Origin of the sequence: Paenibacillus puldeungensis (genome assembly GCF_042678945.1) — a bacterium.
GTDB classification, from domain to species: domain Bacteria; phylum Bacillota; class Bacilli; order Paenibacillales; family Paenibacillaceae; genus Fontibacillus; species Fontibacillus puldeungensis.
This window is the reverse complement of sequence record NZ_JBHTLM010000019.1, coordinates 1-57,671: the sequence shown is the minus strand read 5'-3', so window position 1 is coordinate 57,671 and position 57,671 is coordinate 1. Positions and strand designations below refer to the sequence as shown.

Annotated in this window: 50 protein-coding genes, 1 tRNA gene, 1 rRNA gene and 2 other annotated features (1 of these 54 running past the window's edge); of the genes, 50 read left to right on the top strand and 2 right to left on the bottom strand. The window is 48.7% G+C overall.

Features of this window, described 5'->3' with window-relative positions:
- On the top strand, positions 1 to 938 hold the 3' portion of the coding sequence (locus ACFQ3W_RS20710; RefSeq protein WP_379321140.1) for an ABC transporter permease. It extends 67 nt beyond the left edge of the window; only the last 938 of its 1,005 coding nucleotides appear in the window; the start codon falls outside the window, past its left edge; the stop codon is at positions 936 to 938.
- An 11-nt stretch (positions 939 to 949) separates the two neighbouring features.
- On the top strand, positions 950 to 1,849 hold the full coding sequence (gene nikC / locus ACFQ3W_RS20705) for a nickel transporter permease (protein WP_379321139.1): 900 nt from the start codon (positions 950 to 952) through the stop codon (positions 1,847 to 1,849).
- Positions 1,850 to 1,969: 120 nt separating this feature from the next.
- Here the strand turns inward: nikC and ACFQ3W_RS20700 are convergent, their stop codons facing one another.
- Positions 1,970 to 2,653 carry an O-methyltransferase gene (locus ACFQ3W_RS20700; RefSeq protein WP_379321138.1) on the bottom strand — a complete coding sequence of 228 codons (684 nt, stop codon included), beginning with the start codon at positions 2,651 to 2,653 and terminating at the stop codon, positions 1,970 to 1,972.
- A gap of 130 nt (positions 2,654 to 2,783) precedes the next feature.
- Between ACFQ3W_RS20700 and ACFQ3W_RS20695 the strand changes: the two genes are divergently transcribed.
- Both ACFQ3W_RS20695 and ACFQ3W_RS20690 read left to right on the top strand, forming a co-directional pair.
- Positions 2,784 to 3,680, top strand: a complete 897-nt coding sequence (locus ACFQ3W_RS20695; RefSeq protein ID WP_379321137.1) for a LysR family transcriptional regulator — start codon at positions 2,784 to 2,786, stop codon at positions 3,678 to 3,680.
- Positions 3,681 to 3,914: 234 nt separating this feature from the next.
- A complete protein-coding gene (locus tag ACFQ3W_RS20690) occupies positions 3,915 to 4,871 on the top strand; it encodes an L-lactate dehydrogenase (RefSeq protein ID WP_379321136.1) in 957 nt (318 codons plus the stop codon).
- A gap of 590 nt (positions 4,872 to 5,461) precedes the next feature.
- Here ACFQ3W_RS20690 and ACFQ3W_RS20685 read toward each other — a convergent pair.
- A tRNA-Arg gene (locus ACFQ3W_RS20685) sits at positions 5,462 to 5,535 on the bottom strand.
- 286 nt (positions 5,536 to 5,821) lie between these two features.
- Between ACFQ3W_RS20685 and ACFQ3W_RS20680 the strand changes: the two genes are divergently transcribed.
- The 46 genes from ACFQ3W_RS20680 to ACFQ3W_RS20450 form a co-directional block, all read left to right on the top strand.
- Positions 5,822 to 6,658, top strand: a complete 837-nt coding sequence (locus tag ACFQ3W_RS20680; protein WP_379321135.1) for a hypothetical protein — start codon at positions 5,822 to 5,824, stop codon at positions 6,656 to 6,658.
- 239 nt (positions 6,659 to 6,897) lie between these two features.
- Positions 6,898 to 8,325, top strand: a complete 1,428-nt coding sequence (tig, locus tag ACFQ3W_RS20675; protein ID WP_379321134.1) for a trigger factor — start codon at positions 6,898 to 6,900, stop codon at positions 8,323 to 8,325.
- A 268-nt stretch (positions 8,326 to 8,593) separates the two neighbouring features.
- Positions 8,594 to 9,184, top strand: a complete 591-nt coding sequence (gene clpP, locus ACFQ3W_RS20670; protein WP_379321133.1) for an ATP-dependent Clp endopeptidase proteolytic subunit ClpP — start codon at positions 8,594 to 8,596, stop codon at positions 9,182 to 9,184.
- A 12-nt stretch (positions 9,185 to 9,196) separates the two neighbouring features.
- The gene (clpX, locus tag ACFQ3W_RS20665) at positions 9,197 to 10,453 is read left to right on the top strand and encodes an ATP-dependent protease ATP-binding subunit ClpX (protein WP_379321132.1); all 1,257 of its coding nucleotides are present in this window, start codon (positions 9,197 to 9,199) and stop codon (positions 10,451 to 10,453) included.
- Between the two features lie 119 nt (positions 10,454 to 10,572).
- The gene (ispG, locus tag ACFQ3W_RS20660; protein WP_379321131.1) at positions 10,573 to 11,694 is read left to right on the top strand and encodes a flavodoxin-dependent (E)-4-hydroxy-3-methylbut-2-enyl-diphosphate synthase; all 1,122 of its coding nucleotides are present in this window, start codon (positions 10,573 to 10,575) and stop codon (positions 11,692 to 11,694) included.
- A gap of 200 nt (positions 11,695 to 11,894) precedes the next feature.
- Positions 11,895 to 13,613, top strand: coding sequence for an ATP-dependent protease LonB (gene lonB / locus ACFQ3W_RS20655; protein ID WP_379321130.1), 1,719 nt, complete (start codon positions 11,895 to 11,897; stop codon positions 13,611 to 13,613).
- A 132-nt stretch (positions 13,614 to 13,745) separates the two neighbouring features.
- Positions 13,746 to 16,082 (top strand): endopeptidase La, encoded by a 2,337-nt coding sequence (gene lon / locus ACFQ3W_RS20650; protein WP_379321129.1) that lies wholly within the window; start codon positions 13,746 to 13,748, stop codon positions 16,080 to 16,082.
- A gap of 14 nt (positions 16,083 to 16,096) precedes the next feature.
- Positions 16,097 to 16,726: a ribosome biogenesis GTP-binding protein YihA/YsxC gene (gene yihA, locus ACFQ3W_RS20645; protein WP_379321128.1), complete on the top strand. Its 630-nt coding sequence runs from the start codon at positions 16,097 to 16,099 to the stop codon at positions 16,724 to 16,726.
- Positions 16,727 to 16,923: 197 nt separating this feature from the next.
- Positions 16,924 to 17,511, top strand: coding sequence for a non-ribosomal peptide synthetase module (locus ACFQ3W_RS20640; RefSeq protein ID WP_379321127.1), 588 nt, complete (start codon positions 16,924 to 16,926; stop codon positions 17,509 to 17,511).
- A 321-nt stretch (positions 17,512 to 17,832) separates the two neighbouring features.
- Complete coding sequence (gene speD / locus ACFQ3W_RS20635; protein ID WP_379321126.1) at positions 17,833 to 18,231, top strand: adenosylmethionine decarboxylase; 399 nt, start codon at positions 17,833 to 17,835, stop codon at positions 18,229 to 18,231.
- 212 nt (positions 18,232 to 18,443) lie between these two features.
- Positions 18,444 to 19,841, top strand: a complete 1,398-nt coding sequence (gene hemA, locus ACFQ3W_RS20630) for a glutamyl-tRNA reductase (protein ID WP_379321125.1) — start codon at positions 18,444 to 18,446, stop codon at positions 19,839 to 19,841.
- Positions 19,842 to 20,061: 220 nt separating this feature from the next.
- The gene (locus ACFQ3W_RS20625) at positions 20,062 to 20,715 is read left to right on the top strand and encodes a precorrin-2 dehydrogenase/sirohydrochlorin ferrochelatase family protein (RefSeq protein ID WP_379321124.1); all 654 of its coding nucleotides are present in this window, start codon (positions 20,062 to 20,064) and stop codon (positions 20,713 to 20,715) included.
- Positions 20,712 to 21,734 carry a hydroxymethylbilane synthase gene (hemC, locus tag ACFQ3W_RS20620; RefSeq protein ID WP_379321123.1) on the top strand — a complete coding sequence of 341 codons (1,023 nt, stop codon included), beginning with the start codon at positions 20,712 to 20,714 and terminating at the stop codon, positions 21,732 to 21,734. The genes ACFQ3W_RS20625 and hemC overlap by 4 nt, the downstream gene beginning before the upstream one ends.
- Positions 21,715 to 23,265: a uroporphyrinogen-III C-methyltransferase gene (cobA, locus tag ACFQ3W_RS20615; RefSeq protein WP_379321122.1), complete on the top strand. Its 1,551-nt coding sequence runs from the start codon at positions 21,715 to 21,717 to the stop codon at positions 23,263 to 23,265. The genes hemC and cobA overlap by 20 nt, the downstream gene beginning before the upstream one ends.
- Before the next feature lie 86 nt (positions 23,266 to 23,351).
- Positions 23,352 to 24,356, top strand: a complete 1,005-nt coding sequence (hemB, locus tag ACFQ3W_RS20610; RefSeq protein ID WP_379321121.1) for a porphobilinogen synthase — start codon at positions 23,352 to 23,354, stop codon at positions 24,354 to 24,356.
- A gap of 90 nt (positions 24,357 to 24,446) precedes the next feature.
- A complete protein-coding gene (gene hemL / locus ACFQ3W_RS20605; protein WP_379321120.1) occupies positions 24,447 to 25,748 on the top strand; it encodes a glutamate-1-semialdehyde 2,1-aminomutase in 1,302 nt (433 codons plus the stop codon).
- Complete coding sequence (locus ACFQ3W_RS20600) at positions 25,745 to 26,653, top strand: RluA family pseudouridine synthase (protein ID WP_379321119.1); 909 nt, start codon at positions 25,745 to 25,747, stop codon at positions 26,651 to 26,653. Before hemL ends, ACFQ3W_RS20600 begins: the two co-directional genes overlap by 4 nt.
- A gap of 147 nt (positions 26,654 to 26,800) precedes the next feature.
- Entirely contained in the window at positions 26,801 to 28,171 is a 1,371-nt protein-coding gene (locus tag ACFQ3W_RS20595) for a LysM peptidoglycan-binding domain-containing protein (RefSeq protein ID WP_379321118.1), read from the top strand.
- A gap of 89 nt (positions 28,172 to 28,260) precedes the next feature.
- Positions 28,261 to 28,530: a binding site (T-box leader), on the top strand.
- A 72-nt stretch (positions 28,531 to 28,602) separates the two neighbouring features.
- Positions 28,603 to 31,275: a valine--tRNA ligase gene (locus ACFQ3W_RS20590; protein WP_379321117.1), complete on the top strand. Its 2,673-nt coding sequence runs from the start codon at positions 28,603 to 28,605 to the stop codon at positions 31,273 to 31,275.
- 29 nt (positions 31,276 to 31,304) lie between these two features.
- Complete coding sequence (locus ACFQ3W_RS20585) at positions 31,305 to 32,687, top strand: bifunctional folylpolyglutamate synthase/dihydrofolate synthase (RefSeq protein WP_379321116.1); 1,383 nt, start codon at positions 31,305 to 31,307, stop codon at positions 32,685 to 32,687.
- Positions 32,688 to 32,746: 59 nt separating this feature from the next.
- Positions 32,747 to 34,069 carry a UDP-N-acetylmuramate--L-alanine ligase gene (gene murC, locus ACFQ3W_RS20580; RefSeq protein ID WP_379321169.1) on the top strand — a complete coding sequence of 441 codons (1,323 nt, stop codon included), beginning with the start codon at positions 32,747 to 32,749 and terminating at the stop codon, positions 34,067 to 34,069.
- Positions 34,070 to 34,477: 408 nt separating this feature from the next.
- Positions 34,478 to 35,794, top strand: a complete 1,317-nt coding sequence (locus tag ACFQ3W_RS20575) for an SPOR domain-containing protein (RefSeq protein ID WP_379321115.1) — start codon at positions 34,478 to 34,480, stop codon at positions 35,792 to 35,794.
- Positions 35,795 to 36,044: 250 nt separating this feature from the next.
- On the top strand, positions 36,045 to 36,647 hold the full coding sequence (locus ACFQ3W_RS20570; RefSeq protein ID WP_379321114.1) for a Maf family protein: 603 nt from the start codon (positions 36,045 to 36,047) through the stop codon (positions 36,645 to 36,647).
- A gap of 125 nt (positions 36,648 to 36,772) precedes the next feature.
- Positions 36,773 to 37,462, top strand: a complete 690-nt coding sequence (radC, locus tag ACFQ3W_RS20565) for a RadC family protein (RefSeq protein ID WP_379321113.1) — start codon at positions 36,773 to 36,775, stop codon at positions 37,460 to 37,462.
- 39 nt (positions 37,463 to 37,501) lie between these two features.
- On the top strand, positions 37,502 to 38,536 hold the full coding sequence (locus tag ACFQ3W_RS20560) for a rod shape-determining protein (RefSeq protein WP_379321112.1): 1,035 nt from the start codon (positions 37,502 to 37,504) through the stop codon (positions 38,534 to 38,536).
- A 97-nt stretch (positions 38,537 to 38,633) separates the two neighbouring features.
- Positions 38,634 to 39,512, top strand: coding sequence for a rod shape-determining protein MreC (gene mreC / locus ACFQ3W_RS20555; RefSeq protein ID WP_379321111.1), 879 nt, complete (start codon positions 38,634 to 38,636; stop codon positions 39,510 to 39,512).
- Positions 39,509 to 40,039: a rod shape-determining protein MreD gene (mreD, locus tag ACFQ3W_RS20550; protein ID WP_379321110.1), complete on the top strand. Its 531-nt coding sequence runs from the start codon at positions 39,509 to 39,511 to the stop codon at positions 40,037 to 40,039. Before mreC ends, mreD begins: the two co-directional genes overlap by 4 nt.
- Before the next feature lie 77 nt (positions 40,040 to 40,116).
- Complete coding sequence (gene minC / locus ACFQ3W_RS20545; protein ID WP_379321109.1) at positions 40,117 to 40,776, top strand: septum site-determining protein MinC; 660 nt, start codon at positions 40,117 to 40,119, stop codon at positions 40,774 to 40,776.
- A gap of 3 nt (positions 40,777 to 40,779) precedes the next feature.
- Positions 40,780 to 41,574 (top strand): septum site-determining protein MinD, encoded by a 795-nt coding sequence (minD, locus tag ACFQ3W_RS20540; RefSeq protein ID WP_379321108.1) that lies wholly within the window; start codon positions 40,780 to 40,782, stop codon positions 41,572 to 41,574.
- Between the two features lie 6 nt (positions 41,575 to 41,580).
- Entirely contained in the window at positions 41,581 to 42,726 is a 1,146-nt protein-coding gene (locus tag ACFQ3W_RS20535) for an FtsW/RodA/SpoVE family cell cycle protein (protein ID WP_379321107.1), read from the top strand.
- 121 nt (positions 42,727 to 42,847) lie between these two features.
- Positions 42,848 to 43,744 carry a peptidoglycan DD-metalloendopeptidase family protein gene (locus tag ACFQ3W_RS20530; protein ID WP_379321106.1) on the top strand — a complete coding sequence of 299 codons (897 nt, stop codon included), beginning with the start codon at positions 42,848 to 42,850 and terminating at the stop codon, positions 43,742 to 43,744.
- Complete coding sequence (locus ACFQ3W_RS20525; protein ID WP_379321105.1) at positions 43,737 to 44,594, top strand: M50 family metallopeptidase; 858 nt, start codon at positions 43,737 to 43,739, stop codon at positions 44,592 to 44,594. Before ACFQ3W_RS20530 ends, ACFQ3W_RS20525 begins: the two co-directional genes overlap by 8 nt.
- Before the next feature lie 65 nt (positions 44,595 to 44,659).
- On the top strand, positions 44,660 to 45,847 hold the full coding sequence (locus ACFQ3W_RS20520) for an Rne/Rng family ribonuclease (RefSeq protein ID WP_379321104.1): 1,188 nt from the start codon (positions 44,660 to 44,662) through the stop codon (positions 45,845 to 45,847).
- A 56-nt stretch (positions 45,848 to 45,903) separates the two neighbouring features.
- Positions 45,904 to 45,988: a sequence feature (ribosomal protein L21 leader region), on the top strand.
- A 13-nt stretch (positions 45,989 to 46,001) separates the two neighbouring features.
- Entirely contained in the window at positions 46,002 to 46,313 is a 312-nt protein-coding gene (rplU, locus tag ACFQ3W_RS20515) for a 50S ribosomal protein L21 (protein ID WP_059040908.1), read from the top strand.
- 13 nt (positions 46,314 to 46,326) lie between these two features.
- Entirely contained in the window at positions 46,327 to 46,659 is a 333-nt protein-coding gene (locus ACFQ3W_RS20510) for a ribosomal-processing cysteine protease Prp (RefSeq protein ID WP_379321103.1), read from the top strand.
- An 18-nt stretch (positions 46,660 to 46,677) separates the two neighbouring features.
- The gene (gene rpmA, locus ACFQ3W_RS20505) at positions 46,678 to 46,989 is read left to right on the top strand and encodes a 50S ribosomal protein L27 (RefSeq protein ID WP_379321102.1); all 312 of its coding nucleotides are present in this window, start codon (positions 46,678 to 46,680) and stop codon (positions 46,987 to 46,989) included.
- A gap of 179 nt (positions 46,990 to 47,168) precedes the next feature.
- Complete coding sequence (locus ACFQ3W_RS20500; protein ID WP_379321101.1) at positions 47,169 to 47,933, top strand: Spo0B domain-containing protein; 765 nt, start codon at positions 47,169 to 47,171, stop codon at positions 47,931 to 47,933.
- The gene (gene obgE / locus ACFQ3W_RS20495; protein WP_379321100.1) at positions 47,924 to 49,237 is read left to right on the top strand and encodes a GTPase ObgE; all 1,314 of its coding nucleotides are present in this window, start codon (positions 47,924 to 47,926) and stop codon (positions 49,235 to 49,237) included. Before ACFQ3W_RS20500 ends, obgE begins: the two co-directional genes overlap by 10 nt.
- Before the next feature lie 155 nt (positions 49,238 to 49,392).
- Positions 49,393 to 49,830, top strand: coding sequence for an ACT domain-containing protein (locus tag ACFQ3W_RS20490; RefSeq protein ID WP_379321099.1), 438 nt, complete (start codon positions 49,393 to 49,395; stop codon positions 49,828 to 49,830).
- 50 nt (positions 49,831 to 49,880) lie between these two features.
- Positions 49,881 to 51,167 carry a homoserine dehydrogenase gene (locus ACFQ3W_RS20485; RefSeq protein WP_379321098.1) on the top strand — a complete coding sequence of 429 codons (1,287 nt, stop codon included), beginning with the start codon at positions 49,881 to 49,883 and terminating at the stop codon, positions 51,165 to 51,167.
- A gap of 70 nt (positions 51,168 to 51,237) precedes the next feature.
- On the top strand, positions 51,238 to 52,308 hold the full coding sequence (thrC, locus tag ACFQ3W_RS20480; RefSeq protein ID WP_379321097.1) for a threonine synthase: 1,071 nt from the start codon (positions 51,238 to 51,240) through the stop codon (positions 52,306 to 52,308).
- On the top strand, positions 52,305 to 53,267 hold the full coding sequence (gene thrB / locus ACFQ3W_RS20475; RefSeq protein WP_379321096.1) for a homoserine kinase: 963 nt from the start codon (positions 52,305 to 52,307) through the stop codon (positions 53,265 to 53,267). The genes thrC and thrB overlap by 4 nt, the downstream gene beginning before the upstream one ends.
- A gap of 3 nt (positions 53,268 to 53,270) precedes the next feature.
- Entirely contained in the window at positions 53,271 to 54,164 is an 894-nt protein-coding gene (pheA, locus tag ACFQ3W_RS20470) for a prephenate dehydratase (protein ID WP_379321095.1), read from the top strand.
- 9 nt (positions 54,165 to 54,173) lie between these two features.
- Positions 54,174 to 55,052 (top strand): branched-chain-amino-acid transaminase, encoded by an 879-nt coding sequence (ilvE, locus tag ACFQ3W_RS20465; RefSeq protein WP_379321094.1) that lies wholly within the window; start codon positions 54,174 to 54,176, stop codon positions 55,050 to 55,052.
- Positions 55,053 to 55,213: 161 nt separating this feature from the next.
- On the top strand, positions 55,214 to 57,178 hold the full coding sequence (locus ACFQ3W_RS26075; RefSeq protein WP_449290211.1) for a LysM peptidoglycan-binding domain-containing protein: 1,965 nt from the start codon (positions 55,214 to 55,216) through the stop codon (positions 57,176 to 57,178).
- A 368-nt stretch (positions 57,179 to 57,546) separates the two neighbouring features.
- A 16S ribosomal RNA gene (locus ACFQ3W_RS20450) occupies positions 57,547 to 57,671 on the top strand; the annotation flags it as partial.

Here is a 57,671-nt window from a genome sequence, read left to right as displayed (position 1 = left end):
TGTTCTCCATTATCCACGCGATCCCCGGTGATCCGGCAGAGACCATATTGGGGCAAAAAGCAACGGAGCAATCCAAGGAGGCGCTTAGAGAGCAGCTCGGTTTGAATAATCCTTGGTATCAGCAATATTTCACGTATGTGGGGGATTTGCTAAAAGGCGATCTGGGGCAGTCGATTCGTACAAAGTTGCCCATTGTCCAAGAGATAACCCCTTATTTAGCGGCTACTGCCGAACTGACCTTTGCAGCTATGCTGTTTGCAGTGTTTTTTGGAGTCAATGCCGGCATTATCAGTGCCTGGAAGCAAAATTCCTGGTTCGATTACGTTTGCATGCTGGTGGCGCTCATTGGGGTGTCCATGCCGATTTTTTGGCTGGGCTTAATGGAACAATTGATTTTCTCGTTGAAGCTGCACTTACTGCCTTCGATTGGTCGAATGAATCAGCGTGATCCGGTGGAAGCTGTTACGAACCTTTATTTGCTGGACAGCATGCTCGCCGGACGCTGGGACCAACTTTGGACCGTCTGCAAACATTTGATTCTCCCCAGCATTGCGCTTGGTACGATTCCAATGGCGGTTATTGCCCGAATGACAAGGTCGAGCATGCTGGAGGTTATGGGTTCGGATTTTGTCCGTACAGCTAAGGCCAAAGGCTTATCACAATTTTTTGTCGTGTATAAACACGCGCTCAAAAATGCGTTCATTCCCGTGCTTACGGTCATCGGCCTTCAAACGGGAGCATTGCTCGGAGGGGCGGTTCTGACGGAAACGATTTTTGCCTGGCCGGGTGTGGGGCGATACATTTATGAAGCAATTAGTTCACGAGATTACCCTGTCATTCAGTCGGGTATTCTCATTATTGCCTTTATTTTTGTCACGATAAATCTGATTGTGGATTTGCTGTACGCGGCGATTGATCCACGCATTCGCTATCGGTAAGGAGGGAAGCCATGGTTCAAATCACAGCAAATATGAATGAAACACCTGTCGCAATTACAGAGAAGGTTTCCGGACCTTGGCGAGATGCGTGGAGAGCCTTTCGTAAAAATAAAATCGCCATGGCCGGGCTGATCATGATCTTGTTTTTCATCCTGATCGCTTTACTGGCACCTGTTCTGGCGCCCTATGATTATAAAGATCAACAATTGGCCGACCGGTTAAAGCCTCCATCCTCGGAGCATTGGTTTGGAACGGACGATTTAGGACGCGATCTGTTCTCCCGGGTGCTGTACGGGGCCCGGATCTCACTTTGGGTCGGAACGTTTTCGGTGCTTGGTTCCATTGTTTTGGGTACGGCTCTGGGGATCTTGGCCGGCTTCTACGGCAAATGGATCGATATGCTGATCTCACGGCTGTTCGACATATTGCTGGCATTTCCCAGCATCCTGCTGGCGATTGCGATAGTTGCCATTCTCGGCCCATCGCTGCAAAACGCGCTATATGCGATAGCAATTGTGAACATTCCAACCTATGGCCGTCTGGTACGAGCGAAAGTGCTAAGTCTTAAAAATGAGGAGTACATCACGGCCGCAAGGGCGATTGGCATGAAAAATAGCGGGATTTTACTGCGGCATATTTTGCCGAACAGCTTAACGCCGATCATTGTGCAGGGGACATTGGGCATTGCGACCGCTATTATTGAAGCGGCTTCTCTCGGTTTTCTAGGGCTTGGTGCTCAACCTCCGGCACCGGAGTGGGGGAAAATGTTGTCCGATTCACGCCAATTCATCGCTACGGCGCCATGGACGGTGCTGTTTCCTGGCTTGTGCATCCTGCTCACCTCGCTCGGCTTCAATCTGATGGGCGATGGCCTGCGCGATGCGTTCGATCCCAAGATGAAAAATCGCTAAGAGCGAACTAGGTGCGGTCATTCTACCGGCCTCCGGCTTAAAACGAGGAAGCAGCAAGGTTATAAGCAAGCAGTACCGAGTGGATCGGTGCTGCTTTTTTGCGCTTTACGGAGCGCCAGCTCATCCGTTAACGATTCCGATCATGAACCCGTCATAGCCCTTGCTTCCTACCGTCTGGAGGGCCGTGGCACTTACACGCGGCTCGTTCCGCAGCTGATCATAAAATGAACGCACGCCCTGGATTCGGGGATCACTGCTAAGATGATCGATAATCTCGCCCTCCCGCACGACATTGTCACCGACGATCACAGTACCCGGACGGGAGAAGTGCAGCGCCCAATTTAGATAATGAGGATTGTTCGGTTTGTCGGCATCGATGAAAATGAGATCAAAGGGAGCGTACAGCTCTTGATTCATGTGTGCAAGCTGCTCCAGCGCATCGCCTGTACGGATGGTGATCCGCTCCTCTAAGCCAGCCAGTTTGAAATTGCGAGCGGCTGTTTCGGCATGATGAGGACTTACTTCCAGTGTGACAATATGCCCATCCTCAGGCAGAGCTCGCGCCATCCAGATCGTGCTGTATCCGCCTAATGTTCCGATCTCCAGCACATGCTTTGCTCCGCATAGCTGCACGAGGAGATGGAGGAATTTTCCTTGTGTTGGCGTGACATCGAACGGCGGCAGACCGGCAGCGTGATTGTTCTTTAAGACATTCTCCATGAGCGAGTCCGGGCCGATGAGCTGCTGTTCCAGGTAGCGATCGACTTCATTCCATCTGAGTTGAACCGGGTTTGTTTCGTTCATTGCTCTTCACTCCTTCTGAATGTTTGTTCACAATCAGCATAACTTTATTTTTTTAATAAATATAATATATTGTTTTATAGTATCCATAATTTTAGTATATGAGTCGATGAATGCGAGGGAGGAATATAGGATGAATCTACACGCGCTTCGTCTGTTCTACACGATTGCCCGGACGCGCAGTGTCACTCAGGCGTCGGAGCAGCTTCGCATCAGTCAGCCGGCGATCACGGTGCAGGTGAAGAAGCTTGAGAAGGAATTGGGTATTCGCTTGCTGCGGCCGCTTGGCCGGGGAATTACGCTAACCGATGCGGGAGAGGAGATCGCCAGAATGGCCCATCGTTTGTTTGGGCTTGAGCAGCAGATTGAGCGGTTTTGCGGGCGGGTTCAGGAAGGTGAGATTGGACAGATTTCGCTGGCAGCGACTTATTTGCCTGCACATATTTTGCTGCCGAACTGGCTGTCCCGCTTCAAGAAACAGTATGAGGAAGTAGAACTTGTGATTCACACGACTAATTCGAAGGAAGCGCTGCGTTTGCTGACCGAGATGGAGGTGGATGCAGCTATTTATGGAGGCGTTCCGGAGCGTATGCCGGAAGGCGTGCAGATGGAGGAGCTTTTTCGGGATGAGTTGTGGTTTGTGGTTGCGCCTGGGCATCCTTATGCCAATCAGCATATCTCACTGGTAACCATGATGCAGGAGCCCTTTGTGATGCGTGAGGTCGGCAGTTCGACGCGTGAACGGTTGCTGTCGCTATGCCGTACCCACAATCTCCCGGCTCCGCGTATCGCGCTGCAGTTTAACGGGCTGCATGAAGCGATTCAGGCGGTCATTGCCGGATATGGAGCCAACTTCGTATCATCGTTGATCGTGCGCGATGAGGTCCAGCGAGGGCGACTTTGTCGGGTATATGTGGATGAGGTTGAGCTGTTCAACACGATTGCTGTATGGACAAGAGCAGAAGATCCATTGCCGATGGGGGCCAGGAATTTTTTGGAGATGATTCGTTCGTTCAAGCCATATGGGTAAAATGATAGATTGGACTTTCGAGATGGTTTAGATTTCAGAATGATAATGGTCATCGATAAAGCTGTCGGGAGATTTTTGGCAGGTTTTTTAACATGAAAATGCATTTCAAAGGGCGGATGAGCTGTTGGACGTGAAAAAAAGATAATTAATGTTAACTATTGTCACATATGGGGCGTTTACAGTTATAATCTATAGTATAAGATATAAAAAGCGATGGGAACTGGAGGAGGAGACATGGCCAAAAAATCACGGAAGGTAACGATTGTCGGATCGGGTTTGGTAGGAGCGGCATGTGCTTATTCCATGATAAATCAGTCGATATGCGATGAAATTATGATGATTGACCGGACTTATGACCGTGCCGTAGCTCAGGCGCTTGATTTGTCGCACTGTATGGATTTTACCTCGACTCGTACGAAAGTGGTTGCTGGACGACTGGAAGACTGTCGTGATGTCGATGTCGTCGTGCTTACGGCGGGCGCTAACCCGAAGCCAGGGCAGTCGAGACTCGATGTCTTGGGAGAAGCTGAGAAAATCACAAGAGATCTTGTGGAACGAATAGTCGGCGGTGGATTTAACGGTGTCTTTGTCGTTGCCGCGAATCCGGTAGACATCGTTACCTACCTCGTGCACGAAATTTCTGGATTTCCGCGCAGCCGCGTGATCGGTACCGGAACCTCGATTGACTCCGCACGGCTGAAGACGCTTCTTTCCGATGTATTTTCCATAGATCCTCGCAGTGTGAACGGCTATGCACTTGGAGAACACGGAGATTCGCAGTTTGTGGCCTGGTCGCACGTAACAATCGGCGGAAAACCGCTGCTGCACATCTTGGATCAGCACAAGGAGCGCTTTAAGGATGTCAGCTTGGATGAGATCGAGCGGAAGACGAAAGACGCTGGATGGGAGATTTTCACACGTAAGGGCAACACGCAATTTGGGATTGGCAATGCGCTAGCGTATATTGTTCGCTCCATTCTAAATGATGAACATAAAATCACTGCCGTATCCGCTGTGTTGGACGGAGAATACGGGCAAACCGGAGTTTGCACCGGGGTGCCGGCGATTATCGGCGAGGGCGGTATTGAGGAGATTTTGGAGCTGAACTTGACGGACGAGGAGCAGCACAAATTTGACCACTCCTGTCAGATTCTAAAATCAGCTATGGATGGATTGCATATCGGGAAGTAATGTATAGAAATGAAGGACCTTCGCTTGCTAGTGAGAGCGGGGGTTTTGTGTTTTTTGGCTTTCCTCCCTGTTTGCCAGCAATGTAGTGGAGATAAAGAATAGCCCGATTTTTTCAGCGCTCGTTAGTTGGATAGCGGTTCAATGTAGCTGTGGAAAGTGATCGTGTTCTCGGGATATTCGGATACTCACGAGACAAAAATGGGCTTCAGTCATAAATTAGCGTGGACCTCTGGAAAATAGGGGTAAAAAATGGCCCTATTTAGGCTAATAGCGAGGACTTCGCCTAAATAGGGGAACTTTTTGGTCTTATTGTTGGCTGAGTGCTGGAAAATAGCGTATTTTCCAGGCTTCGGAGAAAAATAAGGTCTTTTTATTCCCCTATTTCTTGAATTTTAGCCTTTCTGACCTAAATAAGGCCATGATTTACCCTTATTTATGGAGAAGCTTAAGTTGAGTACTCTCGCAGCAGCTCGAGACTGCGCTAGCCTGCCGGAAACAACCGGCCCGGCTCGCTCCGACGAACCCCCATTTGGGGTTCTCACCCCCTGGAACGCACAAAAAAAGGCTCTCCCAAAGGAGGGCCTTAAGTACGTCCCAGGAGGGATTCGAACCCCCGACCGACGGCTTAGAAGGCCGTTGCTCTATCCAGCTGAGCTACTGGGACATATCAAAATATGAAAAACACAAGCAAAAAATATATTACCACATACATATCGAATAGGCAAGATTAATTTGAAAGTGAGATATAAAGGGGACGCTGTTAAGACTTTTTGAGGACAAGTGCTTTTTACCTAAGTTTTTGCCTTCGAGAAGGTCTATGCTATAATCTCAGTTGAATTGAAGTACGGAAGAGAGGAGGTGCCCTTATCAACCGCTTTCGACCTGATGATAAAGACAACATCGTACTTTTTCCAAAAACACTAGATTATTACCAAATAGAGCTTACTCGTATGCTTGAGACCGAAAGATATGCTGAAGCCGTGGAGCTATTGAAGTTTTTACTGCAGTGTCAGGGTGAGGATCCCCGTCACTACGAGGAGTGGCAGTCGCTGCTGGACTGGCTTACCGACTCTTTTCCCATGCTGCAGAACGAGTATGCCGGCGAAGGGGAAGATTTCGATCCCGAAACGGAAGAGAAAATGGCAAGACAGCATCTTGAAGCTAAGCTAGCTGAAGATCAGAATTACGCTGAGAAGCTGCTTAAGGCAGTCATGGAAAAGCCGCTGTCGGAGCAGACCTTACTTGCCTTGGATCAACTAGCCTACCTGGACCGGCCGGAGGTTGACGATGCTCTGATTGAGTGGATCCATAAGAAACTCCTTCATCCACTGCTGCAATATCGGGTGCTTCAAACGCTGCGGCGTCGCGGTTCATCGGGACTACTCTCCTTTATTCGCGGCGGGGAAAAAGTGGAGATCGAAATTGAAGCTGTCCCTTTAAAACCAGAGGACTTTCCTTATGCGGTACAAGCTGTTTTAGAGCGCGTGGGGAACCAGACGGAGATACACGACCCAACGCTATTTTACTTTGCTCAGGAGATGTGGTCGCAGTTCGTTATGGCTATTTATGGCACAATGGACTATCGCTCCATGCTAACTGATGATGATTCGGTTATCGATATTTGGGCTGCGTCTCTTCATCAAACCGTAGCCGAGAGCTTAACCGGAGGAGGAAAGCCTGAGGAGGAAATTCGTTTCATGTACGGCATTACCGATGACTTGCGGCTGCGCTATGAGCAGGCCTGTCGTTCTATGCGACAGTTTGTAACTGCCGGAATTCGCGGGTGAATTTGTTAAAGGTTGAATAGTGCTCAAGTGGTATTTTTTTGCGTGTTTGGATCAGTTTGTCTTTGTCATAAAATCACCATATGGATGGACTCTTGTAAAAAGATGTATTGTTGTTTATAATATAATGGTTATTCTGATCGTGTTTATAGAGACAGCTATACTGGAACCATGATAGCTGCTTTATCGCGATTCGGTTTCAGTATTTTAAGTATATGCGAATTTTGGAGGGGAAGGCATAAATGAAAGCAACTTGGGAAAAAATAGAGAAGAACCTCGGCGTTCTCGAGGTAGAAGTGGAAGCAGAACGTGTATCTGCTGCACTTGATAAAGCGTTTCAAAAAGTAGTAAAGAAAGCAAATGTACCTGGATTCCGTAAAGGTAAAGTGCCTCGGTCAATTTTCGAGGCTCGTTATGGCGTAGAAAGCCTGTATCAAGATGCCATCGATATTTTGCTGCCAGAGGTTTACGGTGAAGCCGTTGACGAAACGGACATTTTCCCGGTAGATCGTCCTGAAGTTGATATTGAACAATTTGGTAAAGGACAACCTTTCAAATTCAAAGCTAAAATTACGGTTAAACCTGAAGTTAAGCTTGGCGAGTACAAAGGCGTAGAAGTACCTGCTGTAAGCGTAGAAGTAACTGAAGAAGAAATGAATGCCGAATTGGAACGTCTGCAACAACGTCATGCTGAGCTTGTTGTCATCGACGACGAAGCAGCTAAGAACGGCGATACTGTAGTAATCGACTTTGACGGATCAGTTGACGGCGTACCGTTTGAAGGCGGCAAAGCTGAACGTTACTCTTTGGAACTTGGAAGCAACACCTTTATTCCTGGCTTCGAAGACCAAGTTGTGGGCTTGGCAACAGGTGACTTTAAAGACGTTACCGTAACCTTCCCAGAAACTTACCATGCTGAAGAATTGGCCGGTAAAGAAGCTGTCTTCAAAGTCAAAGTTCATGAAATCAAACGTAAAGAGCTTCCTGAGCTTGACGACGAGTTTGCTAAAGATGTTAGCGAATTCGATACGCTTGCTGAGTTCAAAGAAGATTTGAAGAAACAAATTGAAGCTCGCAAAGAACAAGAAGGCAAAGCAACTCGTGAATCAGCTCTTGTCGACAAAATCGGTGAAAATGCGGAAGTTGAAATTCCAGAGGCTATGATCCAAGGCGAAGTTCAAAACATGGTTCGCGATTTCGACAATCGCTTGCATGCACAAGGCATGAACCTTGATATGTTCCTTAATTTCTCCGGCCAAACGATTGATGACCTCAAAGCTCAAATGCAAGGGGACGCTGAGAAACGCGTTCGCAACAACCTTGTTCTTGAACAAATCGCTAAAGCAGAGAAAATTGAAGCTACCGAAGAAGAAGTTAATAAAGAACTGGCTGATATGGCTGAGGCATACAAACGTACGCCTGAGGATATCCGCAACATTCTTGCAGCAAACGGATCTTTGGGCAGCCTGAATGAGGAAATCCTTCTCCGTAAGACGATTGAATTCTTGCTGGAAAACAGTAAGGAAGTTCCTGCTGAACAATTGGAAGCAGCTAAGGCCAAAGAAGAAAGTAAACCAGCCGCAAAGAAAACGACGAAAAAGTCGACAAAGGCTGAGGCTAAAGCAGACGCAGATAAGACTGACGAAGAAGAATCGAAAGACGCGGAGTAATTTTTCGACTTCTGATTCACTAGAACCAGTCAAAGCATTTTGAAAAACATCATGAATTAACGTTAGGGCACGTATGTTGAATGCGTGCCTTAATTTTTCGCAAAACAAGTTACATTATTTTCCATTTTGCATCAGACTAGCTGACAGTTATATAATGTGAGAACGCGAACATTAACTGCATCGTGTGAAAAATGACATGAGCCATTGAACATGATAGAATGTTTCTGTAAGCGCAAGGAAATTGAAAAGGAAAAGAGGTTGGTCGGGCATGAGTCTGGTACCTATGGTCGTAGAACAAACGAATCGAGGAGAGCGGTCTTACGATATCTATTCGAGACTCCTGAAAGATCGCATTATTTTTCTTAGCAATGCCATCGATGATGAAGTTGCCAATCTCGTGATTGCCCAGCTTTTGTTTTTGGCGGCGGAAGATCCTGAGAAAGATATTCACCTGTACATCAATTCTCCGGGTGGTTCTGTCACCGCGGGGATGGGTATATATGATACGATGCAATTCATCAAACCCGATGTATCCACAATCTGTGTGGGAATGGCTGCAAGCATGGGCTCTCTTTTGCTTACGGCAGGAGCTCCTGGTAAACGATTTGCCCTCCCTAACAGCGAAGTGATGATTCATCAGCCGCTCGGAGGTGTTCGTGGTCAGGCAACGGATATTAAAATTCATGCCGACTGGATCATTAAGACGCGACAAAAACTGAACCAAATTTACGTGGATCGGACGGGTCAACCCCTTGAAAAGATCGAGCGCGATACGGACCGCGACTTCTTCATGAGCGCGGAAGAGGCTAAGGACTATGGGATCATCGACCAGGTTATCTCTAAGCCCATCAAATCATAAAGGGGTGTTTACATGTTTAAATTCAACGACGAAAAAGGACAATTGAAGTGTTCTTTCTGTGGCAAATCGCAAGAGCAAGTACGCAAGCTTGTGGCCGGACCAGGCGTTTATATATGTGACGAATGTATTGAACTGTGCACGGAAATCGTGGAGGAGGAGCTCGGACACGAGGAAGAGCTTGACCTGAAGGAAATTCCGAAACCGAAAGAAATCCGTGATATTCTGGATCAATATGTCATTGGCCAGGAGCAAGCGAAGAAATCGTTGTCGGTTGCTGTGTACAACCACTATAAACGGGTGAATACGCAGAGCAAGATCGAAGACGTGGAGCTTCAGAAGAGTAATATTTTGTTGCTCGGTCCAACAGGTTCCGGTAAAACATTACTTGCTCAAACGATGGCGAAAATTTTGAATGTACCGTTTGCAATTGCCGATGCCACCTCCCTGACGGAAGCAGGATATGTCGGTGAGGACGTTGAGAATATTTTGCTCAAGCTGATTCAAGCTGCAGATTATGATGTGGAAAAAGCGGAACGCGGCATTATTTACATCGACGAAATCGATAAAGTGGCGCGGAAATCGGAAAACCCATCCATTACTCGTGATGTATCCGGGGAAGGCGTGCAACAGGCGCTTTTGAAAATTTTGGAGGGTACGGTTGCCTCTGTCCCACCGCAAGGCGGGCGCAAGCATCCACATCAAGAGTTTATTCAAATCGATACGACGAACATCTTGTTCATTTGCGGCGGTGCGTTTGATGGCCTAGAGCAAATGATTAAACGCCGGATCGGCAAGAAGGTTATCGGCTTTAATGCGGCGAGCGAAGGTCAGAAAGAATTGAAGCCTGGCGAATACTTATCGATGGTACTGCCGGAGGATTTGTTGAAATTCGGCTTGATTCCAGAATTCGTCGGACGTCTGCCGATCATCTCCACTTTGGAGCCGCTCGACGAGAAGACGTTAGTACGTATCTTGGCTGAGCCGAAAAATGCCCTGGTGAAGCAATATCAAAAATTGCTCGAGCTGGATAACGTAAATCTTCAGTTCGAACCTAAGGCGTTGGAAGCTATTGCTCGCGAAGCCATTAAGCGCAATACCGGTGCGCGTGGACTTCGGGCTATTATTGAAGGCATTATGCTGGACGTAATGTACGAAGTTCCGTCTCGAGATGATATTACAGATTGCGTCATCACCGAGAAGGTCGTTCTTGAGAAGACCGGTCCGGAGCTAGCTACCAAAAACAACAAAAAGCAGGAAGAGAGCGCGTAAGGTTGTAGGTACAGCCGAATCGCGACAAAATAGAGGTCGAGTCTCCACCTTTGCGGATATGAGCGCCATCTTGGCGCTTTCGCAGGGGTGGAGCTTTGATCGTTTGGGAGAGACCAGAAATGACATTCTTGAGACAAGATACGCGGCCAGTCAAAGTAGGTAACTTAACGATTGGCGGCAGCAACGAAGTGATCATCCAAAGCATGTGTACGACCAAGACGGCTGATGTAGCCGCAACGGTAGCGGAAATCCACCGTCTGGAAGAAGCGGGTTGCCAATTGGTGCGTGTAACGGTGAACAACGAAGAAGCGGCTGCGGCGATCAAGGAGATCAAGAAGCAAATTCATATTCCGCTGGTGGCTGATATACACTTCAACTACAAGCTGGCGCTCCTTGCGATTGAAAACGGGATCGACAAGGTTAGGATTAACCCGGGTAATATCGGTCGCCGGGAAAAGGTTGAAGCTGTAGTTAAAGCCTGCAAGGAGCGGGGAATCCCGATCCGTATCGGTGTCAACGCAGGTTCGCTCGAAAATCATTTGTTGGAGAAATATGGCTATCCTACGCCAGAAGCGATGGTAGAAAGTGCCCTGTTCCATATCGGAATTCTGGAAGAGCTGGATTTTCACGATATCATTGTGTCACTAAAGGCTTCGGATGTTCCTATGGCCATTGCGGCTTACACGAAAGCAGCAGAGGTTATTCCCTATCCATTGCATCTAGGGATTACCGAAGCGGGGACCTTATTCTCTGGAACTGTCAAAAGCGCGGCCGGTATTGGTGCTCTTTTATCTAAAGGCATCGGTTCAACGCTACGTATTTCTCTTAGTGCTGACCCGGTAGAGGAAGTGAAGGTAGCGCGTGAGCTGTTGAAGACGTTTGGTTTAATCACTAATGCTGCAACTTTGGTATCCTGCCCGACTTGTGGCCGACTCGACATCGACCTGTTCTCCATTGCCAATGAGGTCGAAGCCTACATCTCCAACCTCAAGGTTCCGATTAAAGTATCGGTGCTTGGATGTGCCGTTAACGGTCCAGGGGAAGCCCGCGAAGCCGACATCGGTATTGCCGGTGCCCGCGGGGAAGGGCTGCTTTTCCGCTATGGCGAAATGATCCGTAAGGTACCGGAGGCGGATTTGCTCTCGGAATTGAAAAAGGAAATTGACCATATCGTAGAAGTGTATGAAGCGACCGGTGAAATTCCTGGACGTCAGGAACACCGGGCTCACGTAAATCAATAATAGCAATTAGACTTAAGTAGCCGCAGACTGCAAAGGTGACGCAGTTTGCGGCTTTTTGCTTCTGCCATCTTACAGTAACCTAGCGAGTATGCGCTCCTCCTACCCAAGCATTTCTAACTCTCAGCAAAAAATGCGTTTTACGATGGAGTGAAAAGGCTATACTACCAAGTATCAGTCAAAGAGTAGGAGGTCTACGTGATATGGATCTGAATGTCATCCTGATGTCGGTACAAATGTTTTTTGCTGTTGTGATCGGTCTCTATTTCTGGAATCAATTACGCAGCCAGAAGGGAAATCGTGTAGCAGTGGATCGGGAATCGCGCAAGGAGATGGAGAAATTGCGCAAGCTGCGGGCGATATCGTTAACTAAGCCTCTCGCAGAGCGGACGCGTCCGGCAACAATGGACGATATCGTTGGGCAGAAGGACGGCTTGCGAGCTTTGAAGGCGGCGCTCTGCAGTGCAAATCCGCAGCATGTCATCATTTATGGGCCGCCTGGGGTAGGTAAAACGGCGGCCGCTCGTGTCGTCATGGAAGAAGCCAAGAAAAATCCGGTGTCTCCCTTCAAAAAGGATGCCAAGTTCATGGAGATTGACGCGACGATCGCCCGCTTCGATGAACGTGGGATTGCCGATCCGTTGATCGGTTCGGTTCATGATCCGATTTATCAGGGTGCGGGAGCCATGGGCGTGGCAGGTATTCCCCAGCCTAAGCCTGGTGCCGTAACCAAAGCCCATGGCGGTATTCTTTTCATTGATGAGATCGGTGAACTGCATTCGATACAAATGAATAAGCTGTTGAAAGTGCTTGAGGACCGCAAAGTTTATCTCGAAAGCGCCTATTATAATTCTGAAGATACCGGAACGCCCGCCTATATTCATGATATTTTCCAAAACGGGCTGCCGGCCGATTTTCGTCTCGTAGGTGCTACTACCCGTTCACCGCAGGAGATTCCCGCTGCTTTGCGCTCGCGTTGTATGGAGATTTATTTTCGTCCGCTCCTGCCGGAGGAAATCGCCCGGATTGCGGAGGATGCGATCAAGCGGATTGGTTTTCAGCCTTGCCCGGAAGCGGTCGAAGTCATTAAGAAATATGCGACGAACGGTCGTGAGGCCGTCAATATGGTTCAGCTAGCCGCAGGGCTTGCGCTTACGGAAAAACGGGATCATTTGCTGGCATCGGACCTGGAATGGGTGGCGACCAGCAGCCAACTCACCCCGCGCCCGGATCGCAAAATTCCCGAAAGCTCCGAGATTGGCGTCGTCAATGGGCTTGCCGTATATGGAGCCAACATGGGAACCTTGCTGGAGATTGAAGCAACGGCGGTTCCGGTGGAAAAAGGCAAGGGCACCTACAACATCACCGGCGTTGTGGACGAAGAGGAAATTGGCGGGGGTAGCCGTACGCTGCGCCGGAAAAGCATGGCCAAGGGCTCGGTGGAAAATGTTCTGACCGTCCTGCAGCGGTTGGGGCTTAACCCATCCAATTATGATCTTCATGTCAATTTTCCAGGCGGGACGCCGATCGATGGGCCATCAGCAGGCCTAGCCATCGTTACAGCCATTGCCTCGGCAATTAAAAAAGTGCCCGTAAATCACCAAATCGCTATGACAGGTGAAATAGGGATCCATGGAAAGGTGAAGCCGGTGGGCGGCGTTGTAACCAAAGTGGAGGCAGCTTTTCAGGCCGGAGCAACGACAGTGCTAATACCGAAGGATAATTGGCAGTCTCTTTTTGAAGGTTTGGAAGGACTTCGTGTTATTCCGGTAGAGACAGTTACTGAAGTTTTCTGTCACGTATTCGGACCTGAAGCGGAGAAAAACCTCGAGCTTTCCACCGGAGGGGACCTGTTTGCGCCCCCATCGGCGCCAGCGCCATTCCTGCATGCTGAATCCCCTACACAAGGTGGATCCATGTAAGGGCCGGTTGCAGAGACGATTTGGTATTCCGGGGGGCGACTGTCTTAGGCGGCCGCTCCTCGTTGGTGTTTTTATGTAACATTTGCTAAAATAGCAATGATATCTACGAGAACGTTTGGAGGTGCATGAGTGATGGGACCCCATAAATCAAAAGGTCGGCGTTTTCCTTTACTCCCTTTGCGGGGCCTTCTCGTCTATCCGAGCATGGTATTGCACTTGGACGTGGGGCGGGAAAAATCCGTTAAAGCTTTGGAAAAGGCGATGGTCGAAGACAACCTGATTCTCCTCTGTTCTCAATCTGAAGTGAACATAGAAGAACCAACCCAGGAAGATATATTTCGCATCGGTACTGTTGCGAAGGTTCGTCAGATGCTGAAGCTGCCGAACGGCACGATTCGTGTCCTTGTGGAAGGCATGGAGCGTGCCGAGATTATTGAATATTTAGATACAGAAGAATATTACGAGGTCATAGCTAAGGAACGTCCGGAGGAAGAAACTCTCGATCCGGAGGTGGATGCTTTGATGCGCACAGTGTTAACGCAATTTGAGCATTATATCAATTTATCCAAAAAGGTGACCCCGGAGACGCTGGCTGCCGTATCGGACATCGAGGAGGCAGGACGCCTGGCCGATGTCATCACCAGCCATTTGTCGCTAAAGATCAAAGACAAACAGGAGATTTTGGAGACGATCGATGTACGTAAGCGGCTAGAGAAGCTGCTGGATATTTTAAACAATGAACGCGAAGTGCTGGAACTGGAGCGTAAAATTAGTCAGCGTGTAAAGAAGCAAATGGAAAAGACGCAGAAGGAATATTATCTGCGTGAGCAAATGAAGGCGATTCAGAAAGAGCTTGGTGAGAAAGAAGGCCGAGCCGGGGAGGTTGAGGAGCTAAGAGCTCAACTTGAGGAGAAGGGCCTTCCGGAAAAGGTTCGCGAGAAGGTCGAGAAGGAAATCGACCGTCTGGAGAAAATGCCGGCCAGCTCCGCCGAAGGCGGCGTCATTCGCAACTATGTCGATTGGCTGCTGAGCTTGCCTTGGAATGAGAAAACCGAAGACGATCTGGATTTGACCAAAGCGGAGCAAGTGCTGAATGAAGATCATTTCGGTCTGGAAAAGCCGAAGGAACGGGTTCTGGAATATTTAGCGGTGCAGAAGCTGGTCAAAAAACTAAAAGGGCCGATCCTGTGCCTAGTTGGACCGCCCGGAGTAGGGAAAACCTCCTTGGCCCGGTCAATCGCCCGCTCTTTAGGCAGAGAATTCGTCCGCATGTCCCTCGGCGGTGTTCGGGATGAAGCGGAAATCCGCGGTCACCGGAGAACCTATGTCGGCGCGATGCCGGGACGGATCATCCAAGGAATGAAAACGGCGGGAACCTTGAATCCGGTTTTTCTACTGGATGAAATCGATAAGATGGCCTCCGATTTTCGGGGTGACCCATCCTCCGCACTGCTGGAAGTGCTGGATCCAGAACAAAACAATACATTTAGCGATCATTTTATAGAGGTTCCGTTTGATTTATCTAACGTTATGTTTATTACGACGGCAAATGCGGTCCACAACATTCCACGACCGCTGCTTGACCGGATGGAAATGCTGTATATCCCCGGCTATACGGAGCTGGAGAAGCTGCAGATTGCGAGCCGCTATCTACTGCCGAAGCAGAAGCGCGAGCATGGCCTAGAGCCGGAGCAGCTTCAGGTTGAAGAAGACAGCTTGCTGCAAACGATTCGGGAATATACCCGCGAATCCGGTGTCCGGAATTTGGAGCAGCAGGTGGCTGCTCTATGCCGGAAAGCCGCCAAGAAAATTGTTTCCGAGAACAAGGATCAGATTACGATTACGCCGGAGGAGCTTAAAGATTATTTAGGTATTCCGAAATACCGGTATGGTCTTGTTGAGATGGAAGATCAAATTGGAGCCGTGACCGGGCTTGCCTGGACGGAAGTGGGCGGAGAAACGCTTGTTATCGAAGTGACGGTTGTGCCGGGGTCCGGTAAGCTGACCTTGACCGGTAAGCTTGGAGACGTGATGAAGGAGTCGGCGCAGGCTGCATTCAGCTATACCCGTTCCAAAGCGGTTGAACTCGGTATTCCCCAGGACTTCCATGAGAAAAATGACATTCATATACACATTCCCGAGGGTGCGATTCCAAAAGACGGGCCGTCGGCAGGGATTACGATTGCTACCGCTCTGATCTCCGCTTTAACGAATTGCCATGTCGCTAAGGACGTAGCTATGACCGGAGAAATAACGCTGCGGGGCCGGGTTCTTCCGATCGGCGGACTGAAGGAGAAATCGTTAGCAGCCCACCGGGCTGGCTACCGGAAAATACTGCTTCCTAAGGACAACGAACGCGACCTGCGCGACATTCCTGATAGCGTGAAGGAAGAAGTTGTTTTTGTACCGGTATCCCACATGGATCAGGTGCTGGAGCATGCTCTGGTGGAACATCCGGGAGTGCATTAGAGAGGATTGAATCTATGAAAGTTACAAAAGCAGAATTTGTGATTAGTGCCGTAGGTCCGAACCAATATCCTGAGGACGCCTTGCCGGAGATTGCTCTGGCAGGGCGTTCCAATGTCGGTAAATCGTCGCTAATCAATCGTATGATTAATCGTAAAAATTTGGCGCGTACCAGCTCTACTCCGGGAAAAACGCAGCATTTGAATTATTACCGTATCAACGATTCATTGTATTTTGTTGACGTTCCGGGTTACGGATATGCCAAAGTCTCGAAATCCCAGCGGGAAGTTTGGGGCAAAATGATAGAGAAGTACTTGATGGAGCGCGAACCGCTTAAACTGGTGCTGCTCATTATCGATCTCCGGCATCCGCCTTCCAAAGACGATGAGCTCATGTACGACTGGCTTAAGGCATATGATCTTCCGGTTTGTGTGGTCGCTACCAAAGCCGATAAAGTCCCGAAATCACGGTGGCAAAAGCATATGAAAATCATTAGGGATGCTCTAGTTATGCGGGCAGGGGACAAGTTCATTATGTTCTCGGCGGAGGAAGGTATTGGTAAGGATGAGCTTTGGGAATATATCGAAAGCACAGCTCAGCTGGGGAGCTTGGACACGACTGCTCCTGAAGAGGAAAATGGGCAATAAATCGCCGTATACAGAAGGGATTTAAAGGAGTTCCGGCAGGAAAGTGAGCATGCAGCGCGATTTTTACAGATAAAAACGTCTTAATCCGATTTTTTCTGGAAAATGGCAGAATTTCACGCGTTGGCCGTTGAGCGAAGATTTTGAATCGTAGTGTATAATTATTTTAAAGGATTGTTATAAGAATTGAGGAGATTTTTATGGCTCAGCGGTTAGCCACAGAGTATGTTAACGCCAGTTTGCGTTTGTCGGAAGTTCAGATGTCGCAGTTTGTTCACAAAGTGTATGATCCTCATGTGCGTCAACGTGTCAAGGTGCTCGAGAACGGCGGACAAGAGGTGGTGCTGGAGGATGACGGCGGTGAGGAAGTGCATCTGCCTTTTGACCGTAAGGACGGATATTATGTCTGTGAATTGTCTTTCCGCTTAGAAAAACCACATTTAACGAATGTTATGCGTTTGTTGTTTGCGGCTTTTAAAGGTTCCGGTATGGTTACAAGAATTTATAACGGATTCATGATGATGTATTATTATCAGGAAGGTCGGGTTCAAAAAATCGTGGAATACTCCCGCGATTCCTACAAGCTGGTCTTCGAGCTCAAGGATACCGTTAAAGAATTGCAGCGAATTTATCGGAGCAACGATGTAGAAATGGAAATTGCTCGTATTCACAAGTCCATCAATTGCTTGCTTGATGAACGATTTGTGGTACAGGATGCTAAGGAAGTAGAGCGGATTGACGATGAACTGCGAAACTGTTCGCGCAGATTGTTTGTTCTGGAGGCTTAAAATTTCTTCTATCCCTCACTCCGACTTGGAGTCACCAAAGCCCTTATATTGACATAATGTACTTAGAGAAGCTACCCATTAAGTGGGTAGCTTTTTTCAGGAAATCAGCGGGATTAGAGGGCAAAAATGCGACTAAAAAAAATGTTGCATTTGTCTCTGATAGATGTTATTTTTAATCTCGTTGAAAAGAATATAGGAACCAGGATTCACTCAGGACATGGAGATGTTGCGAGAGATTTTTCCCTCGGGAAGTGAATGACGTAGGTCCTAGCGGATGAAATTTTTTCAAACATTTTATTCCTAGGAAGGGGGAACCGGAAGATGGAATATTCAACTTTCGGAAGACACGTTGCTGTTGATACTTGGGGCGTCGACTTTGAAGTACTGAACAACGCGGAGCTGCTCGAAGCTCATCTGGTTGAAGCCGCCGAAGCTTGCGGAGCTACGGTGTTGTCCGTACAATCCAAGCAGTTCGAACCACAAGGAGCTACAGTTCTTATGATGTTGTCGGAGAGCCATCTCTCGATTCATACGTATCCTGAGAGAGGGTTTGCAGCTATTGATTGCTACACTTGCGGGGAAATGGTTGATCCGCAGTTGGCCATTGATTACCTGGTGTCCGTTTTAAAACCGGAAAAGACATATGCTAAGAAGCTGATTCGCGGGTTGGGTGAATTGGAAGTTGTTGAACCTGAGAATAAACACGCTGAGCTTGTTTAGAAGACATTCGTCGTTATAGATTTAGAAAATATGGAAAAAACAAATAACCATGGAACTATTCCATGGTTATTTGTTTTTTATTGTATGATTCATAAATAATTCATAAAATGCTCATTCAAACGGCCGAGAAATGGACATTCTCTGTGATATAATTAACACAGTTTGTTTGCGTTTTATGTTTTGTGATCCTAATCGAGGCAGGTGAACTTGCAATGCACATTGTCGTGGTCGGGTTGAATTATCGGACGGCACCTGTTGAAGTCCGAGAAAGGTTTTCTTTCGCGGATAAAGATATGCCGCAAGCGATGCAGGAACTCTTGCGCACCAAAAGTGTATTGGAAGGTGTTATAATTGCAACCTGCAATCGTACGGAAATCTACGTTGTCGTTGATCGTTTGCACATGTGCGGCTATTTTATTCGCAGCTTTATGGAGCGCTGGTTTGGGGTTCCGCGAGAAGAATTTACCCGCCATTTATATATGTATGAAGATGATCAGGCGATTCACCATTTATTTCGGGTCGCCTGCGGGCTCGACTCCATGGTGCTGGGCGAGACCCAAATTCTTGGACAGGTTCGGGGTGCTTTTTTGTTGGCTCAAAGGGAGAAAGGCACCGGGACCTGGTTTAACAGACTGTTTAAGCAGGCGGTAACGCTTGGAAAGCGGGCACATTCGGAAACAGCCATCGGTGAGAGCGCCGTTTCGATAAGCTATGCGGCGGTAGAGCTGGGCAAGCGAATTTTTGGCAGCTTCAAAGGGAAACGGGTGCTTATCCTTGGGGCTGGGAAAATGAGCGAACTGACCGCGAAGCACTTGAGCGGCAACGGTGCCGAAGAAGTGTTGGTAGCGAACCGAACGTTTGCCCGCGCTCAGGAACTGGCTTCCAAATTTTCAGGAACTCCATGCACGATGCAGGAAGCGATGCAAAGGCTGGAGGGGGTTGATATTCTGATCAGCTCCACTGGAGCTGAAGGGTATGTCATAACTTCCGCTCAGGTCGCCCGCAGCATGCAGCAGCGTCCAAACCGCCCTTTGTTTATGATTGATATCGCGGTGCCGAGGGACATAGAGCCTTCAATCGGTGAACTTTCGAATGTATTTCTATATGATATCGACGATCTGGAAGGCATCGTAGAGAGCAATATAGAGATGCGCCGCTCCGAGGCGACAAAAATCGAATCGATGATTGAGGAAGAAAAGGAAGAGTTCGCAAACTGGCTGCAGACACTGGGCGTCAAGCCGGTTATCCGCGCACTGCAGGAAAAGGCGTCGTCTATTCATGAAAACACGCTGGATAGCCTCTTTAACAAACTGCCTGAGCTTGACGAGCGTCAGCGGAAAGTCATCAGCCGGTTGACGAAGAGCATCTTGAATCAAATGATGCATGATCCGATTAACAGAATTAAAGAAATGGCGGGGGAAAAGCAGGGGGCCGAAGCGCTTGAAATGTTTACGCAAATTTTTGCGCTGGAGCCATATTTACTGGAGGAAACCAATTCTCCGTCTGACAAAGAAAGCGGTGCATCGTTGGAATTGCTTCCAGCCCAGCAAAGTCAGGTTCAGCAGCAGGAAAGCGAGCCTTCGATTCCTTTGGCACAGGCATCGGTATAGTTTGTTCAGACTTTATTTTAGTTAAAAACGACAGTGAGTTTTATGAATGGGGCGCCCAGAGCCCTCTGCTTTATTCCTCGAATTGGATGAGAAATTCGAAAATGAGAAGCGGATGGTTCCTGGTCGCTTTTTATTTATACTTATGCCAGGTTCATGGAAAAATGTAACAGGTTAAGGTATGCTAATAACAGATATAACAAGTGCTTGAGGAGTGGATGCAATGCCTCACTATATGCCCATTATGATGAATCTTCGGGAACAACGCTGTGTCGTTGTGGGCGGGGGGGCAGTCGCTGAGCGCAAGACGCAGGCATTGCTAGAGGCTGGCGCAAAGGCTGTAGTCATAAGTCCAAGTGCGACGGCCTGGCTGCAGGAGCGCTCCGAAGACAACAAGATTGAATGGGTGAAGCGTAGGTTTCGTAAGGGAGACCTTGCCGGAGCCTTCTTGGCGTTTGCAGCCACCGATCAGGAGCAAGTTAATGCGGACATTGTACGTGAAGCCAAAAATACGGGAATACCTGTAAATGATACGAGCGAAGGTGAACGTGGAAGTTTTATTACGCCGAGTGTTTTCCGCCGTGGGGGATTGATCGTTGCGGTTTCCACATCTGGAGCAGGACCGTCAGCTTCACGAAGGCTAAGCCGAGAAATCGAAGAGCGTTTTGGAGACGACTATGAACGATATATTGATTTTTTGAGCGCTGCCCGGGCCTTAATTAAAAGCCGTGTAGCGGAGAGCAGCCAGAGGAAGCATCTGCTTCGCCTTTTGGCTGAGATGGATATTCTGACATTAATTCGGGAAGGAAGCTTCCAGCCATGGAGCGAGGAGGCCCTTATCGCCTGGATAGATCAATATCGGGGGAATTGCGAATGACAAAACGTACGATTGTAGTCGGTACGAGACAAAGCCAGTTGGCCCTAACCCAAACGGGGCAGGTGATTGACCATTTAAAAGCGATCTGTCAGGCAAATTCACTGCCTTTCGATTTCGAAATTCGCAAGATCGTGACCAAAGGGGATCGAATTCTCGATGTCACGCTGTCTAAGGTCGGAGGCAAAGGGTTATTCGTCAAAGAAATCGAGCAAGCGATGCTGGACGGAGAGATCGATTTAGCGGTACATAGCATGAAAGACATGCCGTCAGAGCTGCCGCAAGGTTTGATTAACGGGGCTGTGCCACGGCGAGTTGATCCGAGAGACGCACTTATTTCTAAGAGCGGACTTTCCCTGGACGAACTGCCGCAAGGAGCAAAGGTCGGCACGAGCAGTCTGCGGCGTTCCAGCCAGCTGCGGGCTTATCGTCCGGATCTGATCTTGGAGCCTATACGCGGCAATATCGATTCCCGGCTGCGGAAGCTGGAAACAGAAGGCTTTGACGCGATCATTTTGGCCGCGGCAGGGCTGTACCGAATGGGTTGGGAGGACCGTATCACGGCTTATCTGCCTACGGAAGTCTGCTTGCCGGCCGTTGGCCAGGGAGCGCTTGGCATTGAATGTCGGGAGAATGATGCCGAGGTACGGCAACTGCTGTCTTTGTATAACGATCCGGATACCGCGCTTACTGTAGCGGCCGAGCGCCGCTTTCTCAGGGTACTGAATGGCGGCTGCCAAGTTCCGATCGGAGCCTATGCGACGTTAGTTGACTTGAACGGGGAGAATGTTAAGGATAAAGGCGACCAGGCAGATCGTGGAAATACCGAGGGAAGCTCACGCCGCATTGCGCTTACGGGCATGGTCGGTTCTGCGGATGGACTGACGATTTTGAAGGAAAGCGGCGCTGGGGAGGATCCAGTTGCGCTAGGCGAACAGATCGCCGGGCGGCTGATCTTAAGAGGGGCGGATGAGTTACTAAAGGAAGTCGGGAGTGATCAGGATGACGGAAAAAGCAGGTAAGGTGTATCTCGTTGGCGCGGGACCCGGCGATGCGCGATTAATTACGCTTAAGGGTCTCGATTGTATCGAAAAAGGGGATGTCATCGTTTACGACCGCCTTGCGAATCCCAGCCTGCTTAAGAAGATGAAGCCGGGAGCGGAAAAAGTGTATGTCGGCAAACGTACCGATCGCCACACGATGAAGCAGGAGGACATCAACCAACTGCTCGTTGACCTGGCGCTGACCGGGAAAACAGTCGTACGGCTAAAGGGCGGCGATCCGACGATTTTCGGGCGGGTTGGTGAGGAAGCCGAACTGCTTCGAAAACACGGTATCCCCTATGAAATCGTACCGGGAATTACTGCAGCCATCTCCGTACCCGCTTATGCCGGTATTCCGGTCACGCACCGCGATATGGCATCCTCGCTGTCGATTATTACGGGCCACGAAAGCCCGGATAAGCTGGATCTGTCGATTAACTGGGAGAAAGTGACCAATGCGACCGGGACGCTGGTCTTTATGATGGGGGTAGCTAAAATCGGCTATATTAGCAAGCAACTCATCCATTACGGAAGACCTCCTGAAACCCCGGTAGCACTTGTGCGCTGGGGCACTCGTGCCGAGCAGGAGACATTAACCGGGACGCTTGCCGATATCGAACAAAAGGTGCTTGCAGCTGATTTTAAGCCACCTGCGGTCATCGTTGTAGGCGAGGTGGTTAACCAGCGGGAGCAGTTGAAATGGGCAGAGTCGCTGCCACTGTTCGGGAAGCGGATTCTTGTAACGCGATCAAGGTCGCAGGCAAGTAATCTGGTTCGTGGTATTGAGGATTTAGGCGGTGAGCCGTACGAGTTCCCGGTTATTGACATTGCGATACCGCAAAGTACTGCACTTGTGCATACGGATGCGGCTTTGGCAGGACTGGGAGAATACGATTGGGTATTTTTCACGAGTGTAAACGGTGTGGAGTATTTCTTCAAGCATTTGGAGCGACTGGACAAGGACATCCGGTCGCTGCATAAAGCGAGAATTTGTGCTGTAGGACCAGCCACGAAGGAAGCGCTGCGGGGGCGCGGTATTGCTTCCGAGGAGCTGCCTGGCCGTTTTCAGGCCGAAGGCTTCTTAGAGGCGTTCGGCTCCGAACTTCAGGCCGGGCAGCGGGTGCTGCTGCCGCGCGGCGATCTCGCCCGGGCCTGGCTGCCGGAAGTGCTGCGCGAGAAAGGTCTATCCGTTACGGACGCGGTCATGTATGAAACCGTTCCGGCTGGCGACGATGATGACGAGCTGCTCAAGCTCCTCGATGAGGGGGGCATTCATGCCGTCACCTTCACCAGCTCTTCAACGGTAACTAATCTGCTCACCGCTTTGTCAAGGATGGGCATCACCGATCCAGTCCAAGCACTGCAGGGGGCGGCTATTGCCTGCATCGGCCCGGTTACGGCTAAAACAGCGGCGGAAGCCGGACTAAATGTGTCGATTCTCGCTGAGGAGGCGACGATCGACAGTCTTCTTGAGGCGCTGTGCTCCTGGAAGGCGCGTACGGCCAAGTGAGAATAACGGTTTGTTTTGAGGCTGGCTGCCCACCCGCATGGTCTAGGGCAGCTCTTTAGCCAAATCATACAGGAGGTTAAAGTAAAATGAATTTTCCAGTAGTTAGACATCGCCGCTTGCGTCAATCCGCAGCTATTCGCGGAATGGTTCGTGAAACGGTGTTGACGGTGGACGATTTCGTCCAACCGATTTTTGTGACTTATGGCAGCGGTGTGAAGACTGAAATTGCTTCGATGCCCGGCGTATTCCATTTTTCGCTGGATACGCTCGAGGAAGAAGTGAAGGAGATCGTGGAGCTGGGTATTTCGGCGGTGCTCTTGTTCGGTATTCCTGAAACGAAGGATAGTGTCGGGACCTCTGCTTTTACGGAACACGGTATCGTTCAAGAAGCCACCCGAGTGATTAAATCCCGATATCCTGATCTGCTCGTCATTGCGGACACCTGCCTTTGTGAGTTTACGGATCATGGACACTGCGGAATGGTTCATACGTATGAGCGTGACGGACATGTTTGTGGGGATGTCCTCAATGATGAATCGCTGGAACTGCTTGTCAAAACAGCGGTTTCGCAGGCTCAGGCCGGCGCCGATATTATCGCGCCTTCCAACATGATGGACGGCTTTGTACAGGCTATTCGCTCCGGGTTGGATGAAGCAGGTTTTTCCCATGTGCCGATCATGTCCTATTCGGTGAAATACGCCTCCGCTTTCTACGGTCCATTCCGAGAAGCAGCGGATTCAGCACCACAGTTCGGCGATCGTAAGACGTATCAGATGGACCCTGCTAACGCTCGTGAAGCGCTCCGTGAAGCTGAATCGGATGTGCTGGAGGGTGCGGACATGCTGATGGTTAAGCCTGCGCTTGCCTTTATGGATATCATTCGCATGCTGCGCGACCAGTTTGACCTGCCGCTTGTCGCTTACAATGTCAGCGGTGAATATTCGATGGTGAAAGCCGCAGCTCGCCAGGGCTGGATCAATGAACGGGCGATCGTGACGGAAATGCTGCTGGGCATGAAACGTGCCGGAGCGGACATTATTATTACTTATTTTGCTAAAGATATGGCGCGTTGGCTTCGCGAGAAGAACTGATTTGCATAGCATAATTTCATTTCGTTCGGCACTAGATTTGTTCTTTAACTTAGGGTATACCGATGGTCGAATTTGAGGAGGGACTTCAATATGAAGGACGTTATTGGACGGCACAGCGATGAACGATCGCGAGCGGCTTTTGAAGAAGCGAAAAAGGTACTTCCCGGAGGCGTAAACAGCCCTGTACGGGCGTTTAAATCTGTTGGGCTGACTCCGATGTTTATCGATCACGGGGTAGGACCTCGCATCTATGATATTGACGGGAACAGCTTCATTGATTATGTGGGTTCCTGGGGGCCGTTGATTATGGGACATGCCCATCCGGAAGTGGTAAAGGCCCTGCAGGATGCTGTAGCCAAAGGGACCAGCTTCGGAGCGCCGACTCTACTTGAAACGGAGATGGCGAAGCTTGTTGCCGAGCGGGTACCATCGGTCGATATCGTGCGGATGGTGAGCTCGGGCACGGAAGCAACGATGAGTGCAATTCGTCTGGCTCGTGGATATACCGGACGCAACAAAATTATGAAGTTCGAAGGCTCTTACCATGGTCACGCTGATAGCTTACTGATCAAAGCGGGATCCGGTGTAGCCACCTTGGGATTGCCGGATAGCCCTGGCGTTCCGGAAGGCGTTGCGGTAAATACGATTACGGTTCCTTATAATGACCTTGAATCGGTTAAACTGGCATTTGAACACTATGGAGAGGAAATCGCCGGCGTTATCGTTGAACCGGTAGCTGGCAACATGGGGGTTGTTCCGCCATTGCCAGGCTTCCTGGAAGGGTTGCGCCAGGTGACGACGCAATTCGGCAGCCTGCTTATTTTTGATGAGGTGATGACCGGTTTCCGTGTACATATGAATTGTGCGCAGGGGCGTTTTGGCGTCACGCCGGACGTAACCTGCCTTGGCAAAGTGATCGGTGGTGGGCTTCCGGTGGGTGCCTATGGCGGCCGACGTGAAATTATGGAGCAAATCGCTCCCTCAGGTCCGATTTATCAAGCCGGTACGCTAAGCGGAAACCCGCTGGCTATGACCGCAGGCTTTACTACGCTTTCTTTGCTAACGCCTGAGGTGTACGACCGACTGGAGCGTTTGTCGGCTAAGCTGCAAGCCGGATTTGAAAGCAATGCTAAGGAGAAAGGCATTCCGTTTACCGTCAACCGTGTCGGCTCCATGGTATGTCCTTTCTTCACAAATGAGAAGGTTATTAACTTTAACACGGCCAAGACCAGCGACCTTGATCTCTTCCATCGCTATTTTGCCGCCTTGCTGGAGGAAGGCGTCAATGTCGCGCCGTCCCAGTTCGAAGGCATGTTCGTGTCGGGCGTGCATACCGAAGAGGATATCGATTTAACGATTGAAGCGCAGCGTCGCGCTTTGAAAAAGCTGTGAGTCCGGCTGTTTCCGCGAATCGTCGCGGGGAGTGGCTAGAGCTCATGCCAGGCAAGCTGAAAACGGCGGAGGGCGAGGAACGGCTCTCCGCCGCTTTGGCTTGGCTTGAAACAAGCTTAGGAGCTCCCTCGAAGCTGATTCGGAAGCTGCAGGCGGAAGACGGCATCAAGCTGGCTGGCGACCGGCTTCGTTTGCGAATTTTTCCTCCAAGAGTGTCGCAGTATACCCCTTATTGGCATGAGCTAACTGTATTGTATGAGGACGAGTTCTGCCTCGTCGTTCATAAGCCGGCCGGGGTTAAGGTTCATCCGGACGGAGCGGGGCAGGAAGCAACACTCGTGAATATGGTGGCTGCATTATACGCTGAACGCGGAGAGCAGGCAGCTCCTGGGCATATCCATAGGCTGGATGAATATACATCTGGTCCGGTGCTTTTTGCCAAAAATGAATATGCACAACTGAAGCTGGATGAAGCGATGAGCCGCAAAAGCATCGGTCGAACATATATCGCTTTTGTTCATGGAATAGTGAGCCGAGATCTTAAGGTGATCGATAAACCGATTGGTCGAGATCGACATCACAGCCAGAGACGGCGTGTATCTCCTACAGGCAAGCCTGCCATAACGCGGGTTGAGCTGCTGGAGACATACCCCGCTGCCAGCCTGGTTCGACTTACTTTGGAGACCGGAAGGACGCATCAAATCCGTGTCCACTTAGCCGATGCGGGTCACCCGCTGATCGGTGATAAGCTTTATGGGGGGAAGACTGACGAATTGCCGTTTCAAGCTTTACATGGAGAACGGCTTATTTTTCCACATCCGCTGATGGGAGACGACATTCAGGTTGACGATCCAACGCCTCCGGTATGGGACAGGCTTAAGAAAAGACTAGCTGGCTTAAGCTGAGGCTTGAAGGCGACATTGACATCTGACCAGATGAAAAAAAGCTGGCATGCACTCCTTTTTTTCGCATATAGATAAAACGAGGAATGATTTGGACCATGACCCATGGATGCTGAATCATGTTTGGATATGCTGAAAGGAGGTAGCGTTTTGGCTGATCAATCCTATGGTCTGCGATTCGATATTTATGAGCGCGTTCATTTAGCGGAAGATGTGATTGGTATTGAAGAGCTTGAGGAAATTGAGCTTTTCCCAAAAATCCAGGTAATTCCCGGGGAGGAGTATGCTTCACTCCGCGGTCATTTACTATTGTCTGGCTTATACCGGGGGGAAGGGGAAACTCGCGAGCTTGCGCACTGGATTCCGGTGGAAATAACGGTTCCTCTTAGCCGGGTAAATCGTCTCGAGGATATTACGGTGGAGATTGAAAATTTCGACGTCGATCTGCTGAGTGCCCGCAGTCTTAATATTACTGGGGTTTTATCGCTGCAAGGAATAGAAACCACCTCGTTAATGGCGGATTCGGACGGCTGGAAAGACAGAGAGTTTTCGACTGCGCATGTTGTCACGGAAAATCGGGCTGAAGAGGAGAAGGCTGACTATTCCTTTTTTGAGGAAGATGTTCAATCAGAACCTCAGGAGAGTGCGTTAACAACGTGGCAGTCGTTTCCGTTGGAAACCCAGCAGCAAGAGCGAATTCCGGACGAGCAGGAGGGTGCTGCTTTCTCACAAGAGGAAATTTCTGGCCTTCCGGAAAATGATCCATGGGCGGACAAACAATATACGACTTACCCTGCAGTGGAAGCAAAAGCGGAACCTCCGTCAGCGGCTGAATTGGAGCATAACATTTGGTTTCAAGAGGTGAAACGTCCATTTGCAAATTCGGAGCCAGCTGAACAAAAAGTTGAGGACGTAGCTGAGGAAATTCAGAAACTTCATGAGGATCTGGATCTGCAGGCTCAAGTTCAACAGGATCAATTCGCTCTGGATCGATTTGAAGAGACCCAGCCAAAACCGGAGGAGTCACCAATACTGGTACAAAGCGAAAATGAGGGAGTGCAGGCGGCGCCGAATGAGGCGGTAGAAGCAGAGCATGAGGCTGCCAAGGAAGAAGCTGCTGAGAACCAGCCTAACGTCCAGCCGGAAGAGAAAAAAGAGCTCAAAATCGCTCTTGGCAGCAAAAAGAATGTGAGTGATGAAAAGGGCGACGGATTTGGCTTAAAGAAGTTGATCTCCCCGCGTACAGAGTCTGAACTGCCTATCGATGCGGAGGGTTCCCCGGCGGCAGTTGAAACTATTAAGGATCATGGAGACGGCGAGGAACTTCGGTGGAAAAGTTTGTTCATCGGCAGCGGTACCGAACAAACCCCGTTCCGCAAAGTGAGAATGGTGATTGTTCAGAAGGAAGAGACGCTTGATGATATCGCCCAGCGCTATCATTTGAGTTCTCGCGAGCTTCAGCTGTATAATCGATTGTCCGAGCATCATCTTGATGAGGGGCAGGTTTTATATATTCCATAGATCACGGTCAAAATGAAGTTTATCGGGCTATTTATTGACTCCCGGTCTTTTCCAAGTTATGATATTATAGATTCATGGAAATAATGATATCAAAGACTTGGAATGGGAAGAGTAGGCAGTGAACCCTTCAGAGAGCGGAGTTGGAGCGCTGAAAGATTCCGCAGGATTATTAGCTGACCGAAGTCGCCCGGGAGTCGTCCGTTTGAGCATTCTGCATGTTAGAACGGATCGGGAGCAGCCGTTATCTGCAAGAGTGTCGCAAACTATACCCGTACGTCTTGATCAAACATACTGCGGGCTAGCAAGCAAGGTTGCGAAACAAAGGTGGTACCGCGAAAGTAAAGCCTTTCGTCCTTTGAGACGAAGGGCTTTTTTTGTTTTTCTGCTAAAGTCATAGCAGGCCATGCTTAATTGTAATGGAGGTTGAAAGTATGACAGAAAACGAAGGACAACAGTTGTCGACAGAGATGCCAACAACATACGACCCGAAAACAGCCGAACAGAAATGGTACCAATATTGGTTGGACGGTGGTTATTTTAAAGCCGGGAAGCGTCCAAACGCCAAGCCATTTACGATTGTGATCCCACCGCCAAACGTTACGGGTATGCTGCATATCGGGCATGCGCTTGATTTTACGCTGCAGGATATTTTGACTCGGACGAAGCGGATGCAAGGCTACGACGCATTATGGCTTCCAGGCTCGGACCATGCGGGTATTGCTACACAGACTAAGGTAGAGCAAAAGCTGCGGGAGCAAGGTGTAACCCGTTACGATTTGGGACGTGAGAAGTTCCTGGAACAAGTTTGGGAATGGAAGGACAAATACGCAGCTACGATCCATGAGCAATGGGCGAAGATGGGCTTTTCCCTAGATTATTCCCGCGAGCGGTTTACGCTGGACGAAGGCCTCTCCCAGGCGGTTCGCGAGGTGTTCGTCAAGCTGTATGAGAAAGGATTAATCTATCGCGGCAAATACATTATTAACTGGGATCCGGTTGCTCGCACTGCGCTTTCCGATATCGAGGTCGAGTATAAAGAAGTCAACGGACATTTGTATCATCTGCAATATCCGCTTAGTGATGGAAGTGGCTCGATCACCGTTGCGACGACACGTCCGGAAACGATGCTGGGCGATACAGCCGTAGCTGTTCATCCGGAGGATGAACGGTATCGTCACCTCGTCGGGAAGACGCTGGTTCTGCCGATTGTTAACCGCGAAATTCCAATTATCGCCGACGAGTACGTAGAGAAGGAATTTGGGAGCGGGGCCGTGAAAATCACCCCAGCGCATGACCCGAATGACTTCGAAGTGGGGCTTCGTCATGATCTACCGCAAATCAACGTGATGGACGAGAGCGGTACAATGAATGCGGCAGCCGCGAAGTACCAAGGCCTGGACCGCAGTGAGTGCCGTAAGCAGATCGTTAAAGATTTGCAGGACATGGGTGTTCTTGTGAAGATTGAGGATCACCTGCATCAAGTAGGGCACAGTGAACGAACTGGCGCTGTAGTTGAACCGTATCTGTCAACGCAGTGGTTCGTTAAGATGAAACCTCTTGCTGAAGTGGCGATCGATGCTCAAAAATCTGGCAAAGGCGTTAATTTTGTTCCGGATCGGTTTGAAAAAACATATCTGCATTGGATTGAAAATGTACGTGATTGGTGCATTTCCCGTCAGCTTTGGTGGGGTCATCGTATTCCTGCTTGGTATTGTGAAGCGACTGGCGAAATGGTGGTTGCCCGCAGTGAAGAAGAAGCACGTGCTAAACTTGGTCGCGATGACTTGAAGCAGGACGAGGACGTACTGGATACCTGGTTTAGCTCCGCTTTGTGGCCGTTTTCAACGCTGGGCTGGCCGGATGAGGACAGTGCTGACCTCAAACGCTACTTCCCGACAGACGTACTTGTAACCGGGTATGACATCATCTATTTCTGGGTAGCGCGGATGATTTTCACTTCCTTAGAATTTAAGGGCGATATTCCTTTTAAAGATGTGCTAATCCACGGGCTTGTTCGTGACAGTGAAGGACGCAAAATGTCCAAATCTCTTGGAAACGGCGTCGACCCATTAGAGGTTATCGAAAAATACGGTGCAGATGCGATGCGTTACATGATCTCGACGAGCAGCACGCCAGGGCAGGATTTGCGCTTCCGTTGGGAACGCGTCGAGCAAGCTCGAAATTTTGCTAACAAGATTTGGAATGCCTCACGGTTTGCTTTGATGAATTTGGAGGGAGTCACTTATGCGGATATCGACATCAGCGGTGACCTCTCCACATCTGATCGCTGGATTCTTCATCGCTTGAATGAGACCGTCAAGGATATTACTCGTTTGATCGATGCTTATGAGTTTGGTGAAACCGGCCGTCTGTTGTACAACTTTATTTGGGATGACCTTTGCGATTGGTACATTGAATTTGCCAAGCTGTCATTTTACGGAGAAGATGCCGCAGCTAAACGGAAAACACAGTCAGTGCTTGCTTATGTGCTGGACCAGACGCTGCGCATGATTCACCCGTTCATGCCGTTTATTTCCGAGGAAATATGGCAGCATTTGCCGCATGATGGCGAAACGATTACGTTAGCGGCTTGGCCGCAGTACGACCCAGCGTTCGAAGCTCCTGAAGCCGTTCAAGAGATGAACCTGTTGATCGACATCATTCGTGCGGTTCGCAACATTCGCGCCGAAGTAAACGTTCCGATGAGTAAGAAGGTTGAACTCCTGATCAAACCGGGAAATGAAGAACTCCTTGAAGTTCTAACCCGGAATGAACACTATATTCGTCGGTTCTGCAACACCTCGGAGTATGAAGCTTCGCTGACCGCTACTGCACCGGATAAAGCGATGACCGCCGTAGTAACTGGTGCGGATTTGTATTTGCCGTTATCCGGTTTGATCGATATCAAACAAGAGATCGAACGGTTGACCAAAGAGCTCGAAAACCTGAACAAGGAAGTTGAGCGTATTGAGAAGAAGCTTGCCAATGAAGGTTTTGTGGCTAAAGCACCGGCAAAAGTCATCGAGGAAGAGCGGGCTAAAATGACCGATTATTCCGAGAAACGTGATAAGGTGCTGGCTCGGATCGAAGAGTTAAAAGGATAAACGGAAATCAAAATATGAAGGTGACTGGCATGGAGGATCGAACAGACGAAGAAAGACGACCGCTCCCCTCATTGGGAAGCTATGCTGAAGCGGTCGATTGGATCAATGGCTTGATACCGTTTGGCATTCGTCCGGGATTGGAACGGATCGAACTGATGATGGAACGACTGGGCCATCCGGAACGGAGACTTAAGTTTATTCATGTTGCAGGAACGAACGGAAAAGGATCTTCCTGCGCTTTCTTAACCCGTATTCTTCGGGAATGTGGATATCATGTGGGGACATTTACGTCCCCCTATATCACAAAATTTACGAATCGTTTTCAATATGATGAAGAGGATATTCCGGAAGACGTACTCCTTGCTTTATCAAAACGGGTCGCTCCATTGGTGCAGGAAATCGCTGCAAGCGAGCTTGGATCGCCAACGATGTTCGAAGTAAGCACCACGATCGCTATTTTGTATTTTGCCGAGGTTTGTTACCCGGATGTTGTAGTATGGGAGACCGGGCTTGGGGGAAGGATGGATGTTACCAATATTGTGACGCCTATCGTATCGCTGATTACAAATATCGGCTATGATCATATGGACGTACTTGGTGACACTATCGAATTGATCGCCCGTGAAAAAGCCGGCATCATCAAACCTGGCGTTCCAGTTGTCAGCTGTGTGGAGCAACCTGAAGCGATCGCTGTTTTGAAGGAGACCGCTTCCGCCCAACACTCAAATTTGTATTTGCTGGGAGAACAGTTCCACTATGAACGGCTGGAGGTAAACGTAAAAGAGCAAAGGCTCCGGTTCAACGGTCCTTTCCGTGAACTGGATCTCGCCATCGCTATGCAGGGGGAGCATCAGTGTAAAAATGCTGCCGGTGTCATGATGGTATTGGAAGTGCTCAGGCAGTATATGGCCTTCATTTTGGAAGATGAGCAGCTACTGGATGGATTTCGTACTACGTTCTGGGCAGGACGTCTGGAGCAGGTAACGGAAATGCCTCGCATTGTCCTCGACGGAGCTCATAATCCGGAAGGTGCGGCGTCACTGGCTAAAAGCGTGCCGGAGGTGTATCGTTACCGAAAGCTGCATTTAATGATGGGGATGCTTTCAAATAAGCATCATCAGGGCTACATGAAGCATATATTACCTATAGTGGATACGCTAATTCTGACCGAGCCCGATTTTCGCAGAAAAATGGATGCCGAGGCGTTATACGATCTCGTGACTGACCTTAAGGAACAATATGCGAAAGCGGATTTGGATATCATCATAGAACGTGACTGGAGAAAGGCCCTTTCGCTTTTGGAGTCACGGACGGAACGGGAAGATCTAGGGGTAGTGACGGGCACGCTTTATTTAATTTCTGACGTGCGGGCAACCCTTTTGCATCAAACCGATTCTGAAAAAGGCTGGTGACCATTTTGTTAAATACAACGGAACAACACGTACATTTTATCGGCATTGGCGGCTATGGCATGAGCGCCATCGCTCGCGTTATGCTAGAGATGGGTTATACAGTGACCGGATCTGATGTCGCTTCTCAGGAGCTGACGGAGAAACTGGCTGCTAAAGGCGCAAAAATCTACATCGGCCATACGGCTGAGCAGGTCCACGGCGCGGATCTCGTCGTTTATTCAACCGCTCTGCCGCAAGACAATGTAGAGCGTATTGAAGCACAGGAACAGGGAATTCCGATTTTGCACCGGTCTCAAATGCTCGCTCGTTTGTTGAACGAGCGTACTGGCGTCGCCGTCGCCGGTGCTCATGGAAAAACAACCACTTCGTCCATGATTGCTTTAGTTATGGAGCAATGCGGTACAGACCCGACTTATATTATCGGCGGCGAACTGATGGATGTAGGGACAAATGCAAAAGCAGGCCACGGGAAATGCGTCGTGGCGGAAGCTGACGAAAGCGATGGCTCGTTTTTGCAATATCATCCTTCACTCGGCGTCGTGACCAATATTGAAGCGGATCATCTGGAAAACTATGGCGGTGATTTTGGACGACTGAAGGATGCTTATGTTCAGTTCCTTAATCAAATTAAGCCGGATGGCAAAGCGGTTGTTTGCGGAGATGACAGCAATATCCTGGAGCTTTTGGCTAAGGTTCAATCCCAATCGATTACGTACGGTATTGAGAAGGAGTGCGACTACTCGGCTCACGACATCGTACTCGGTGACCGCTGCGTAACGTTTAAGATGAACCGCGGTGCAGAAGAATTGGGAACGATTGAATTATCCGTGCCAGGAAGACATAATGTGTACAACGCGATGGCTACAGTAATCGTTTGTATGGAAGCGGGGATTCCGTTTGCGGATATCGCGGAAGCGATTTGTCATTTTCACGGTGCGAAGCGCCGCTTCCAAGTGTTAGGTGAAAGCAATGGAATCCTGATTATCGACGACTATGCTCATCATCCGACGGAAATTCAAGCGACCATTGCCGCAGCGAAAGCAACCGGTAAGCGGATCATCGCGGTCTTTCAGCCGCAGCGCTATACGCGAACCTTCTTCCTGCTCGATGCGTTCAGTCGTGCATTCGGAGAAGCGGATGAAGTCATCATCACCGATATTTACTCCCCGGCTGGAGAGAAACGGATTGAAGGTGTCCATTCTTCTAAGATGGTTGATTTAATCAAGCAAAACAGCAATCCGGGAGCTCGTTACTTGGCGACTAAGCAAGATGTGCTGGCCGATCTCCAGGGGCGGCTTAAACCGGGTGACCTGGTGCTCACCATGGGTGCCGGGGATATTTATAAAGTTGGCTACGAGCTTGCTGATAAGTTAGCTAAATAAATTGTGCTTTGGAACAATACTTATTTCAAGAAACCGCTGGAGCGAATTGCTTCAGCGGTTTCTTGCCCATTTACTGGAATTAATAAAATTTATGAGAGGGCCCTCTTGCCTGTTTTCCGCATTTGTTTAGTCCAACCTATATAGATGCATTTTGTGCAGTTAAACATCGACTTGCCAGAAACCTTAGACAATTAGATGCAGAAAGTGCAGCTAATAGGAGCGAAATAACCCTGCAAAGTCCAAAAATCCGGAATTTGCCCGGAAATAGCTGCATGAAATACATTTAGTTGTGGTTATCCCCTCCTCAAAACAGCGCATTTAGTACTTGATAAAATTACTTATTTAGAATAATCATCCTTGTTCAATCATATTTTTAGGATAGAAGAATGGACAAGGAGTGTGCGGACCGTGAACAAAGCGAAAATGACATTCCGGTTTGACGAAACGGGGCGGAAAATTGAGCCGAGGCATCCGAGCGTTGGATATGTCTCAAATCAAGAAGAGAAGGAAGAGTTGGAAATACGCACTAGCGGACCCATACAGGGCAAAGAATCGGAAGTTGCACCTCTGAGGCAGACATCTCAGTACCGGGCGATTGAGGTAGTTGAGGAGTGGGGAGACCCTTTTACTGACTATACGGGGACGGGACTAACCGTCTTTCCCGAAAGTCCGCGAACGAGCAAACCAAAACTTGAACTGGTGTCGTCTAGTGAACACTTAGGCAAGGACCAAAGCACTGACACCGAACCTTTGGAAGAACATGAGTATTGGATCGACGATATGAGTTATACAGGTTATATTACTGCTCCAAATGATCGTGCTGTCCTGGCGGATGGCCCGCTAATTTCAACGGATGATCATTCCGAGCATTATTACCGACCTACGAGGACCTCATGGTGGAAGGTGGCTGGGTCCTTAACTGGAGCCATCATTACTGGAGCATTATTCGGATTCGTTGTCCTGTCCATGTTCAACCAAGAGATTAAGCTCCCGCTGCCCGGTATTGGGGTTCCCAAACAAAGCAATGTCGGCGAAGCTGCAAGCGTTCCGGTGATGGGAGAAATCGGCGACGAACAGACGAGTGAGGAGCTGCTGCCTCAGGTCAATTTTGCGCTGCCTACGCAAACTTATTACTTTTTACAATACGGGGTGTTCAGTACAGCGCAGGGCGTGCAGCAGGCACAGGAGGAGCTTCAGGCTTCAGGAATAGCAGCCGCTCGGGATACTGTTGATGAGAAAAGAGTGTATGCCGGGGTTTCAACGGATCGCGAGCAAGCCAAGCTGCTAAGCGGACAGTTAAAAGCCGCAGGAGTTCATCTAATTTTGCATGAAATTAATTTACCTGCATCTGCCGCCATAAAATTTAACGGAGAGGCGCAGACATTGGAGACATACCTTGCTCAAAGCGCCGAGCTTGTAAGTCTGCTTAGTTCTAAGTCGGCTTCATTACTTAGCGATACAAATACTCAGCAGGTTAGTAGCGATGAGTTGAAGGAGCTGGGGCAGAAGCATCAATTATGGACTGAAAGCGCGTCGGCGGTACGGGGGAAATGGTCATCGGCAAAAGATGATGCTGCGAATGTAATGGAGAAGGCGATCAATGGTGCCCTGGAAGCAATGAACGAATTCAATAAAAGCGGAGCTAAGACGCTGTTATGGGAAGTTCAAAATGAGATGATGCGGTTCATTATGGCCGAGCAGGCCCTGCTGAACAGCGAACGATGACGTTAGAAGAGTCGATATAAATAAGACAGGATTGGAAATACTTTCCCCTGTCTTATTTATGTTTGTATTGAGAATGAATTAATCTTATAATAAGGAAGTGTCAAAAAATGGCGAGGATTTACAGCGAAATAATGTCGATTCTCGCAGCTTTAGAAACGGATCCGCCATTCAAGGGCGGTTATGCCGTTTTTTCTTGCAAATAAAGGCACATTCTTTTCTTGTCATTTCGTCAAAAAGGAGAATTCAGCCCTTGGAAACCAAACATTTGCGCCGAGTAATCCTTGCTTCGACATCACCGCGAAGACGCGAATTAGTCGCTTCACTGCAAATTCCCTTTGACGTGGTGCCAAGCCACGCTGACGAATCAACTCCGGACACTTGGTCGCCTGAGCAGATTGTGATGGAACTCGCGGCTAGAAAAGCAAACGCGGTCTATAATACGTTGACTGAAACTTCGAAAGACGGCGTTATCGTCGGCAGCGACACCATTGTTGTTAGGGATGGCGTCGTTTTGGGCAAGCCGAGAGATGAGCAAGAGGCTGCGGCCATGCTAAGCTCATTACAAGGCCGAAGCCATACGGTATATACCGGGGTTGCCTGTCAAGACGGATTGACCGGAAACATGAAGGTCGATTATCGTTCGACAGTAGTTACCATGAAGGCGCTGACCGAGGATGAAGTTTGGGCTTATGCTCGGAGCGGGGAAGGACTCGACAAGGCTGGAGCTTATGCAATCCAGGGACTAGGGGCCACGATCGTTACTGGCATTGAGGGTTGCTATTTCAATGTGGTTGGTTTACCACTCTCCTTGCTGGTGGACATGCTGGCGGAATTTGATATCCATGTGCTCTAAAGATCAACCAAAGTAACGTGTAAAATCGAGGAAGTGATAAAGCATATCCTTCCGAACTATTTGGATAGCGATTACCGGATTATCCGGATTCGCTCACAAACCAATTCGGAAGCGAGGGATTGAGTATGAAATCAACCTCTTATATGCTAAGAGATCTTCCTTCAGAGGAACGGCCAAGAGAAAGAATGATGCTTTACGGAGCCAGCGCGTTAAGTCATGCCGAGCTATTGGCAATTCTTCTGAGAACGGGTACGCGTCACGAATCGGCTGTGCATATGGCTCAGCGTCTTTTGTCGGGGATGCAGGGTATTCGCGGGCTAGTCGATATGAGCCTTGATGAATTGACCCGATTGAAGGGAATAGGGCCGGCCAAGGCGGTGCAGCTTAAAGCGGGCATTGAACTAGGGCAGCGGCTGGCAAAGGCAAGGCTGCCGGAAACTGAGGTGATCCGCAGTCCACATGTGGCGGCGGAGCTTTTGATGGAGCAGATGCGTTATCTGCAAAAGGAACATTTTGTTTGTCTTTTTTTGAATTCGAAAAATCATATCATTGCTCAAGAGACGCTTTCCATCGGAAGCTTGAATGCAACGATCGTTCACCCACGCGAGGTGTTCAGGGCAGCAATAAAGTGCAGCAGCGCTTCCGTTATATGTGCACACAATCATCCAAGCGGGGATCCGTCGCCAAGTGAGGAGGATATCCTCATGACAAAACGGCTCTGCGAAGCAGGAGAGATTGTAGGGATCGACATTCTGGATCATATCGTGATTGGAGATGGAAAATTCGTCAGTTTGAAGGAGCAGGGCTTGATGTAATATAATAGATTAGATACAGAAGGAAAGGAAGAAAACAGCATGTTGGGTGGCTTTACGAAAGACTTGGGAATTGATTTGGGAACGGCAAATACGCTGGTTTATACGCGTGGTAAAGGGATAATCGTAAGAGAACCGTCCGTGGTTGCGATTCACACTGATACGAAGAGCATTGTTGCTGTAGGTGAATCCGCTAAGAAAATGATAGGTAGAACTCCTGGAAACATTCGTGCAATCCGCCCGATGAAGGATGGAGTTATCGCCGATTTTGATACGACCGCTACCATGATCAAATATTTTATCAATCAGGCGCAAAAGCAGCGCTCGCTTTTCCAACGTCATCCGAACGTGATGGTTTGTGTACCTTCCGGCATTACAGCTGTAGAACAGCGTGCCGTCGAGGATGCGACGAAGCAAGCCGGAGCCAGAGAGGCATATACGATCGAGGAGCCTTTTGCAGCAGCTATTGGTGCTGATTTGCCGGTATGGGAGCCAACAGGGAGCATGGTAGTAGATATTGGTGGCGGTACAACAGAGGTTGCTGTCATTTCGCTTGGTGGCATCGTTACGAGCAAATCAGTTCGTGTAGCTGGGGATGAAATGGATGAAGCGATCATCCAATACATCAAGCGCCAATATAATTTAATGATCGGGGAAAGAACTGGAGAACAGCTCAAAATGGACATCGGCTCTGCTTTGGCTCTGGAGAAAGTAGAAACGATGGAAATTCGCGGACGCGATTTGGTGAGCGGCCTTCCAAAGACGATCACGATTACCTCGGATGAAATTTCCGATGCTCTTAGCGATACGGTTGGAGCGATTGTGGACGCCGTAAAAGTAACGCTAGAGAAATGTCCGCCGGAGCTTGCTGCCGATATTATGGACCGTGGGATCGTATTGACCGGTGGCGGGGCGCTACTCCGCAACTTGGATAAATTGCTCGCGAGTGAAACGGGAATGCCGGTCATTGTAGCGGAGAACCCGCTTGATTGCGTAGCCGTTGGTACAGGCAGAGCTTTGGATAATATCCATTTATTCAAATCTAAAAGTAGTTCAGCCCTTCGTTCAAGACGATAAATGATCGTTTGAAAGAAGACACCCCTTATCATAAAGTGGCGCCGTCCTTATGGGACGGCCATGCCGCTTTTATTTAAGAAATATGTAAGGTTGGAGGGTGCTAAAACTGTTTAAGCTGCTTGGCAACAAAAGACTGTTTTTTTTATTGATGGGACTTATTTTATTCATTGCGGTTATGGGGTTTTCACTCGGGTCAAGAACTTCCTTGTCCTGGCCGGAGAAATTTGTGAAGGACACGGTTGGCTTCGTGCAATACGTGTTTTACAAGCCCGCTGGCTACGTAGCGGGCTTATTTGAAGATATTTCAAACCTGCGATCCTTGCAGGAGGAGAATGAGGAACTAAAAATTGCCCTTGCTCATTACACCCGCGACAAAGTAAACTACAATTTCATAGAGCAGCAATACAAAAGGCTACAGGACGAACTTCATTTCACGGATGCGCAGAAGGAGAGATACGACTATACATGGAAAATCGCTCAGGTTCTGAGTGTTAATGATGACCCTGTTAATCGGACCATTGTAGTTGATATCGGCGAGCGCGAGGGTGTTAAGGAAGGTATGGCTGTCTCTTCTACGGACGGACTGGTCGGTGTTGTTAGTCATGTCAGTTACATGACGTCTACCGTCAAGCTGGTAACATCAATGGATGCCAAAGACCCTAACTCGAACGGCATCGCCGTGACCGCTCTGGGCAAGGAGAACGATGTGTTTGGGATGATTGAAACGTTCGATAAGAAGCAGGGCAAATTCCTGATGACGCGTATTCAGGATAAGAAATCCCTGGCTAAAGACGACCTGATCGTTTCCTCAGGGATCGGTGGTGTTTTCCCACGCGGGATGATTATCGGAAAAGTTAAGGAGATTCAAGTAGGTGAATATGGCTTGACCTACACGGCAACCGTTGAGCCGGCAGCTAACTTTACCGACTGGAAAGAGCTGTTTGTTGTGTTTACACCGGACGGTGAAGGAAAGTGAGAAACCGCAAGTTCATTCTCATATTGCTGCTTTTTCTCCTGTTTATCTTAGAAGGTACCATCGTCCCATGGCTAATTCCGGGATCGTGGCAGACGCGAATTGTTCCTCATTTGGTGTTTATCGGTATTTTGTATTTTTCGATATACGACAACCGTCATACAGGACTGCTTCTTGGTCTTTGCTTCGGGCTGCTTCATGATGTCGTGTTTTATGGAGCCCTTATTGGAGCGTATTCTTTTGCGATGGGATTAACCGGCTACTTGATGGGTCTCCTATCCCGTAACCAGCGTGCTCCCCTTCCACTAATGATGATCATCGTTCTGATTGGAAGTCTACTGCTGGATTCCATTTTGTTTGGGACATATTCGCTATTCGAGCTGACGCATGAACCGTACACTTGGGCGTTAAGCAACCACATTATTCCCAATGTATTTGTGCAGTTTATATTTGCTCTTATCATCTATGTGCCGCTCCGGCGTCAACTGGAAATGTTGACGAAGAGACGGGCCCCAGAGGAGAACGCTTGACTTCCACGGACTTTTCCTTGCTCAAGCAGGAACTTGTCCGCTCCGGCACGAATTGATTAGGAGGGAGGGACAGGCTTATGACAGTGAAATCCAACCACGTAACCATAAAAGGAATTAAGGATGGCCTGGTATTCCTTCTGGACGACAAGTGTGATTTCTCAAGTCTTCTGGAGGAGCTTCGCTATAAATTAGAGTTTAGTCATCAGAATATTTTGACTGGCCCAATCATTCACGTAGATGTGAAGCTGGGGACGCGTTTAGTGACCGATGATCAGAAGGAAATGATTCTTGATATATTGAAGCAAAAAGGAAATCTGCTTGTTCGCTCCATCGAAACACCGGCCTTGGCCCGTGAGAAGGATGAAAATGCACTAACGACGATGACAGGTATCGTACGTTCTGGCCAAGTCCTTCGTCATGAGGGAAATTTGCTGTTCATCGGTGATATTAACCCGGGAGGGACGATTGTCTGTACAGGGGACATCTTGATCCTTGGCGCTCTTCGGGGGATGGCACATGCAGGCTTTGAAGGCAACGAGAAAGCGATCATCGCTGCGTCATATTTGTCGCCTACACAACTGCGCATCGCCGAGACGATCAGCCGACCTCCGGACGAGTGGGAGAATCGGGAGACGAGTATGGAATTTGCCTTTTTATTGGACGGGAAAATGCAAATCGACAAAATCGTTAACGTGACCCGGATAAGACCGGATCTTAACGTGTTTAGAGGGGTGTGAAAGATGGGAGAAGCTATCGTCATTACGTCTGGTAAAGGCGGTGTCGGTAAAACGACAACCTCAGCTAATATCGGGACGGCTCTTGCCCTATTGGGCAAAAAGGTATGTCTGGTCGATACGGATATTGGCCTTCGAAATTTAGATGTCGTCATGGGTCTTGAAAATCGGATCATTTATGATCTGATCGATGTTGCTGAAGGCCGCTGCCGGTTGAATCAGGCGCTGGTGAAAGATAAACGGTTCGATGAGCTTTATATGCTGCCTGCGGCGCAAACAAAAGACAAGAACGCCATCTCTCCTGAACAAGTCAAGGACATTGTACTTGAGCTTAAGAAGGAATATGAGTATGTTATCATTGATTGCCCTGCGGGTATCGAACAGGGCTTTAAAAATGCTATTGCCGGTGCGGATAAGGCTATCGTCGTCACTACGCCGGAGAACGCAGCTGTTCGCGATGCCGACCGGATCATCGGGCTTTTGGAAAATTCGCATATCGCTTCTCCAAAACTCGTCGTTAACCGAATTAAGGTAAATATGATGAAGGCGGGCGATATGCTCGATATCGAAGGTATTTTGCAGGTGCTAAATATAGATTTAATTGGGATTGTACCCGATGATGAAAAGGTTATAAAAGCAGCGAACAGTGGGGAGCCAACGGTGATGAATCCCGATTCGGCCGCCGCAATCGCGTATCGCAACATAGCCCGCCGGATACTTGGCGATACGGTGCCGCTAATGCTCCTGGATCAAAAGAAGGGTGTGTTTACACGCTTCAAGAAGTTTTTTGGAATGGGTTGATCAAGCTTGTTTTTTAAAATTAAAAAGATAGACTGGCTGATTGTCGGAATTTTAGCCGCTTTTATGCTTTTCAGTTCATTACTGGTGCATAGCGCCATTGCGCCCTATGATTCAGAATTTGTCGGTTACGATATGAAAACCGTTTATTTTTATATTTTGGGCTTTATCGTCGTTTTTGGTATGGCAGTAGTCGATTATCGCACCTTACTGCGGTTTAGCTGGTATTATTATGCCGCGGGGTGTGTTCTTCTGGTGGCGGTGTATTTGTTCGCACCGGAGATCAACGGTGCGCGAAGCTGGTTTAGAATCGGGGGACTGCAGTTTCAGCCAGCGGAGCTGGTCAAGGTCATTTTAATCCTGATGACCGCATATATGCTCGGACAAAGACAGGGGCAGCATTTGCAGTTTCGACGAGACATTGTACCGATTGCTCTGGTCAATTTGCTCCCGTTCCTTCTCGTGCTCATCCAGCCTGACCTTGGGAATGCCATCATTTATCTGGTCATCCTTGTAGCTATGCTTTGGATCGGAAATGCGAAATATAGTCATGTGCTCATTGCTATGACTGCTGCGGTTGTGGTGTTAATTTTGTTCGTTACGCTGTTTACCACCTACAATACTCAAATCCACGATTACCTTGAGAAACATCAGAAGTTGCACTGGTATCAACGGATCAATACGTTTATTAATCCGGATCAAGCTTCAAACGACGACAAACATCAATCGAATTATGCCAAGATTGCGATCGGTTCCGGCGGGTTGCTGGGAGACGGATATATGAAGGGGGAACTGAAGAATAAAAAATTCGTCCCTTATCCGTATTCGGATTCCATTTTTGTCGTAGTAGGCGAAGAGTTCGGCTTTATCGGCGCTTCGGTGCTTCTATTAATATATTTCTTGTTGATTTATAGGATGATTTTAATAGCTTTGCACTGCATTGATAAAAGGGGAGCCTACATCATCGTTGGCATCGTCGCGATGTTTCTGTTTCAAATTTTCGAGAACGTCGGGATGATGATCGGGTTGATGCCGATTACCGGTATTACGCTGCCATTCATCAGCTATGGGGGAACCTCGCTTCTTATCAACATGTTATGTATCGGCCTGGTGTTCAGCATCATGCTGCATCAGGAAAAATACAATGTAGAGTGAACAAGCCGGTGCCGAAAGGCCCCGGTTTTTTGCTGCTTCGGATAGCTTGTTCATATTCCGGTCAAGCCCCTCATAGGTATAAGAAGAAAGAACACCTGAGGTAAAAATGGGGTGAATGAGAATGGACGTGAAAGCTAACGTGAAGAAACGGAGGGCAGAGCGAATTCGTCAATTAACGCTGGAGGATGCTGCAGGCCCTCTTCTCCCGGAAACGGCGGGGCGAGCTAATAATATCAGCGCAGTCAGGCCGAAAGAACCACCCAGCGAAATAAGAGAGACGGATCAACAGGAGCAAGACCCGGAGCTTGCGTGGAAGCAGCAGGGGCAAGGCAGATGGCGGGAGTCTTACGGCTGGAATAGTACGAAATACGATGATAATTTTCCTGTTAAACGTCCTTCCTTTTGGAAATCGCTGGTTGTCCGTTTTATTATCAGCGGGATCATTTTTACAGCCGTATGGGGGATTGACCGGTATGAACCATCTTGGGCGCTGCCGCTGCGCGCCTTTATTGTAGAATCATTAACCGAAGAAATGGATTTTGCCGCGGTGGAAACCTGGTATGAAGAACATTTTGGGGGTCCTCCTTCGTTTATTCCAATTTTTAAGCATCATGGAGACAGCGGGGTAAAGGTCGGGGCGGCTGGGGGCTTTACTTCTCCCATGTCAGGTAGTTTTGCCGGGACTTTTGCGCTTAGCTTAAGGGGAGTGGAAATTATTCCTGAATCCCGAGGCAGCAATCGTATAGTGCAGGTAAAAAATGTACAGACAGGGCGGGTCCTTAGTGTGACTCAGGATGCGCTAACAGGTCCGACGGTTACGGTTCAGCACGCTGATGGATATACTTCAATTTATGGACATTTAGAGCAAATTTCAGTCGAGAAAGGCGATTGGCTGGAAGGGGGCGATGTAATCGGAAGCCTGCCGCCAGCCTCGGAGTCACCGCTTCCTACCTTGTATTTTGCTCTAAAAAAAGATGACCGGTATGTAGACCCGGCGGATGTGATTCCATTTGATTAAGTGGCGTGGCATCACGGTGACATTTCATCCTTTTTTTGTCATCATCATGTTGACCTCCGTATTAACCGGGCATTTTTTGGAGCTACTTGCGCTGTTTGCCATTGTATTTGTACATGAACTGGGACATGTCGCAGCGGCTCGTTGGTTCGGAATTACGGTCTTGTCCGTGCAAATGCTTCCATTTGGGGGCGTGGCTGTTATGGAGGATACGGGTTATGTGACCGCTGGGCGGGAAATGGCCATTGCCCTCGCGGGGCCTTTTCAAAATCTGGTGCTAATCGGGGCTTCTTGGCTGCTTCATGCGGCTGGCTTTTGGGACGGGCCCTTTCTGGCCTATTTTATCCAAAGCAATATGATAATTGCACTATTTAATCTACTGCCAATCCTGCCTCTAGATGGTGGGAAAATATGTCAATCTATATGCAGTATCTTGCTTCCTTATCATTCAACGCTTGTCTGGTCGCTCCGGATCAGTCTCGTGTTTAGCACCTTGCTGCTTGCCTATGCTGTAGTGCCTGTCCTGCTGAACTTTGGCGGATTGCAATTCAATTTACTGCTTGTAGGCTCCTTCTTGCTTTATTCGAATCTGATGGATTACCGAAACATCCCTTATCGATTTCTGAGATTTCTCATGAATCGCGATAAGAGCTTTATGAGGCACCTAGTAGGCGGCAGCTTGGCCCAACCGATTGTTGCCGAAAAGTCGAAACCTTTGGATCACATTTTACGTCTATTTAAAAGGGAAAAATATCACTTTATTTATGTGATGAACCATCAGGGAAATGTCGTTGCCGTTGTGCCGGAGCAGCGGGTAATTTCCTCTTATTTACGGGGGAATCCCGGCGCCTAAAGAGTGGAAACCATGGTATAATGAAGCGGACAATGTTTCTGACAGAACGTAAGAAGGGTGAGATCATGAAAAGGATGATTGTTCACTGTGAACCCGGCTCTACAGAGATGGCGCTTATGGAGAACGGCAATCTGGTGGAGTATGCAGCGGAACGTTCTCAGAATAGAGGACTGATCGGCAGCTTTATCAAAGGCAAAGTCGTAAATGTGATTCCAGGCATGCAAGCTGCTTTTGTTGATATTGGACAGAAAAAGAATGCATTTCTCTATATCGATGACGTACTGCATCCTCATCTGGAAAAGCAGCCAAAGCATAAGCCGTCGATTTCGGAGCTGCTAAAGCCCGGTCAAGAGCTGGTTGTGCAGGTGATTAAGGAGGCTATTGGCAATAAAGGGGCCCGGGTAACGACGCATTACTCGCTTCCAGGACGCTGGCTGGTTTATATGCCAACAGCCGGGTATGTTGCCGTCTCCAAAAAGATCGGGCGCGAAGAAGAAAGACAACGTTTGAAAACGATTGGAGAAGAGCTGCGTAGCGATGAGGAAGGGCTCATTCTGCGAACGGTTGCCGAGCATGAGGACCGGCAGGCGATTGATGAGGATTTGACGATGCTGCGTAAGCAGTGGGCCGTCATTATGGACAAAGCTCAAAAGGCTTCAGCTCCTTTTTTGCTCCATCAAGATTTAAGCATGATCCAACGTCTTATGCGAGATGTATACAGTCCTGAGACGGATGAGCTCATCATGGATTGCCCTGATCAGGCAAAAGAGGCCCAAGCCTTCCTTCGTGCGATGCTGCCGGGAGAAACGCCGCGAATCGTCGTGTACGCAGGGGAAACTCCGCTGTTTGATCATTATGATATTAAATCTCGCTTGGAAAAAGATTTTCAGCGAAAGGTCTGGCTCCCGGGCGGGGGATATTTGGTCTGGGATACGACAGAGGCGTTGACCGTGATCGATGTAAACACCGGGAAATTTATCGGCGGCGAAAGTTTGGAGGATACGGTGTTTCAGACGAATTTGGAGGCTGCGCAGGAGATGGCCAGACTGGTTCGACTCCGGGATACCGGCGGAATTATCATTGTAGATTTTATCGACATGGAACGTGAGGAGCACCGCGCTGCCGTATGGGAACGACTGGAAAAATCGATGTATGGTGACCGTACGCAGCATCACATTTTAGGATGGACCAAGCTCGGTTTGCTAGAAATGACAAGAAAACGAATGCGTGAGGAAATCACGATTTTTAGTTGATTTTTTATATATCCCATGATAGTATATTAAGGTATGTGTCATGAGTCATGCTTGTGCACATGCTGTAACCGCTCCGATCGGGTCAACAAGTTCGCTAACTAAGCTTAGCGGCACCTGAATCAGGCGAGTCTGAGACATGAGGAGGTGCAAGCAAATGTACGCAATTATCGAAACTGGCGGTAAACAATACCGTGTTCAAGAGGGCGATGTTCTTTACATCGAGAAATTGAACGCAGAGGACGGCGCTAGCGTAACGTTCGACCGTGTGTTGGCAGTATCTAAAGGTGAAGGATTGGTAACGGGAGCTCCATTGGTATCCGGCGCAAGTGTTACGGCGAAAGTCGAAAAACACGGCAAAGGCCAAAAAGTGATCGTTTACAAATACAAACCAAAGAAGAACTACCACAAGAAACAAGGTCATCGTCAACCTTACACTAAAGTAACCATCGAGAAAATCCAAGCGTAAGTAGGTGCGGTTATTGATAATCGTATCCGTATTACGACGAAAGGATAATGGCATTTTGGGTTTTGAAGTGGAAGGTCACGCAGGCTATGCTAAGTCCGGTGAGGATATCGTATGTGCCGGAGTTTCGGCCGTTACCGTAGGGACGGTCAATTCCATTGAGGAACTTACGGGGATCGTTATGGATTCCAAGATGAAGAACGGCTTTTTAAGCGCGAGTCTTCCATCTGTTGTTCCGCCTGGGGCTCTTGAGCGGGCTGAACTGCTGCTTGCCTCTCTTGTCGTTATGCTAAGGACTATCGAAGATTCGTATGGGAAGTATATTCAGATACAGGAAGTCACTATTTGAAGAAGGAGGTAGACCATAATGTTGAAATTGGATCTCCAGTTGTTCGCTTCTAAAAAGGGTGTAGGCTCCACGAAAAACGGACGTGACAGCATTGCGAAACGCCTTGGCGTGAAACGTGCTGACGGTCAAACAGTAACAGGAGGAAGTATTCTCGTTCGCCAACGCGGTACGAAAATCCATCCTGGTACTAACGTAGGCATCGGTTCGGACGACACGCTGTTTGCGAAAGTTGACGGTGTTGTTAAATTCGAACGTTGGGGTCGCGATCGTAAAAAAGTGAGCGTCTACCCAGTGGAAACCGCTCCAGTAGCGGCTGCAGTTGAAGCTTAAGATAGCTGCATAGCGAGCTAGCTTCTAAAGCCCTGGCACAAAGTGCCAGGGCTTTTTTAACGCTTATTCGATTTTTCCGCAACTACATAACAAGGCAATATTTCTTATGGGCTTTATGATATACTGGGTAATGATGCCAGGGTGGGTGCCACCCAAATTGTTAGGGGAACGGAGAGTATATGAAACATCGGTTTGCGGTGCCGGCGGTCGTGGGGCTGCTCACGATCATTTGTCTGGCCTTAAGTTATTATGTGAAATCGCCAATTGGACATGTTATCTTGTGTGCATGCCTGTTCATCGTATTTTGGGCTTACGTGAGATATGTTAAAAAACAGGCGGACAAAGAGCGGAAGTTATTGCTGGAATCGGTACAGCGAACCGCTATGGCCACATTAGGTCACCATCGGCACGACTGGATGAATGATTTGCAGATTTTATACGGGTATATCCAACTAGGGAAGATTGATAAACTTACCGACTGTGTGGAAAGAATAAAAGCAAGAATGGTCATTGAGAGTAAAATCTCAAGACTAGGAATTCCGTCATTGGTCTTTTATTTACAGTCCTTTCGTGAAGTGAACGGATCAGTCCAACTGGAGATGGATATTAAGGATGATTTGCAGCTTGATGGACTTCTGACCGCTAATGACGCGGAGGAATTGACCGAGGCGATCGTGGAGACGGTGAGAGCCTTTCAGTACACCGGCAGGTCGTCGTGGGGAGAAATGCTGCAGATCAAATTATCCATTTTGCGACAGAATGACGAGGTATTGGTACGCTTTGACCAGGAAAGCCCTCACGGAAATATGGAAACGCTGAATAAGCATATGGTTGAATGGATATCGGGTAAACGGGTTCGTGTCGAACAGCCTGATGCCGGTAACTGTTCGTTGCAGCTTAGAGTCCCTTGCGGGAAAATAAATGAGGTGAATGCATGTTTGTAGATAAAGCAAAAATTTATGTTAAAGGGGGCGACGGTGGTGATGGAATCGTCGCTTTCCGCCGGGAAAAGTATGTACCGGAAGGCGGGCCGGCCGGTGGCGATGGCGGTAAGGGCGGCGATGTCATCTTCCGCGTAGACGAAGGCTTGCGGACGCTGATGGACTTCCGTTACCAACGCCACTTTAAGGCGCAAAAAGGTGAAAAAGGGCGCAATAAGAGCCAGCACGGGGCCAACGCTGAAAACATGCTCGTCCGGGTTCCCCCAGGTACGGTCATTATTGACGATGACACTCAAGAGGTGCTGGCTGACTTGACTCGTCACGGTCAGCAAATTGTTGTGGCTCGTGGAGGTCGTGGGGGACGCGGTAATATCCGCTTTGCAACGCCAAACAATCCGGCTCCAGAGCTCGCCGAGCATGGTGAAGAAGGCGAGGAACGCTGGATCGTGCTTGAACTGAAAGTGATGGCCGATGTCGGACTAGTCGGTTTTCCGAGCGTTGGTAAATCGACACTTCTTTCCGTGGTATCTTCGGCAAAGCCGAAAATTGGCGCCTACCACTTTACGACAATTACTCCTAATCTCGGAGTTGTAGACGTTGGTGAAGGCCGCAGTTTCGTTATGGCTGATTTGCCGGGATTGATTGAAGGGGCCCATGAGGGCGTTGGTCTTGGACATGAGTTTCTGCGCCATGTAGAGCGGACGCGATTAATCATTCACGTTGTGGATATGGCGGGTTCAGAAGGTCGGGATCCGTTTGAGGATTGGCAGAAAATCAATGACGAGCTGAGACAGTACAATGCTGATCTCGAGAAACGCCCTCAAATTGTTGCTGCAAACAAGATGGATATGCCTGAAGCGGCTGAAAATCTGGAACAGTTTCGAAAGCAAGTAAGCGAAGTGCGTGACGATTTGGAAATTATGCCGATCTCATCACTCACTCGTCAGGGCGTACAGGAATTGTTGTATCGTGTTGCGGATTTGCTGGATCAAATTCCAGAGCCAAATATTGAGGAAGTTACCGAACTGGAAGAACGGAAAATCTATAAGCTCGACAAACGTGAGGATGAAGAGGACTTTACGATCCGCCGCGAAAACGAGATGTTTATTGTGGAGAGCGTCAAAATCGAGCGGATGATGAAGCGAATGCAGCTTAATTCCCATGATGCGATTCTCAAGCTGGCTCGGACGCTACGGCATATGGGCGTGGATGAGGAGCTACGCAAGCGGGGTGCCAAGGACGGCACGCTGGTTCGTATCGGCGATTTTGAATTTGAATTCGTGGAAGGAAGCAGCTACTATTATTAAAACGATGAAAGCACCGTAAGGTGCTTTTTTTCTATATCGGGAACTTCAACTTGAAAAATCCGCAGCTTCGTATTAGGAAAAGCATTGCCGGATATGCTGCTTTCCGTTATAATGTCCACTATATAAAAACAAAAGTCTCTAAGGAGAGGACGTTTGTGAAGGAGCATTATTATTTGGTTCGTGAGGATATTTTACCCGAAGCCGTTGTTAAAACACTTCAGGTTAAGCAGCTGCTTGCGTCAGGTGAAGTGAAGACTGTTCACGAGGCTGTCGCTCAAGTGGGGATTAGCCGGAGTGCATTCTATAAATATAAAGACGGAATCCATCATTTAAACCAAATTGAACGGGAAAGCATCGTAACCATTTCGTTCGATCTGGAGCACCGGTCCGGTATGTTATCAAAGGTGCTTACGCTCATCGCCAGCTCCGGTGGAAACGTACTTACGATTAATCAAAGTATTCCGCTGCAGGGGAGGGCCAATGTGGTGATCTCTGTGGAAACCTCGCGCCTAACCGAAGAGTTGGATGTTATGCTGCAGTCCCTTCAGGGAGTATCCGGCGTAAGAAGAACACAAATCGTCGGTCAGGGGTAGATGCTGAAGTCTGGGGAAAGGCTTATATAGATAAATGGAGGGGATAGTTGGTGAAACCTGTTAGAGTTGGTTTGCTCGGATTAGGTACTGTAGGTACCGGAGTCGTGCGAATTTTGGAAGGACATCAGGAAGACCTGAGTAGTCAGGTAGGTTCTCCGATTGTGATTGAGAAAATTGCGGTCAAAAATATGCATAAAACCCGTACGCTCACAGTTGATCCCAGCAAGCTGACGGAGGATCCGTGGGAAGTGATCCGTGACCCGGAAATCGATGTCATCGTTGAGGTGATGGGTGGTGTTGAGCAGACAAAGGCCTACATTTTAGAAGCGTTAGAGCGCGGAAAGCATATCGTCACAGCAAACAAGGACCTGATGGCGCTGTACGGCTCGCAAGTTTTGGCAAAAGCGATGGAGAACCAATGCGATGTTTTTTACGAAGCTAGCGTTGCCGGCGGAATTCCGATCATTCGTACGTTGATTGAAGGCTTCTCGTCCGATCGGATCGTGAAGATTATGGGCATCGTAAACGGCACCACCAACTACATTTTGAGCAAAATGAGTCAAGAGGGCGCCTCCTATGAAGACGTATTGAAGGAAGCCCAGCAGCTTGGATATGCGGAATCCGATCCAACTTCCGATGTAGAGGGCCTGGATGCAGCGAGAAAAATGGCGATCCTCGGAACGTTGGGGTTCCGGACCAATGTTGAACTTAGCGATGTTCAGGTGCGCGGGATATCCAATGTATCCAAAGAGGACATTTTGTACGCGAAGAGACTCGGCTATGAAATGAAGCTGCTCGGAATTGCCGAATGCCAAGAAGAGGAGTTCAGCATTACCGTTCAGCCTACGATGGTTAAGAAAACGCATCCGATCGCAGCGGTTAACGGTGTTTATAATGCGGTTTACGTGTTTGGCGAAGCTGTTGGGGAAACAATGTTCTACGGAGCAGGCGCCGGGGAGATGCCTACGGCAACATCCGTAGTCGCTGATTTAATCGCAGTCGTTAAAAACCTGCGGCTTGGCGTCAATGGTCTGAAGGCGATTGTTCCATATAAGCCTAAGAAGCTTAAGACCGATGAACAGATTTTTTATAAAAACTTCTTGCTCCTTCACGTAGATGACAGAGCAGGTGTGCTTGCACAAATTACTCAGGCATTTGCCGAGTTTGAAGTCAGCCTGGAATCGGTCGTTCAGTCGCCGAACACGAATGTGCCGGGTGCTGAGATTATGATCGTCACCCATAGCGCCAGCAAGGCAAGCATGGAAAAAGTGCTAAACTACTTTGAAACGCTTGATGTTATTCACCGGATCAAAAGCGTGTACCGTGTTGAAGGATAAGTGGCTACTGTCAATATAAATACATTTGCTATTCAAAACGCTATTATTAACCAATAAAGGAGTTCATCGTATGAGATACTTGGGTTTGCTGGAAACTTACAAACAATATTTGCCTGTAACAGAGAAGACACCGAAGCTTACATTACAAGAGGGAAACACTCCGCTTGTCCGTGCGGAAAACTTATCGAATGAGCTGGGGCTTGATCTGTATTTTAAATACGAGGGTTTAAATCCAACCGGTTCTTTTAAGGACCGCGGCATGGTGATGGCTGTAGCCAAGGCCATTGAAGAAGGCAGCCATACGATTATGTGCGCATCGACCGGCAATACTTCGGCTGCAGCCGCAGCTTATGCTGCACGCGCTGGTATTGACTGTATCGTCTTGATCCCGAACAACAATATCGCTTTGGGCAAGCTGGCACAAGCTATGATTTATGGGGCGAAAGTCATTGCGATTGAAGGGAATTTCGACCGGGCGCTTGAAATCGTCCGCGAAATTACAGCGAAACATCCAATCACACTGGTCAATTCCGTCAACCCTTACCGCATTGAAGGCCAGAAGACGGCTGCTTTTGAGGTTTGTGACCAGTTGGGGAAAGCCCCTGATGTACTGGCTATCCCAGTCGGTAATGCTGGAAACATCTCTGCTTATTGGAAAGGGTTCAAAGAATATTACGAACGTGGAAAATCAAACTCTCTGCCGAGAATGGTTGGGTTTGAGGCTGAGGGGGCTATGGCAATCGTCAAAGGCGAGCCAATCTTGGAGCCTGAGACGATTGCTACAGCGATTAGAATCGGAAATCCGGCAAGCTGGAAAACAGCCGTGGCCGCTGCTGAAGAATCGGGCGGTCAAATCAATTACGTAACAGATGACGAAATCTTAGAGGCTTATCGCACGATTGCCGGGCGTGAAGGCATTTTTGCCGAACCGGCTTCAGCGGCTTCTGTAGCAGGTGTTTACAAGCTAAAACGCGAAGGCTATTTCAAAGGCGGGGAGACGGTCGTTTGCGTATTAACTGGCCACGGCTTGAAGGATCCGAATATTGCCATTAAAAGCATCGGAGGCGAGCCGCTCGTTGTTCAGGACACCGAAGAGGCCGTTATGGCGGCGATCGCCAAGCTTCAAGGAGAGCAGGCATGATTCGTCAAGATGGTGTCCGGGTCAAGGTACCGGCAAGTACGGCCAACCTAGGGCCCGGATTCGATACCCTCGGTATGGCGCTTTCTCTGTATTTTTACATTGAAATGAAACCAGCGGAATCTACAGTGTTTCATCTACATGGTCAAGATATGGCGGGACTTCCGGAAGATAAAAGCAATCTGGTCTATACAGTAGCCCAGATGGTTTTCGCCGAAGCCGGAGTAGCCTTGCCTGAACTGGAGATTTCCATGTATTCGGACATTCCGCTGACCAGGGGGCTTGGCAGCAGCGCTTCGGCGATCGTCGGGGCGCTGTTTGCCGCGAACCTGCTGATCGGTTCGCCCTTTGACCGGGGGAAGCTGTTCGATATGGCAACAGCCATCGAGCATCATCCGGACAATGTTGGCGCTTCCCTCTTTGGCGGTTTGATCACGGCGATCTGGGACGGCAGTCACGCCGAGTATTTGCGCATAGATCCGCCTGCTGATCTGGATGTATTGGTCGCTATTCCGGATTTCCAATTATCGACCTCCAAGGCACGCGAGGCGCTGCCGACCCAAATCAGCCTGTCCGATGCGGTGTATAACGTCAGTCATGTTTCACTGCTGACGGCTGCTTTTGTCGCTAACCGGCTTGACCTTATCTCGTCCGCGATGCGGGACCGGATTCACCATCCGTACCGGGCGGCGCTGGTTCCGGGGCTGTCCCGGATTTTGGAGGAGGCCGCCGAGCATGGCGCACTAGGAGCCGCGCTTAGCGGTGCGGGACCAACCGTGCTTGCGCTGGTGGACCGCCGCCGCCAAAAAGAGGGGGAACTGGAGTCTTTTCTCTTAGGAGTTCTGAAGGAGCAGGGGATTGCTGCCAAGACAATATGGCTTAAACCTTGCACTTCCGGCGCGATGGAGCTTACTATGGAGAAAGATGTATCATTTCTGGAAAATATCAAAGGGGAATTTTAGTTCATGAAACGTATCGCATTGCTGCCGGAAGGAACAGTATCCCATGAGGCGGTGCTGCACCTGTTAGGGGCGGAGCCGGTTGAATTGCTTCATTTTAAGCAAATATCCGATGTTTTTCTGGCAACGGCCAGTGGAAAAAGCAACTATAGTGTAATTCCAATGGAGAATACGATCGAAGGCTCGGTAAGTCTCCATATGGATTGGCTGGTTCATGAGGTAGAGCTCCCTATTCAAGTGGAATGGGTATATCCGTCTGTTCAAAATATAATCGGCCGGTACGAGGAATTTAGCTCAGACTCTTCCCTGGAAGGCGATATAGACTATTCTAAAGTGATCAAAGTGCTTTCTCATCCCGTAGCCATGGCGCAATGTCTACAGTTCATTCGTTCTCGGATGCCAGGCGCAGAGCTTGAACATACGGGCAGCACGTCCGAGGCGATAGAACTGGTTAAGCAGCACCCAGGTCAAGGCTGGACAGCTATTGGCACTGCACTTGGTGCAAAACGGCATGGGCTGGATGTGTTAGCCGCCAAGGTAACTGACCATGACAACAACTACACCCGTTTCGCACTGATCGGTCGGGAGCCTATAAAGCTGCCAGAAACAGCTGCTCAGAACAAAACGAGTCTCTTGGTGACGTTACCGGAGGATTTTCCGGGGGCGCTGCATCAGGTATTGTCTGCGTTTGCGTGGCGCAAACTGAACTTATCGCGTATTGAGTCGCGTCCTACGAAGAAAAAGCTCGGAAGCTATTATTTCATCATGGATGTGCTCGATTCACTGGACTCGGTGCTGCTTGGCTCAGCGATCGGAGAGATTGAAGCTTTAGGGTGTCAAGTACGCGTGCTAGGTAGTTATCCCAGCTACTCTTTTGGAGAACTAAAAGCGGAGGTGTAAAAAAAACTAATGTCACAGCAATGGATTTACTTAGATGGGCAGTATGTAACGAAAGAGGAAGCTAAAGTATCCGTTTATGATCATGGCTTTTTGTACGGTGACGGTATATTCGAAGGTATTCGCATCTATAACGGTAATATTTTTAAATGCAAACAGCATTTGGACCGCTTATATGATTCGGCAAAATCGATTATGCTTGAAATTCCGCTGACCTATCAAGAAATGCAGGACGCCTTAGTAGAAACACTGCGCCGCAACGAGCTGCGCAATGGATATATTCGCTTGGTTGTATCCCGGGGGGCGGGCAATTTGGGCCTTGATCCTAATCGCTGTCCGAAAGCATCCGTTGTCATTATCGTCGAGCAGTTGGCAATATACTCCGAGGAAGCTTACAAAACGGGGTTAAAAACCGTGTCCGTCTCGACCCGCAGAAACATTCCGGATGCACTTAATCCGAAGATCAAATCGCTCAACTATTTGAACAATATTTTGGTGAAAATTCAGTCCAACCTTTCCGGGGCGGGTGAAGCGATTATGCTGAACTCTCAAGGCTATGTTACGGAAGGCTCTGGCGACAATATTTTTATCGTTAAGAACGGCATTATTGTGACTCCACCATGCTACTTAGGAGCTTTGGAGGGCATCACCCGCGAGGCGATCATCGAAATATGCGAGAAAAAAGGCTATAAATTTAAAGAACAACCGTTCACTTTGCATGATGTTTACGTTGCTGACGAAGTGTTCCTTACTGGAACGGCGGCGGAGGTCATCGCTGTGCGTGAGGTGGACGGCCGTGTGATCGGTGAAGGACATGCTGGGCCCGTAACCTTGAAGCTGCTTGAGGAATTCCGGTCGATCGTAGAGCAAGACGGCTTAAAAGTGTGGTAGTTGCCAGCTAAAGTAATTACAATCCTATTTCCCGTTATGGGGGATAGGATTTTTTATTTGTAATGGATGTCAAAAACCTAGGCGTCTGCATAGGATGTAATAAATGGGCCCCGGGCGAAACAATCGCGTTCCGGAGAAGATACCTAGGAGGTCTTTAACGCGTGAAAATTCATATTGTGAAAAAGGGCGATACTTTGTTTGAATTGTCAAAAAAGTATAACGTGCCTCTGCAGAAGATTGTTGATGCTAACCCGCAAATTACAAACCTGGATCAACTGACCATTGGCGAAAAAGTGAAGATTCCAGCCGTTGCTGTCCCAGTAGGCGGAGGCGGAGAGCAAGCAAATACTTACAAACACGTTGTAAAGCAGGGAGACACGCTGTGGAAGCTTTCCAAGGCTTGGGGCCTTCCGCTCCAGTCTCTCATTGCGGCCAATCCTCAATTGGCCGATCCGAACCAACTGAAAGTCGGGGATATTGTTAACATCCCAGCGGGCTCTGGAGACACTCCAGGGACTCCAGCTATAACGAATCCGCATGCAGGTCACAGCAGCATCATAGAGGCTGAATCGCAGGTAGTAAAGAAGAAGAACACAGCGCCGATAGCCGGTGCACAAATGAACGAACCGGGCAATGTTATGGCTGAAGGGATTCAACCTAAGCCGCTTAAAAAGAAACCAACGATGGAAATGCCTACGGAGGTTCCAGCACCACAGCCAGCTCCCATGGAAGCACCTAAGCAGGAGGCAGTGCAGGTGATGCCGCCAAAACAAGAGCCAGTCAATGTTCAACCGCCTAATCAGGAGCCAGTCCATATAGAACTCCCAGTAGAAATCAAAATTGAGGTTGAGCAAATTCAATATGAGTCGACGAAGCTTCAGCCGATCAATATTCAACCAACTCCGTATGAGCCAGTGAAAACCGAACCGGTTAAATACGAGCCGATAAAGGTTGAGCCACCTAAGGTTGAACCGATGAAGTATGAACCCATGAAATATGAACCCATGAAATACGAGCCAATGATGTATGAGCCGATGAAGCATGAACCCATGAAATACGAGCCAATGATGTATGAGCCGATGAAGCATGAACCCATGAAATACGAACCAATGATGTATGAACCAATGATGTATGAACCGATGAAACATGAATCGATGAAGTCTGACCCTACCTATGATTCGATGATGTATGAGCCGATGAATGTAGGACCTATGATGCACGAACCGGCAAAATACGAGGAACTCCCAAGTCTTCCACAGCCGGAGTACCCAAATCTGCCCTATCCGCAGTATTATCAAGTGGAGCAACCACCGGCAATACTTCCGGCGATGGAATACCCTTCTTCTCCTTGCGGGTGTTCGGGCCCAGCTCCTTACCCATACCAACAACCCGAAAGCCAGCATCTATTTTATCAATATCAAGTCCCTGCTGAAAAAGTATCATCATATTACGATTTTCCAGAGCCCCATCATGAACAAGCGATGATGTATCTAGGATCCATGGCTTCAGAATACCCTGGAATATCAGCTTCACCGGCCTATCAAATGCCTGAAATGGGGGGGATGATGAACCCCATGGAAAATGCAGCTTATCCACATTATGGTCACCAGCCTTATACAGCCTCTCAGCCAGCGCATGCTTTCCCTGAGATGTATGGAAACGCCCCATTTCCACAGGAAATGAGTTGGCAGCATCCAGGTTATGATTATCATCCAAGCTACAGTTCCCCTATGTCATCTTACGGGGCTCCGTTTGCCTACCCGCAAGCTCCTTCAGTCCCGGGGCCAGCAATGGCGGTTGGCGGACTCATGACACCGGAACTACCTATGATGCCAGAAGCAGCAAAGGGCGAAATTGGTGGATTAGAAAATATGAAGGGATACCTCGAACGAGATCTTAAAGGAGAAGGAACCGCTGAAATCTCTGTGGAGTCTGTAGATCCCGGCATAATAGAGACATATCCGCAAGACACTAAGGACGTTAAAATTTCTGCGAATGAGCCTGAAAAGAAGGGTCGTAGTAAAAAGCAAACCAAGGCTACTTTAGAAGCTTCTAGCAAAAAAGAACGTCATGGAGGCACAAAAGAAAAAGCCGTGGGACGCAGCAATCCGTGGATTAATGATTAAAATTAAGGCGGGGGAAGCGTGCTCCCTCGCCTTTCTATTATTTTTTCCTCTATTTTCCCACAACTTATTTCACGATCTAGCTTGAGGAGAAAAAGGTTATGTGGTATATTAAATGTCCCTCGATAGTACTTCAGAGTTATTATTTGAGCGGGGCAGATAGCTTCGAAAAACAAATTTTATACCTCTTAAAAAAATGCTTGCTATCTGATTTTGAATGTGTTATATTATTTAAGTTGCCGCTGAAACGCGGTGATGAACGAAAACGAAGTTGATCTTTGAAAACTGAACAACGAGTGAGTATTAAATGAGAATTAAATTCTCGTCAGTAACGAAATGAGCTAATCGCTCTAAAATAAAGCATCAAAACTTTATTGGAGAGTTTGATCCTGGCTCAGGACGAACGCTGGCGGCGTGCCTAATACATGCAAGTCGAGCGGAGCTGATAGAGTGCTTGCACTCTAGATGCTTAGCGGCGGACGGGTGAGTAACACGT

Excerpts from the sequence above, each read along its gene's own strand:
- hemC (WP_379321123.1), top strand. The coding sequence starts at position 20,712 with ATGACAAAACGTACGATTGTAGTCGGTACGAGACAAAGCCAGTTGGCC.
- ACFQ3W_RS20560 (WP_379321112.1), top strand. The coding sequence starts at position 37,502 with ATGTTGGGTGGCTTTACGAAAGACTTGGGAATTGATTTGGGAACGGCA.
- nikC (WP_379321139.1), top strand. The coding sequence starts at position 950 with ATGGTTCAAATCACAGCAAATATGAATGAAACACCTGTCGCAATTACA.
- rplU (WP_059040908.1), top strand. The coding sequence starts at position 46,002 with ATGTACGCAATTATCGAAACTGGCGGTAAACAATACCGTGTTCAAGAG.
- ACFQ3W_RS20585 (WP_379321116.1), top strand. The coding sequence starts at position 31,305 with ATGGAGGATCGAACAGACGAAGAAAGACGACCGCTCCCCTCATTGGGA.
- ACFQ3W_RS20690 (WP_379321136.1), top strand. The coding sequence starts at position 3,915 with ATGGCCAAAAAATCACGGAAGGTAACGATTGTCGGATCGGGTTTGGTA.
- ACFQ3W_RS20500 (WP_379321101.1), top strand. The coding sequence starts at position 47,169 with ATGAAACATCGGTTTGCGGTGCCGGCGGTCGTGGGGCTGCTCACGATC.
- pheA (WP_379321095.1), top strand. The coding sequence starts at position 53,271 with ATGAAACGTATCGCATTGCTGCCGGAAGGAACAGTATCCCATGAGGCG.
- lonB (WP_379321130.1), top strand. The coding sequence starts at position 11,895 with ATGGATCTGAATGTCATCCTGATGTCGGTACAAATGTTTTTTGCTGTT.
- ACFQ3W_RS20625 (WP_379321124.1), top strand. The coding sequence starts at position 20,062 with ATGCCTCACTATATGCCCATTATGATGAATCTTCGGGAACAACGCTGT.
- thrB (WP_379321096.1), top strand. The coding sequence starts at position 52,305 with ATGATTCGTCAAGATGGTGTCCGGGTCAAGGTACCGGCAAGTACGGCC.
- ACFQ3W_RS20530 (WP_379321106.1), top strand. The coding sequence starts at position 42,848 with ATGGACGTGAAAGCTAACGTGAAGAAACGGAGGGCAGAGCGAATTCGT.
- minC (WP_379321109.1), top strand. The coding sequence starts at position 40,117 with ATGACAGTGAAATCCAACCACGTAACCATAAAAGGAATTAAGGATGGC.
- hemA (WP_379321125.1), top strand. The coding sequence starts at position 18,444 with ATGCACATTGTCGTGGTCGGGTTGAATTATCGGACGGCACCTGTTGAA.
- ispG (WP_379321131.1), top strand. The coding sequence starts at position 10,573 with ATGACATTCTTGAGACAAGATACGCGGCCAGTCAAAGTAGGTAACTTA.
- rpmA (WP_379321102.1), top strand. The coding sequence starts at position 46,678 with ATGTTGAAATTGGATCTCCAGTTGTTCGCTTCTAAAAAGGGTGTAGGC.
- cobA (WP_379321122.1), top strand. The coding sequence starts at position 21,715 with ATGACGGAAAAAGCAGGTAAGGTGTATCTCGTTGGCGCGGGACCCGGC.
- hemL (WP_379321120.1), top strand. The coding sequence starts at position 24,447 with ATGAAGGACGTTATTGGACGGCACAGCGATGAACGATCGCGAGCGGCT.
- ACFQ3W_RS20640 (WP_379321127.1), top strand. The coding sequence starts at position 16,924 with ATGGCTCAGCGGTTAGCCACAGAGTATGTTAACGCCAGTTTGCGTTTG.
- obgE (WP_379321100.1), top strand. The coding sequence starts at position 47,924 with ATGTTTGTAGATAAAGCAAAAATTTATGTTAAAGGGGGCGACGGTGGT.
- clpX (WP_379321132.1), top strand. The coding sequence starts at position 9,197 with ATGTTTAAATTCAACGACGAAAAAGGACAATTGAAGTGTTCTTTCTGT.
- thrC (WP_379321097.1), top strand. The coding sequence starts at position 51,238 with ATGAGATACTTGGGTTTGCTGGAAACTTACAAACAATATTTGCCTGTA.
- ilvE (WP_379321094.1), top strand. The coding sequence starts at position 54,174 with ATGTCACAGCAATGGATTTACTTAGATGGGCAGTATGTAACGAAAGAG.
- radC (WP_379321113.1), top strand. The coding sequence starts at position 36,773 with ATGAAATCAACCTCTTATATGCTAAGAGATCTTCCTTCAGAGGAACGG.
- ACFQ3W_RS20520 (WP_379321104.1), top strand. The coding sequence starts at position 44,660 with ATGAAAAGGATGATTGTTCACTGTGAACCCGGCTCTACAGAGATGGCG.
- lon (WP_379321129.1), top strand. The coding sequence starts at position 13,746 with ATGGGACCCCATAAATCAAAAGGTCGGCGTTTTCCTTTACTCCCTTTG.
- clpP (WP_379321133.1), top strand. The coding sequence starts at position 8,594 with ATGAGTCTGGTACCTATGGTCGTAGAACAAACGAATCGAGGAGAGCGG.
- hemB (WP_379321121.1), top strand. The coding sequence starts at position 23,352 with ATGAATTTTCCAGTAGTTAGACATCGCCGCTTGCGTCAATCCGCAGCT.
- minD (WP_379321108.1), top strand. The coding sequence starts at position 40,780 with ATGGGAGAAGCTATCGTCATTACGTCTGGTAAAGGCGGTGTCGGTAAA.
- ACFQ3W_RS20695 (WP_379321137.1), top strand. The coding sequence starts at position 2,784 with ATGAATCTACACGCGCTTCGTCTGTTCTACACGATTGCCCGGACGCGC.
- speD (WP_379321126.1), top strand. The coding sequence starts at position 17,833 with ATGGAATATTCAACTTTCGGAAGACACGTTGCTGTTGATACTTGGGGC.
- yihA (WP_379321128.1), top strand. The coding sequence starts at position 16,097 with ATGAAAGTTACAAAAGCAGAATTTGTGATTAGTGCCGTAGGTCCGAAC.
- ACFQ3W_RS20700 (WP_379321138.1), bottom strand. The coding sequence starts at position 2,653 with ATGAACGAAACAAACCCGGTTCAACTCAGATGGAATGAAGTCGATCGC.
- murC (WP_379321169.1), top strand. The coding sequence starts at position 32,747 with ATGAGCGCCATCGCTCGCGTTATGCTAGAGATGGGTTATACAGTGACC.
- tig (WP_379321134.1), top strand. The coding sequence starts at position 6,898 with ATGAAAGCAACTTGGGAAAAAATAGAGAAGAACCTCGGCGTTCTCGAG.
- ACFQ3W_RS20680 (WP_379321135.1), top strand. The coding sequence starts at position 5,822 with ATGCTTGAGACCGAAAGATATGCTGAAGCCGTGGAGCTATTGAAGTTT.
- ACFQ3W_RS20590 (WP_379321117.1), top strand. The coding sequence starts at position 28,603 with ATGACAGAAAACGAAGGACAACAGTTGTCGACAGAGATGCCAACAACA.